The following is a 57,671-nucleotide window of genomic DNA, read 5'->3' on the forward strand; positions in this document are numbered from 1 at the left end:
TTAGATCCTCTGCATCATCCACATTTCTTACCATTTTCAACACCATATGATAAACAGGCTTTTTATATCTTTTCATCAACTCAGCATAAGCCATTTGATCTTTAGCTATTACTGCCTGATCTATAAGTCTAAAATCCTTTAATGCCTTCTCTGAAAAATTTCTATTTTTATTTATTTCCATTTAAGATGCTTTGTTAGTGAAGCATAAAACCCCCAAATCCAATAATAAAATATAAAGAGGATTTCTAAAACGGGTAATTTATAATGCGTAAATTTTATCCCAAAATTAATGCTAAGCTTATAAAACACGACATATTGTCCTACTATATGCATTAAGATAAAGAAACTTAAAATTAAACAATCAGTCGGACTTCCCAACATTAAGCCTAATATAAATAAAATCCACAACAAACTTTGAGAGGAATGGAAAAGTCCCAACTTAATTTTATCCTTGAATTTATAATATTTTCCTACCGATAGATGTCTCTTCTTCTGAATAAAAAATGAACTCCATTTTCTTTTGGGAATAGAGAATGTTAAACTTTCATGATGCGTACAGATAGCAGTATTTTCTTTCTTAGCGTGTCTGTTAACCCAAAGATCATCATCTCCGCCCATAATTGAACTCAAATCTTTAAATCCTCCATTAGCTACGAAAAAAGATTTTCTATAGGCAAGATTTCTACCTACTCCCATGTAAGCTTCTTTTTTGAATGCAAATGATAGATAAAGCAGAGCAGTCTGTACAGTTTCAAATCGAATGAATTGATTCAGAAAACCTTTTTCTTTTTTGTAGAGAGAAACACCCAAAACAATCGATATCGATTTGTTAAAAGATTGTGACATTCTGTCAACCCAACGAGAAGAAACTGGCTGGCAATCTGCATCGCTTAATAGTATAATATCATTTTTAGCGGCTGCTATTCCTTTTGTTAAAGCATATTTCTTAGGATTATAATCATCTTGTGTTTTTGATATATGAATTGTTTTCAAATGTGGATTAAATTTTTCCTGTTTCCCTAACCACTCTTTACTTCCATCATTAGAGCGATCATTAATAACAACTACTTCATAACCTTCATATTCTTGATTTAAAAAGAGGTGTAAATTTTGCTTGAGATTTTTCAGTTCGTTATGAGCACAAATTATAACTGAGACAGCCTCTTTATTTTGATTGCCAAGTGAAGTTTTATTTTTCTTAAAAGCAAATGGGAAAAAATACTTAAAATAGAAATAAGCTTGAATTAAAAATATGAAAATAAATATGAGGCTTATAAGGTGGATTTGATCCATACTTTAAAATTGATTCGGCTTTTTGACAAAGATATTGGAAAATAAAAACTATAAATTCTTAAGAAGCTATATTTTTGCATTCTTATGCAATTTACGATTTCAAACAAAGATCAAAACTCTAATGCTCGTGCTGGTGAACTCACCACTGCTCACGGCAATATTAAAACTCCTATTTTCATGCCTGTTGGTACTGCTGGCTCGGTAAAAGCCGTCCATCAGAGGGAATTAAAAGAGGATATTCAAGCTCAAATCATATTAGGGAATACCTATCATCTGTATCTACGTCCTGGTTTGGAGGTTCTACAGAAAGCAGGCGGACTTCACAAATTCAATGGATGGGATAAGCCAATTTTAACCGATAGTGGTGGTTACCAAGTCTACAGTCTATCTGGAACTCGAAAGATTAAGGAGGAAGGAGTGACTTTCAAATCCCATATTGATGGTTCTTCTCATATTTTTAGTCCTGAAGGTGTGATGGATATTCAGAGAAAAATTGGCGCAGACATCATCATGGCTTTTGATGAATGTACACCATATCCATGTGACTATGAATATGCAAGAAAATCCATGGATATGACTCATAGATGGTTGGATAGATGTATTAAGCAATTTGATAAAACCGAAGGTCATTATGGCTATGATCAATCCCTATTTCCTATAGTTCAGGGTAGTACTTATAAGGACTTAAGAAAAAGATCAGCCGAAGAAATAGCATCTAAAGGTAGGGAGGGGAATGCTATAGGCGGATTATCCGTTGGAGAGCCCGCTGAAGATATGTATGAAATGACCGAGTTGGTCTGTGATATCCTGCCTCAAGATAAGCCTCGTTATTTGATGGGAGTGGGTACACCAGCAAATATTTTGGAATGTATTGCCCTAGGAGTAGACATGTTCGATTGTGTAATGCCAACCAGAAATGCTCGAAATGGAATGTTATTTACAACTGAAGGGATAATTAATATTAGGAACAAAAAGTGGGAAGATGATTTTTCTCCCATTGATCCAGCGTTGGGATCTTATGTTGACACATTTTATACTAAAGCATATTTAAGGCACCTCATACATTCAAAGGAAATTCTTGGTGCACAAATTGCCAGTATTCATAATTTAACTTTTTACCTTTGGTTGGTTGAACAAGCAAGAGAGCAAATTACATCTGGCACATTTTATGAGTGGAAAGAGAAAATGGTCAAAAAACTGATGACTCGATTGTAACATCATTATGAAAATATTAGATAAATACATACTTAAAAAGTTCTTATCCACCTTTGTTTTTGTGGTACTTATTATTCTAGCCATAGTCACAGTAATCGATTATACGGAGAAGAATGATGACTTCATGGAGCATAATCTGGGTTTAATTGATGTTTTACCATATTATGGAGCCTTTATTCCGTGGATCGGGAATTTAATTACCCCTATTACCATTTTTATAGCAGCTGTTTTTGTGACCTCTAAAATGGCGGGCCATACGGAGATTGTTGCGATGTTGGCTAGTGGAATGAGCTTTAGAAGGTTGTTAGTACCTTATATGATTGGCGCGGGATTAGTAGCCCTTTCAAGCTTTTATTTAAATGCATATGTAATTCCTGATGCCAATAAAACCAGAATTGCTTTTGAAACAGCCTACATTAAAAAACCCTTTTATTTTACCGAAAGAGACATCCATTTGAAGATTGCCCCAGAAACTTATGCTTATATGGAAAGCTATAATAATCAGCGAGATGTTGGGTATAGATTTACTCTGGAACTAATTGAGGATAAAAATCTTAAAGAAAAATTAAGTGCTAGAAGAATTGAATGGGATTCTGCCCAAAGCAATTGGAAAGTTAAAGATTGGACTTTGAGAAAATTCGATGGATTGACTGAGACCTATTCAGAAGGAAAGGAACTGGACACCGTATTGAACATCACGCCAAAAGATTTTGGCAATACTTATGGATTACAAGAAACACTTACTTTGACGGAGCTGAATGATTATATCAGTTTATTAAAAGAACGAGGGGCAGATAATGTTAAAATTTACCTAATTGAAAGATATATAAGATTTATGGCTCCTTTTGCAGCTATTATTTTGACATTTATAGGAGTCATACTATCTTCCAAAAAGAAAAGAGGTGGAACTGGGTTCCAAATAGCACTAGGCTTCGTGATTGCTTTTATTTTTATCATTTTCTTTATTTTGAGTAAGGCCATAGCTGAAAACTCTACTATGAATCCTATATTGGCGGTTTGGCTTCCGAATATAACCTTTAGTATAGTTGGTTTAATATTGTATAAATTTGTGCCCCGATGACAAGTGAGTTGAAAAATTATGTGCAATTGCATTTTATTGTCTTAATATGGGGACTTACAGCTATTTTAGGTCTTTTAATCAATATTTCAGCAGTTGCTGTAGTTTTTTATCGTACTCTTTTTGCCACTATTATACTACTATTCTTGCTTTATGTCTGGAAGCTTAGTTTCAAAGTGGGATTTAAGGAATTTTTTAAAATTGTTGGAGTAGGTCTCATCATTGGACTTCATTGGATTCTGTTTTTTGCTGCTGCCAGGGTATCTACCGCTTCTGTGTGTTTAGTTGGTATTGCAACTTGTTCGTTTTGGACTAGCTTGATTGAGCCACTAATGAGCAGTAGAAAAGTAAAAATTTATGAGCTAGCATTGGGCGTAATGGTAGTGATTGGCTTATACATTATTTTTAGTGTAGAATTCCAATATATTGAAGGTTTGATAATGGCAATTCTTGCTGCTATGTTAGCTAGTGTTTTCACAGTTCTAAATGGCAAACTTACCCATAGGCACAATCATTATGTAATTACTTTTTATGAAATGATGGGTGCTTTTATTGGTTCAGTTCTCTTGATTCCTATATATTTACTTTATTTTGACACAGAGATCTTGAATTTTATTCCAATTGAATGGGATTGGTTTTACCTAATAATTTTAGCTGGAATCTGTACTGTTCTAGCTTTTTCTATGTCAGTGAAAGTTCAAAAAGTATTAAGCGCTTTTGTTGTAAATCTTACAGTGAACTTAGAACCCATCTATGGAATTATACTAGCTTTTCTTATTTTTGGAGAGGAAGAGAAAATGAGCCTAGGTTTCTACATTGGGACAGCTATTATTTTATTTTCCGTATTAAGCTATCCTATGGTTAATAGGATTGTAAAAAGAAGAGCGCTACAAAGCGATGTAATCAGATAATTCATTCTATCATGTTGAGAATAAAGTTCTTATTCCTTTTACTATATTTATTGAATTTCAGCCTTTTTGCTCAGGATGAAATTATATTAGAATCGCCTCAATTGGTTGAAGCTAAAGTAGGGGAAGGAGTGGTATTCTTAGTTCAATACAATAAAGAAGAGAATCATGACCTCAAACTTACATGGAAGAGTGATATTTTGGATGCCAGTTTTGATGATCAGGAAGGTGAGTTTTTTTGGGAAACAACGGCAACGGATATAGGTTTACATTCCGCTCATTTTTATTTAAAAGATACTTTAAATGAAATCATAGCAACTTCTAACACACTTATTAAAATTTCATCAAGACCATCCGTACCGACCATCGATATGGAACCTGATTCACTCGATAGTCGTGCATTTATAAAACTATTGCAAGGCGAGAAATATAAGCTTGAGTTTATAGCTTCAACTCGTAATAGTAGAAATGCAGATGATGTAGTGCTCACCTATATTTGGAATAATAATACTGATCTAAATACAATCGATCAGGCAGAAACACATGTTGTAGGCAATAGACTGCTACTTGATTGGACACCCAGCCAAAATCAAGCTTCTAAAAAGTATTTTGATTTGGATTTAATTGCAATAGATAATACAAATGCTGTCAATAGAAGGAAATTTCGTTTTCAAATAATAGGGCAGGAATTACCGCCAAGATTACGAAATAATGTGAATGACACCTATGTGATTACTGCTGATCAAGAGTTGGATATCGATTTTTCTGTTTATGACCCCAACAATGATCCAGTAGTTTATTCTGTAGATATTCCAGTAACTGTTGGGGCTCCAACAATAGATGAAAAAGGGATTTTTACTTGGAAAATAAGTTCCATGGAGATGAGTAATATTAGTTCTGTTTTCCCACTTAAGGTCAAATTAAAAGCAGAAGAGGCAGAAGATTCCCATCATTTTGTAGAAAAAGAAATAACGATTCTTAAAAGCGAGAAAAATGACCCGCCCCTGATTACTAAACTGAGCAATTTAAACGTTAGAGAAGGCTATGATATAAAACGAAGGGTGTTTATTCAAGATAATAACCATCCAATATCCGAATTGAAATATTCCTTAGAAAATGAACCGGATTGGCTCTACGTGCAGCAAGAGGGCGATAGATTGTTTTTGATGAGTGATACCTTAGACTTTGATATCGTAAAAGCAGATGGAATACCAATACAATTTGATGTTCTATTTACAGTTACTGACCCTGAAGGTGCAACGGATAGCAAGTTCTTTACAGTAACTGTAAATGAAGGGGTCAATACTCAAAAGTTATATGATCAATTAGTAGATTATCAAAAATCTACAGATGGATTGTTGGTTGGATTGAGAAAGCAAATTCGAGAATTAGATTCAAGAGTGCAAAGAAACCAAAGGTTGAAAAAAGGATTACTTTTTACTACATTTTTTCTGGGTAGTTTTAGTGCGACTGGAGCATTTTTTGAAGACCATACTATTGCTAATGAAGCTATTCCTTATGCCGGTGCACTTTTAGCCATCACTAGTAGTGTAAATGCTTTAGCTTTTAATCAAGAAAATAAAGTGATTAATTTAAAAGGAAGGTTGGAAGATGTTGAAAAATCTATTGTCAGAAATAAGAGCTATTTGAACACCTATTCTATTGATGATGAAAATGATGATGAACTAAGGAATAGTGAATTAGTCAACAGAGTTCAATCTTACAGACAAGCATTAATAGAACAACGTATTGAGTTACGTAGACTTGAAGATGAATATCGTGAATTAAATTATGTTCAGCGAAAAGTTAGAAAGTATAACAGAAAAGGGAATGCTGAAAAACTAAGATGGAATTTTATTGATAAAATTTAGTTTGTTTTGGTTGTCACAAAAGGTCTATAGCGCTAATATTGTATCATAATTTTTTTCAGAACTCTCTTTAAATATCCCAAAAATAGTAGATCCACTGCCGGTCATGCTTGAATAAATAGCTCCCTCACTATAAAACTTATTCTTAATTTCATTCAGTTGAGGATACTTCTCAAAAATGCCTTTTTCAAAATCATTATTTAATAAATCTTTCCATTTTTCAATCGGATAGGTTTCTATGATTTCTTTAACTGAAACTGCTGGCTTTTTAGGTTTTACTGCACTATATGCTTCTGCTGTACTGATGTGAATATTAGGGTAAACCAATGCAAGGTAATAGCCTGATAAATCAAGCTCAGTATTTTCTGAAATTTCACCTCTTCCACTGATTAATTTAGGTTTGTTTTCAATGAAAAAAGGACAGTCACTTCCAAGTTTCAATGCGTATTGCTGAAGTTTTTGGGTTGAAATATTGAGTTCAAAATAATCATTAAGTAAGGTCAACATAAAAGCTCCATTGGCAGAACCACCGCCCATTCCAGCTCCCATAGGGATGTTTTTATGTAGGATTATATCTACTGGAGTCAATTTGAAATCCGCTTTTAATAATTTGTAAGCTTTGAAAACTAAATTATCATTAGAATTCCCCGGTATTTTTAAGCCAGTAGTTTCAAAGCTCAATTTTTCTGAAGGAATAATCTCCAATGCATCTTTTAGAGGGATAGGATAGAAACAGGATTCAATATCATGATAACCATCTTCACGCTTGGCAGTGATATTAAGCCCTAAATTGATTTTAGCATTGGGGAATGTGAGCATCGATTGATATTAAAAACCTGTCAAGTTTAATTAACTGATATGCTGTTCGGTGTGTCACCGAACAGGGACAATTGGCTCCATGGTTGGTGGCACACCAACCATTATATCTCAAAACTTGACAGGTTTATGGTTTAAAGGTTTTATTTCATTTCCTCAATCAACTCCTCAGAAATACCAGTGAAAGAATAACCTCCATCATGAAATAAATTCTGCATAGTTACCTTTTTTGTGAAATCAGAGAACATCATAATGATATAATCAGCACATTCTTCAGCTGTTGCATTTCCCAAAGGAGACATTTTTTCCGCAAAATTATAGAATGAATCAAATCCGCTAATTCCAGAACCTGCTGTAGTAGGAGTAGGGGATTGAGAAATAGTATTAACCCTTACATTTTTACGTTTTCCAAAATGGTAACCATAACTTCTAGCAATAGATTCTAAAAGAGCTTTTGCATCCGCCATATCGTTATAGAAAGGATAAGTACGCTGAGCTGCAATATAAGATAAGCCTAAAATGGAACCGTAATTATTCATAACATCCATTTTATCGGCAGTTTGCATCATTTTATGAAAAGACACTGCTGAAATATCATAGGTTTTCTGTAACCAATCGTAATTTAAATCATTATAGGCTTTTCCTTTTCTTACATTCGGACTCATGCCGATTGAATGTAAAAGGAAATCAAAATTACCACCTAATATGTCTTTTGATTCAGTATATAATTTAGTGATATCATCAACTGAAGTAGCATCAGCTGGAATCACCTCAGTATTGCATTCTTTAGCTAATTCCTGAATTCCACCCATTCTCAAGGCTACCGGAGCATTGGTCAAAACAAACTTTGCACCTTGCTCTTTTGCTTTTAATGCTACTTTCCAGGCAATAGAGTTCTCATCTAAAGCACCTGTGATAATTCCTTTTTTTCCTGCTAATAAGTTATTTGACATAGTTTTCTGTGTTGTGTGTTTAGGCAAAAATATAAATTTATATCCACTTAGGAAGTATTAAACTAAAAATACCAACGCCTTTTTAGTTTTACTGACAAATTGCCTTTCATTTTTTAGGATTTTCATGTTTCCCTAATTCAGTCTGAGAGTCAAAATAGATTCTCTGAGAAGGATAAGCATAATGAATATCAGGGTATTTTTGGAATGTCTCCAAAATATCTTCCCAAATTTCGTGTTGCGCAACCCTTCTTTTTTTAGGCAGCGTTAAATATCTCATGGTGAGCTTAATTCCATAATCTTCTACAGAAGTGTAAACGAAAGGGGTGAGGTTGCTATAGAAAATCATAAACTTTTTAGAAGCTTCCAGTAGTTTTCTTTTAGCGGAAAAAGAAAGCTCTTCTGCATGTTCATTTACTATTTTTTCACAAAGTTCTTTAGCTTTTTTCCAGTCGCTATCAAAAGTGACCCTAAGGCTGATTTCATCCCAAACATGGCTGAAACCTTGATCGTAATTGGCTTGGGAAGCTTTAAATATTTCTCCATTGGGAATGTGAATTATCCTTCCCGTGCTTTGATCAGCTGCAACCCAATTTCCAATTTCATTAATAGTGAATTGAAAGAAACGAATATCAATAACATCCCCTGCAACTCCATTAATTTCAATTCTATCGCCCACATCAAAAGGTTTTCTTATCACAATAAAAATCCAACCTGCTACATTCATGACAGGCGCTTGAAGTGCTATTACCAAACCAGCACCCACTAATCCAACCAAGGTTGCCAATGATTCTACTTGTTCTACCCAAATGTTGAATAGAAATACTAAAAGAAGAAAATAATAAGTATTATTAACGCTGTTCTTCCAAAAATAACGATCTTTTACTTGTTGAAATCGTTTAAATACAATTTTTAAAGCAATGATTTTTAGTAGAACTAAAGCTAAAACAGATACAACAGTATAAAATATTTTATATTGAAGTTCTGGGCTTAGCTGCCAATATTCTTGGAAATAATTGATGATTTCTTCAGTCATATTGCAATATAGGAAAATGATAGTTTTCTCATATTGAATAGAATGTCAATTATCTGAAAAATAATTGAGTACTATCAAAATCTCTCCAAAGCCAAATCACTCACATGATCTCCGATAGATAAAGAAGAAGTTGCAGCTGGGGAAGGAGCGTTGCAAACATTAATTGCATTACTTTCTTCCAAAATCAAGAAATCATCAATTAACCCACCATTTCTATCGCATGCCTGAGCCCTAACGCCAGCACCACCAGGTGTTAAATCATCCTCGGTAACATCAGGTAATAATTTTTGAAGTGCTGTTGTGAAAGCTGATTTAGAAAAAGATCGATACATTTCCCCAAAGCCAGTTTTCCAGTATTTTGCTGCTACCTTCTGAAAACCTGGCCAAGCTAAAGATTCTGCCAATTCAACTAAATTAAATAATGATTTTCGATAGCCTTCACGCTTAAAAGCCAAAACTGCATTGGGTCCTGCTTCTATTCCGCCATTAATCATTCTAGTGAAATGAACACCTAAAAACGGGAAATTTGGATCGGGCACAGGGTAAACTAGATTCTTAATTAAATACTGCTTTTCAGGTTTAATCATAAAATATTCACCACGAAAAGGAATGATTTTTAAGTCTAGCTTTTCAGAAGTAAGCTTGGCAATTTTATCAGAGTATAATCCTGCACAATTCACTACTAATTTAGTATCAAAACTTTCTTTACTAGTTACTACGGTAGTAACTCCATTCTTTTCTTGAATGTCTATAACTTTTTGACCTAAAGAGATTTTGCCACCTAATTCCTGAAATTTTTCAGCATATTTTAAAGAAACAGCAGTGTAGTCAATAATTCCGGTCTGAGGGACATGAATTCCAGCGATTCCATTAACATAAGGCTCGTGTTCTTGTACTTCGTCCTTGGTAAGTCTCTTTAGATTTTGCAGTCCATTTTGGGCACCTCTTTCCTCAATCATGGAAAGGGTTGGGAGTTCGCTTCTATCTGTTGCAACTATTACTTTTCCGCATAATTCATAAGGAACCCCTTCTTCATTACAGAATTTTAGCAATTGATTATATCCATCTATACAATTTTTTGCTTTCAGACTTCCCGGTTTGTAATATACCCCAGAATGAATTACGCCACTATTATTACCAGTTTGATGCTGGGCTAGTTTATCTTCCTTCTCTAATAAAAGCACAGAAAGCTTAGCATTCTTTTTTTTAATTTTTAATGCCGTTGCCAAGCCAACTATTCCACCACCAATTATGATTATATCTTTCATTCTTTTTTAAAGTAATAAGTTTTAGGTTTTAAGTACCGAGTAGCTAGTATCTAAAAGACTTACAGCTATTATTATAACTAAACTACATGATCTACTCCAGCCAATTTCCGCCAGCTGGCGGTTTAGGTGACTTTCAAATCTTACCATCAACACCCAACGCCCTTATCCAACACAACACCCCACTTCTTGCTTTCTAACTCTTTCACAAATCCAATCTGCCAACTCGAAAACCTGATAACCTGTCAACCTAGCTTACCGTCACCAAATAATAATTCTTTTTACCTTTTTGAGCCAAAATATATTTGCCTTGCAATAAACTGATTTCAACTGGAGCATTAGCATCCAAAACTTTTTCTTTATTAATACTGACTCCACCGCCTTTAATCATTTTCTTGGCTTCGCCTTTAGATGGGAAAATTATTCCCTGAGTTAGTTCCGAAAGGAAATCAGTGACGTTTTCAGTTTTATCCAAATCAGACTTAGTAATGTTTACCTGAGGAACTCCTTCAAAAACACTTAACAATGTGTCTTCATCTATGCTTTGTAATTCCTCTGTGGTAGACTTTCCAAATAAGATAGAAGATGCTTTCAGTGCCATATCCAAAGCTTCCTGAGAGTGAACTCTAACCGTTAGTTCTTCAGCCAAAGCTTTTTGTAAAACCCTCAAATGAGGGGCTTCATTATGCTCTTTTTCTAGTGCTTCAATTTCTGCTTTTCCTTTTGTACTGAATATTCTGATAAAATTGCTCATGTCTTCATCCGAAGCGTTCAACCAGAATTGATAGAATTTATAAGGAGAAGTTTTCTTTGGATCAAGCCAAATGTTTCCGGTTTCAGTCTTTCCAAACTTAGAGCCATCAGCCTTTTTAATCAATGGACAAGTCACAGCAAAAGCTTCTCCCTGATCCATTTTTCTGATCATTTCTGTTCCTGTAGTGATATTCCCCCACTGATCTGAACCTCCCATTTGAAGCTTACAATTCTTCTTCCTAAACAAATGCAAGAAATCATAACCTTGCACCAATTGGTAAGTGAATTCCGTAAAGCTCATGCCTTCGCTAGATTCTGAAGATAGTCTTTTCTTTACAGAATCTTTAGCCATCATATAATTAACGGTGATATGCTTTCCAACATCTCTGATAAAGCCAAGGAAGCTAAAATCCTTCATCCAGTCATAGTTATTTACTAACTCGGCACTATTGTCTTCTTTGGCATCAAAATCCAAGAAATTTTTAATCTGCGCCTTTATAGAAGCTTCATTATGACGCAATGTCGGCTCATCCAACAGGTTTCTTTCTTGAGATTTTCCAGAAGGATCACCTATCATTCCTGTTGCTCCACCTAGCAAAATAATAGGCTTATGCCCGGCATCTTGAAAATGCTTCAACATCATAACGCCCACTAAATGACCGATATGTAGTGAGTCAGCGGTTGGGTCGATCCCTACATAAGCACTGCTCATTTCTTTAGCCAATTGCTTTTCAATGCCTGGCATCATATCATGGATCATTCCTCTCCATTGAAGTTCCTCTATAAAATTCTTTTGCATATTTTTAGTAATTGAAAGTCTTGTGATTGAATAATGCCTGCAAATATAAAAGGCTTAGAAACGAAATAATAGCAATATGTTAATAATTACGAATTATGAATTTTGGAATTAGGAATTGGTCTCTTTGGCCAATTTCAAATTAAATAGTTGTATTCAGAATCTGTTTAATTTAAGCTTTCCACTCAACAAACATATTTCTATTTAGATCAATTTTATTTCTTTAAAAATTCTGGGTGAAATACGTAGGTAATCTAGCAAAAAATCAACTTCCCTTCATACTTCTTAAAAATGCGAGAATTCCGTCTTAACTTGCAGGCATGTTAGCATTAGGAAAATGGAATACCTTAAAGGTAGTCAGAGAGTCACCACAAGGACTATACCTTAGCAATGGGGAAGAAGATGTATTATTACCGAATAAATATGTCCCGCAGAATACCAAGATAGAAGATGAAATTGATGTTTTTATCTACAAAGACTCAGCTCAGCGCCCGATTGCAACTACTTTAAAGCCTTTAGCTGAACTCCATCAAGCCCGATTGTTTGAAGTCATGCAAATCACCGAGGTTGGTGCTTTTGTGGATTGGGGATTGGAAAAAGAACTATTAATTCCATTTTCAGAGCAAACAGATGAATTGGAAGTAGGCGATTTAATCGTGGCCTATGTCACTTTAGATCCTAAAACCGAAAGAATTGTAGCTTCCATGCATATTGAATCCTTTTTAGAAACGGGTTCCGGAGATTTAAAAGAAGGGCAGGAAGTAGATTTGTTGATATACCGAATCACTGATTTGGGCTATGAAGTAGTCATCAATCAGCAATACAAAGGGTTGGTGTATGAAAATACCGTTTTTGACCCACTGGACATCGGAATGGAAGGCAAAGGTAAGATTAAATCGATTCGGGCAGATGGCAAAATGGATATACAGTGGAAAATTGAAAAGGAAGAAAAGCAAAAGGAAATTTTAGAGCTATTGAGAGATCACAATGGTTTTATGCCTTATCATGATAAATCCAAACCAGAAGAAATTTATGATATGTTTGGACTCAGCAAAAAGGAATTCAAAAGACAGATTGGGCATTTATATAAAGAAAAGAAAATCCAAATTAAGGAAGATGGGATTTATTTGGTTTAATCTTTCTAAATTTTAACACTACCCCCGATTTGGGTGTTTTCAACCAACACTTTTAAACAGCAACCATGAGCACTGAATTATATCAAAACTGGAAAGAAAACAGCAAAGATTATGTTGCTCAGAACAAAACTTTTTATCAGCAACTTCGCAAAAAGAAAAAGCTGGATGATGAATTTCATGAACTAGATACAAAGGTCTTTGAGAAAATGGATTGTCTGGATTGTGCAAATTGTTGCAAAACGACCAGCCCAATTTTCCAGCAATCTGATATTGAAAGGGTTTCCAAAGCCTTGAAAATGAAAGTACCAGAATTTATCGAAACCTATCTGAATATAGATGAAGACCAAGATTACGTTTTAAATTCAGCTCCTTGTCCGTTTTTAGGCTACGATAATAAGTGCATCGTTTATAAAAACAGACCCACAGCTTGCAGAGAATATCCGCACACCAATCGAAAAAGAATGCATCAAATCTTGAAAAAGACCTTTAAGAATGCAGAGGTTTGTCCTGCGGTGTATCATATCCTAGAAAGGATGAAGGGCGTGGGGTGATGGATGTTGGATTGTACATTTTACATCCGTGGAAGAAGTTAGAAGCTCGAAGTGGGAAGTTTCGGTTTTTCTCGGTCTGACGCTTATATCAAAAGTAATTTAGAGCTGATAAATGAAATTGAAATGATAAACCTTAGTCTGACTACTAAGCGTCTGACCGATAACCAAAGCAGTGTGCAAGTACCGGTTAGAAGGTTCCAAGCGTCAAACCGCATTGTTCTCATTTCGCTTTAGCGAAAAACCTTTTGTGTTATTTTCTATTGTGGTTAAAAAAAGTTGAATTTGTTTTCATTATCAGCTATCCCAATGCAAGACATTCCAAAAATCATACATATCTATTTAAGTTTTAATCGAATGTTTACTTTCGCATTGAAACAAAGGTAGAAGAAAACTCTAAATACTAACTACTCGATACTAGTTACTTGATACTCCCGCAAGGATAGTTTATATTCGCACCAATACTTCAATTTTATGGCAAAATCAGCAGAACAAATACTGGCAGACCTTAAAAACGGTAATTATGCGCCCGTTTATTTCCTTCACGGAGAGGAGCCTTATTTTATAGATTTAATCAGTGATTTCATTGAAAAAAATGCTTTAGATGAAAGCGAGAAAGGCTTTAATCAGCAATTGCTTTACGGAAAAGATGTGCGACTTGATCAAGTAGTTTCTGCTTCACGATCATTTCCTATGATGGGACAAAGACAGGTCATCATTGTTAAGGAAGCTCAAAATCTAGGTGAATTCACGCAAAGTGACTTTGATTTTTCAATGTTTGAGAATTATTTGAAAAGTCCTCAGCCCTCTACCGTTTTGGTGTTTTGCTATAAACACAAAAAACTGGATAAGCGTAAGAAAATAGTCAAAACGCTAGAGCAATTTTCAGTATTATTGGAGTCTAATAAGATTTATGAAAATAAAGTGCCTGACTGGATTCAGAATTATGTAAAATCAAAAGGGCATAGCATTAACCGTCAAGCATTATTGCTTTTAACCGAATATATTGGTAATAATCTGGAAAGGCTTTCCAATGAAATTGATAAAGTGTTGGTAAACTTTTCTGATCCAGTTGAAATCAATGAAGGCTTAATTCAAGAATATGTAGGCATCAATAAGGATTTCAATATTTTCGAACTGCAAAGTGCCATTATTAAAGGGGATGCATTAAGAGCAAACCGAATCATTAACTATTTTGCCTCAGACCCTAAGAATCATCCGGCAGTAGTCAATATTGCTTTTCTTCATGCATTTTTCGCTAAAGTATTACTCATTCATCATTCACCTGATAAAAGTGAAAGAGGAGTGGCTTCAGCAGCGGGAGTAAATCCATTTTTCGCTAAGGATTATTTGGCCGCAAGCCGAAGGTTTAATGTCAATAAAACGATTCAAAATCTGGCTCATATTTTTCAAGCGGATTTAATGTTTAAGGGCGTGACTGCTAATATTGGTGAAGCACAGTTGATGAAAGAATTGGTATACAAATTGATGCATTGAAAAATAATTATGTGATTATTCAGTTATTTACCTGATTCAGCGTTAAACAAAATAATTACTACTTACTGATTTTTGAAAAATAAATTTACAAGACTTATCACCGCAAGAATGAATAAAAAGATTCTAATTCTAGGACTCATTATCTTGTTTCCTTTTTCCTTATTGAGTCAATATGCTTTTGTAAACACTAAAGCGGATGACATTTATCAAGATGGAGTGGAATATTTTGAGCAAAAGCAATATACTGCTGCTCAAAACAAATTCGAGGAATACCAAAACCATAAAAATAATGAGAGATTAAAAGCAGAAAATGCAGAGTATTACAGTGCTCTCATTTCCATTTACTTATACCATTCTGATGGTGAAAAAAGGGTTAAATCTTTTGTGGAATTTCATCCTACACATCCTAAAGCTTCGGAAGCTTATTTTGAATTGGGAAATTTCTATTTCAGGGAGAAAAATTATGCGAAATCAATCCAATATTATGAAAAGACTGATGATGATAAGCTTAGAGGAGAGGACAAAACCCATTTTCAGTTTAAATTAGCCTATGCTTATTTTAGCAGAAGGGCATTTGATGAAGCCTTACCTTATTTTAATCGATTAAAAAGACGCGATAATCAATATCAATCTGCTTCTAATTACTATGCAGGCTATATCTATTTTGAACAAAAGGATTTTGATGAAGCATTGATTGATTTAGAACGAGCAGCTGAAAATGATACTTATAAGGTATCTACAGCCAATATGATGGCTAATATTTACTACCAAAGAGGTCAATATCAAAAGTTGATTGATTATGCCGAGGATTTATTACCTCGCTTAAGTAGGCTAGAGGCTCAGAATGTCAAATTGCTAATTGCAGATGCCTATTTTGAACAGAATAAATTTTCTGAAGCAAACGAATATTTTCAAGAATACAGAAGTGGAAATAAAGGTAAGCTTGATAGGGAGCTGCTGTATAGAATGGGTTATGTTGCCTATCAAATGAAAGATTATGATGAGGCAATTAAACTTTTTGAAGAAGTTGGAATTGCTAAAGACTCGCTTTCACAGTACAATGCCTATTATTTGGGAGGATTATATCTGAGGCAAGAGAACTATAGATATTCTTCTAATGCTTATGAGCAAGCAAAACTTTTGAATTACAATCAAGATATTGCAGAGGAAAGTCATTTTCAATTAGCCAAGCTTAACTTAAAGCAAGGAAATACTGCCAATGCCGTAGCAGAGCTTTCTTCCTTTATCGAAAAGCATCCCAACAGCAGTTATTTAACACAAGCCAATGAATTACTGAGTGAAGCCTATTTGAATTCTAATGCTTATGAACAAGCTATTGAGTTTTTAGAATCAATTAATAACAAATCAATAAAATTAAAGGAAGCCTATCAGAAAGTGACCTTCTACCAAGGCGCTGAATATTTTAATCAAGCAAATTATTACCGTGCCATGCAGCTGTTCAAAAAATCGGTGGACTATCCGCAAAACAAATCATTGCTAGGCGAGACTTACTTTTGGATGGGAGAATCATTTTCTACCGGCAAAAAGTTTAAAGATGCGATCTCATCTTATGAAAAGTCCATGAGGAATAGCAATAGTTCCGATGGCTGGTATGCAAATTTGAATTACGGATTAGCCCATGCTTATTATAATGACAAGCAATTCGAAAAATCATTGCAATATTTTAAAGAATATTTAAAGAATGGGAAGTCAGCCACTTATTATGAAGATGCTGTAATCCGCTTGGCAGATTGCTATTATGTGACTAAGAATTATAGCTTAGCCATCAACTATTATCAAAAAGCCATAGATGACAGGAATTCAAATAGTGATTATGCCTATTTTCAAAAAGGAGTGGTTAATAGCATAGATGGAGAAATTAAGCTAGCCAATCAGAGTTTTGATAAAGTAATTAAGGATTACTCCAATTCAAATTATTATGACAACGCCATATTCCAGAAAGCGCAACTGGCATTTGAATCTGGTCAATACGAAACCGCAATTAATGGTTTTTCCAATCTGTTGAAAAACTTGCCACAGAGTCCATTAAGACCTTATGCTTATTCTAAAAGGGCTTTGGCATATTTTAACTTGCAGCAATATGAAAACGCAGAAGAAGACTACACTTTGATTTTGCAGAATTACCTTACCCACTCAACAGCTAATGGAGCTTTAGCTGGATTGCAAGAATTGTATTCAATTATGGACAAGGAAGGTGATTTAGAGCAATATTTAATAGCTTATAAGAATGCGAACCCTAATGATGGAGAAGTCACCAAGATTGAATTTGATGCTGCCCAATCGCTGTATTTCAATCAGAAATATGATCGGGCAATTTCATCTTTCAAGGCTTATATTGATAATTATCCTGACCATTCTTTAACAGCTGATGCTAGATACTATTTGGCTGATTCTTACTATAGGAATGATCAACTAAATGAAGCTTTGGGATTGTTCTATCAGGTAGTGGAAGATAATAATACATCTTTCAATAAGCGTTCCATTCAAAAAATTGCGGAAATTGAATTGAATAATGAAGAATTTGACAAAGCACGTTTGTATTTTACTAAACTATTGGATCAGGCTGAGAATAAAAAAGATAAGTACAATGCTTATACAGGCTTAATGGAAATTGCCAAGGCAAAATCAGATTACAGTAAAATGATTATGTATGCTGATTTGATCTTGGAAGAAGCAGCTGTGAATGCCAATGCCATTAATGAAGCCTATTTAAATAAAGGAATGGCAAACTACAATCAGGGAAAATATGATGAAGCTAAAATAAGTTTCCAAAACGCTGTGGATGCTGCCAAAGATGAATATGCCGCAGAATCTCAATATATGATCGCACTTATGCAATACAATTCCCAAGCACATCAAGAATCCATCAATACACTATTTGAATTAAATAAGCAGTTTGGTTCTTATCCGCATTGGTTGGGAAAATCCTTTTTGTTAATTGCAGATAATTACTACGCAATGGAGGAGATTTTCCAGGCAAAAGCTACCTTAAATTCTATCATTGAAAATGCTGATTCTAAAGTGCTTAAAGATGAAGCTCAGTTAAAACTTGATTTAATTGAAGAGGAGCAAGGAGATGCTCAAAATAAGCAGGATAGTACTGAAAAATCGGTTAAAATGGAAGAAGTAATTGAAAATGACTCTACAAAAAATTAATATGCTAAGATATATTTTAATTATCATTTGTCTCCTGCCAACAACTGTTTTAGGGCAAGACAGCTGGAATCAAGAGGGAGATTTAGAGGATTCTCAGGTCATTATTGAAAAAAACCGAAAGATTGATTTGCCGCGTATTAATAGGGATTTTAAGAAAGTACCAGAAATCAAGGTAAATCAATCTACCGTAGATGTTGAATTTAATTCTAAACAGTTTGTTCCGAATCTTAATAGCTTGGCACCTAGAATTAGAGTGCTGACCATTCAAGATGAGAAACTAGAAAAACTCTATGCGAATCAGCTTAAAATAGGAGGTGGAAATTATGGCGCATCCTATTTAGAAGGAAATTTTGCTAGTAAAAGGAGTAAAGATAAAAGCTATGGGTTAAATATTTATCATCAAAGTTTCGCAAATGGACCAATAGATAAGAGGAATTCTGGCTCTGGTTACCAAAGAGTGAATCCTTACGGGAAAATGATTTTTCAAAAAGCCGTTTTAAGTGCAGAAGCTTTTTATGAAAGACATAATAATTACCTGTATGGATATGATACCGCCTTGTATTCGGAGGTCGATCGAGATACTCTACAGCGAACTTTCCATACCATAGGAGCAAGTGTTTCATTAAAAGATCAAAACGAGTCGAGCCGATATCATTATACTATTGATGGGGATATTTATCAATTGTTCACCAATATCAATAATTCTGAATTCTCATTTGATTACAATATTAAAAATAAGGTTGATTTGAATGATGACTTCGCTCTATATCTTAATTCTGATGGATTTATAAGCAGTTTGAAATTCGATCTATTGGATTCGGCCCAAAGTAGAAACCTCTTAAGATTTAAAACTGGAGTAAAGTTCACAAGGGAGAAATTGAGAATAGGATTAGGCCTCAACATGGTTCATGAAAATGATACCTTAGAGGGAATGGGAAAACTCCATGTTTACCCTGATTTAAATATTAACTATGCACCATTTGATAAATTCAGTGTCTTTGCTGGTTTAAAAGGAGATGTGCGAGCAAACCGTTATAGGAATATGCTAATGGAAAATCCTTATCTAGATAATACAATAAATATATATAATACATTAATGCCTTTTCAGTTTTACGGAGGTGCAACTGGCTCACTAAGCAATTTCTTAGGGTATGAAGTTGGCTTCAGTGTAGCTTCGGTGCGACATAATTTTGGTTATGAAGCTATCTATAGTGAATCTCAAGGAGAGATCAGATACAGAACAAAATACTTTGATCAGAATAATACTGAAGCCAATGTGTATGCTGCACTGTCAACTGATATTGATAAATTGAGAATAAATATAAGGGGAGACTATTTTTATTATAATGTTGGAGATACTGAATTAATGCCATTTCGACCTAGTTTTATTCTAAAAGTCAATTCTGAATATTGGGTGGCAAATAAATTGAACATTGGATTAAATGCACATTTACAAGGTAGAATGAATAATGCAAACACTATCATGGAAGAAAATGCCAATTATTCCTTTAATGTTAATGAATCTATACCACCTATCTATGATTTAGGAATAAAATTAGGGTATCAGTTAAGCAATAGGAGTCAGGTTTTCTTACATGCTAATAACCTGATAGCCAATAAATACGAGTACTATTTGGGTTATCCTAACCGTGGCTTTCAAATTTTGGGTGGCTTCACATATTCATTTTAATGTTTTTAATATCAATATTTGCCATTATATTTGATTCTTATAGTTAAATCTACTTATAATTGAGTATTGATTTTATTGAAAAATAATAGTTTATTGATAAAGTATTATAATTTTTTAATACTTTTAAGCTAGAGTAAACCTTAAATTACCAGAATATGGCCAAGAAGGACAAAAAAGACGAGGAGTATAAAGACGAAAACTTACATAATGAGCCGGAACAAGATGATGAGGATTTCGGACTACCTGATTTAGATGATGATTCTGATTCCTCGGATTCAGATGAAGAAAGTTCGTCTTCAACAGAAGACTCAGAACAGGATAGTACTGAAACTTCAGATGAACTATTTACTATAGATCAGGATGATGAGTATGATCCAAATCCATTTGGAGATGACGATAAAGAGGGCGATGAGCTAGATGAGGAACCAGCGTCCACCTATACTCCACCTAAAAAACAATCCGCTGCACCTATCATTATTACATTATCTATTATTGTAATAATAGCTTGTGCATTGGTTTATTATTTCTTCCTGAGAGAGCCGGAAAAAGAACCAGTTGCTCAAGAACCAGTGAAAGACACTACTTCCTATGTAGTAGAAAAGCCAGTGGAGCCAGAGCCAGAAGTAATTGAACCTGAACCGGAGCCAACTGAAGGAGTTGTTAATACACTAAATTCAAGAACTGGTCGTTCATACGTTGTTGTAGGTAGTTTCTTTGATGAAGATTTAGCTAAAGACTATGCAGACAAGCTTACAAAAGATGGAACAAATGCTTATATAATTCCGCCTTTTGGAAAAAGTAAATTCAATAGAGTGGCTATTGAAGAAACTGAAAGCTTTGCTCAGGCTAGTACTAGAGCGACAGAATTATCAGGACAGTTTAAAGAGCAACCTTGGCCATTGAAATATTGATATTTAAAATATGACACTATTACAAGTTACCACTGTTGCAGATTCTGCAATGGTAAACGCTTCGGACAGTAGCGTTAATTTGTTCGACTTACTTTTAAAAGGGGGATATGTTATGATTCCCCTTTTGTTATTATCAGCTGCTGCAATTGCGATTTTTGTAGAACGGGTTTTAACAATTAAGAAATCTTCCAAAACACCTGCTGGTTTATTAAACCAAGTAAAATCATTGGTGACCGAAGGGAAAATTGATCAGGCAAAAATGATTTGCTCCCAAAATGAAACGCCTATTGCCAAGATGTTGGAAAAAGGGGTCTCAAGAATTGGAAGTCCTCTGAAGAATATAGAGGTTTCAATTGAGAATGTTGGAAAGGTTGAAATTTACCGATTAGAAAAGAATTTATCTTTATTGGCCACTATTTCTGGTGCTGCACCTATGATTGGTTTCTTAGGGACTGTTACCGGGATGATTCAAGCTTTTATTGCGATTGCACAAGAGGAAGGCTCCGTAAGTCCGAAATTACTCTCTGAGGGTATCTATGAAGCCATGATTACTACAGCGGTCGGTTTATCAGTTGGGATTATTGCTTACTTAGGCTATAATTATTTAGTAACGCAAGTTCAGAAGGTGATACACAAAATGGAATATACCTCTGTTGAGTTTATTGATTTACTTCAAGAATCTAAATAGGTAGTCATGTCAATGAAATCAAGACATAATGTTGATCCTGCTTTTAGCATGTCATCCATGACAGATATTATATTTCTGTTGTTGATTTTCTTTATGCTGACTTCTTCTTTTATTACCCCTTCAGGATTACCAGTTAATTTACCCTCCAGCAAGTCCACGAATATCGTAATGCAAAAAGTAAGTGTTACAATAACAAAAGACATGCTTTATTTCGTTAATGATAAAAGAGTGGCACCTGCTGATATAGAAACCGCTATTAAAAGAGAATTAAGGAATGCAGACGAAGGAGTTGTGGTTCTACATATAGACAAAAGTGTTCCCACGGAGCATTTAGTAAGGGTCGCAGGTATTGCTTCGTCTTTAAAAGCAAAAGTTTCGATTGCAGCACAACCGAATGAGTGATTATGCACATAGGGAAAAAAAGAATCGGATAATAGGAATATCCGTATCAGTTGGGCTTCATATTTTGTTGCTCCTGCTATTCCTATGGGTTACTGCCTGGAAGGAGCCTTATCCGCCATTACCAGAATACGGAATTGAATTGAATATGGGGATCGATAATAGCGGGTCAGGTAATGAGCCTGTTTCTGGCCAAGAAGCAGATGTAATTGAAGAGACTCCTACGGAAGAGGCGGAAGAATCAGTTGAAGAAGAAATAGAGGAAGCTACAGAATCGGATGCAAATGATGTGGTAGAAGAAGTCTCCGAACCTGCTGAAGAAGTGGTCGAAGAAGCTGTTACAGATGAGGATGCTCCCGTGAAAGTGGAGGAAACACCTACTGAAAAAGCTAAAGAAACTCCAAAGCAGGAAGAGAAGGAAGAGCAAAAGGAAGAACCAGAAGCCAATCCAAATGCATTATTTCCAGGTGAAAATGCTTCTCAGGGAGAAACTAATGATAAAAAAGGTGACCAAGGAAACCCAGAAGGTGAGCTTGATGCTGATGCCATGATGGGACCTCAAGGCGGGGGAAGTGGCAGTCAATTGGATATGTCAGGTTGGAAATGGGATTCTCCACCAAGACCAAATGATCCTACCCAGCAAAGTGGGAAAATAGTTTTTGAAATTAGGGTAGATAGTAATGGTGAAGTTATTTCTGTTAGAGCAATAGAAACAACAGTTTCTGCGGAGGTTGTAAAAATTTATCAAGATGAAGTGGCAAAATTATCTTTTAGCAGGACTTCGGGTGGGAAAACAGCGCCGCAATCCAAAGGAACTATCACATTTTTGATACGCTCAAATTAAACACTACAATCCTTATAAAATGACATATCAAGAAGCGGAAGCTTTTTTATTTGAACAATTACCCATGTTTCAAAGGGTAGGAGGCCCAGCCTATAAAAAGGATTTGCATAATACCTATGCTTTATTAGAAGCTTTAGGTAACCCTCATCTGAAAGGGAAATATATCCATGTTGCTGGCACAAATGGAAAGGGGAGCACGGCTTCTTTTTTAGCCTCCGTTTTGAAAGAATCAGGCTACAAAACAGGTCTCTATACATCTCCTCATCTTAAAAGTTTTACGGAAAGAATGAGGATAGATGGAATTCCAATTTCTAAAGAAGAAGTAATCCAATATGTGGAAAAATTTAAACCTATAATTGAAGAATTAAGACCTTCTTTTTTTGAACTGACCACAGCCATGGCCTTTGATTATTTTGCCAAAGAAGAAGTTGATATTGCTGTGATTGAAGTAGGTATGGGTGGAAGATTAGATTGCACTAATGTGATTCAAGCTGAAGTCTCCATTATCACTCAAATAGGATTGGATCATCAGCAATTTTTAGGAAATACTTTAGAAGAAATCACTAATGAAAAAGCAGGTATCATAAAGGAGAATGTACCTACAGTATGTTCAGTATCTGAAAATGAACTCAAGTTAATTATTAGAGAAGTAGCAGAGGCTAAAAATGCTCCATTTGTTGATAGCAAAGAAAGGTATAAGATTTCAATAACTGAAGAGTCAATTCCTAACTGGAAGATGATGGCGGAAAATCTTATAACATCAGAAAAAGTTGAATTTGAATCAGGGCTTTCTGCCAGCTATCAAATTCAAAATTTGTCAAGTGTTTTTAGTGCTCTAGATATTTTAAAAGAGAAAGGATACTCAATTACAAAGGAAAATATTAAAAATGGTTTAAGGAATGTAATTGTTAATTCTGGAATTAAGGGAAGGTGGCAGCGGATACCAAATGATAAATCTCAGGCTAAAATTATTGCTGATACTGGACACAATATTCCTGCTTTCGAGCATATCGTTAAGATGATAGAAAAAGAAGAATTTGAACAATTACATTTTGTTTTTGCAACAGTAAATGATAAAAAGCTAGAGGGTGTTTTAGAATTGCTCCCTAAAAATGCCAAATATTATTTCACACAAGCCAATATTCCACGAGCCTTGAATGCCAATGATTTGAAAGAAATAGCCTTTAAATATGGACTAAAGGGTGATTCATACTCAACGGTAGCCGAAGCATTTTCGAATGCACAAAAAAATGCTTCCGATAAGGACTTAATTTTTGTAGGAGGTTCTACCTTTGCAGTAGCTGAAATTCCCGATTTGTAAATATGAGTAGACAAAAGTTAAAGCGGTTTGAGGATTTAAGAAACCGTCATAATGTAATTGAGTACGATGATGATAGGTTTCCAACCATAAAGTCTAACTGGGGAAAGAAGATTTTCGGAAATTCAAATCCCATTAATTTAGAATTAGCCTGTGGTAGAGGTGAATATTCTATCGGTTTGGCTAAAGAGTTTCCAGATGAAAATTTTGTCGGGGTTGATATTAAAGGCGAGCGGTTATGGCAAGGAAGCACTAAAGCCCTAGATGGAGGCTTGGAAAATGTTGCTTTTGCCCGAAATTTCATACTAGATTTAGAGCAAATGTTTGCCCAAGGGGAAGTGAATGATATTTGGATTATCCATCCGGACCCAAGACCAAGAGATCGGGATGAAAAAAGAAGATTGACTTTTCATCGATTCCTCGATATATACAAAAGAATTCAAGGTGGAACTGGGAGAGTTTATTTCAAAACAGATAATACAGATCTATTCAATTGGACACTAAATGAAGTATTACCTTCCAGAGATGATATTAATGATTTGCATTTTACAGATGATTTGCATAATTCTGTATATTTAAAGGAACATTATGGAATAACTACTCGATACGAAAGAAAATTTTCGAAAGTGGGGGAGACCATAAAATATTTACGTTTTGAATGGAAAGCTTAAAAGATAAATTACAAAGCCCTGCATTTTTAATGTATGTGCTTTATTTTTTGACTGCCCTTGCATTAGTCCTGTTTTTAGAAAAAGGTACTTTCCTGCTTTGGCTTAACGAAAAGCATAACCCTTTTGGTGATGTGTTTTTTAGTTATATTACTCTTTTGGGTGAAGCACATATTTTCGTTATTGTTGGAGTTATTCTTTTATTATACAGGATTTATTATGCTATTTTATTGACACTGACTGGTATAATCCATTACGTCTTCGTCCAGTTTCTGAAAATTTTTGTTTTTAACAGTTACCGTCCTTCTCTAAAATTTGAAGAATCTTTATCATCATTTAACTTAGTAGAAGGGATTGAATTACATTCCCACTACAGTATGCCAAGTGGACACACTGCTGCAGCATTCGCCCTTGCTACCATCTTGATTCTTTTAACCAAGAATAAACTGTTGCAAGTGATTTATATGCTTTTGGCCATTTTAGTAGCTATATCAAGAGTCTATCTATTTCAGCATTTTATGGTAGATACTTTAGTAGGAGCCACCATTGGGCTTTTAGTTTCTGGAACAATTTGGTGGTATTTATCATACAAAAACCAGTCTATTCTATTTAGTGTCAATAGTTTGCACAAAGGTTTAATTTTTAATAGATGATTATAAACGGAGTTGAAATAGCACGAGGGGAAGAAAAAATAGTGGATGTTAACATAGCCCGTTTACCTTCTCACACTACAATTGATGTCTCCATTACTATTGCAAGATCCACCCAACCTGGCCCTGTTTTATTGTTAATGGGTGGTTTACATGGTGATGAGATTAATGGCTCAGAGATTGTAAGAAGGATGATTGAGAAGAATGATCATATTCCTAAGATTGGAACTGTTATTTGTATTCCAATAATTAACGTTTATGGATTCATTTATTTTTCTCGATATGTGCCAGATGGCAAAGATGTAAACAGGTCGTTCCCAGGAAATAAAAATGGCTCACTAGCTTCGAGAATGGCGAGTTTCTTGACTAAAGAAATTTTACCAATAATTGATTACGGTATAGATTTTCATACAGGTGGTGCTGATCGAACCAATTATCCCCAAGTTCGATGCATGATGAAAGATGAAAAAAATGTAGAGTTGGCGGAGGCATTTCATGCTCCTTTTACTTTAGACTCCAAGTTTCGGCCTAATTCATTACGACAAACAGCAAACAAATTTGGTAAAAATATTTTGGTTTATGAAGGGGGCGAATCCTCTCGTTTTGACGAATTTGCAATTCGGGAAGGAATAAAAGGTGCAAGAAGAATGATGCGGCATCTAGGAATGCGAGATGAAGCTGAAAAAGCAGATTATGAAAATTTAGTTATTAAAAACTCTTCATGGGTAAGAGCTAGAAGATCTGGCGTTTTTTTGTCGGCAGTAATATCAGGAGAGAAAATTAAGAAAAATCAATTGCTAGGGCACATTAATGACCCTTTTGGTGGATTTAAGAATAAAGTGACATCCACGGTTAATGGATATGTGATAGGGCTTAACCATAACCCAATTGTCCATGAAGGAGATGCATTAATGCATTTAGGAGTAATTAAGTAATATGTACGCAAAAATTTTCAAACCTTTTTTTGATCGAATAACTGCTTTGATTGCCCTGATTATTGCCAGTCCAATATTCGTGCTGGTTAGCTTTCTATTGGCCATTTTTCAAAGTGGTAAAGTCTTTTTTACACAAAAGCGTCCTGGTTTAAATGAGGAAATATTTTTGCTCATTAAATTTAAAACAATGCGTGATGATCAGGATGAAAATGGAGAACTCCTGCCTGATGAACAACGACTGACCTGGATCGGGAAAATAGTTAGAAAAACCAGTATGGATGAGATTCCTCAGCTATTGAATATCATAAAGGGGGATATGTCCTTCATTGGGCCAAGACCACTTTTGGTAGAATATTTACCGCTCTATAGTGAAGAGCAAAGGAAAAGGCATTTTGTAACTCCTGGTATTACGGGTTGGGCTCAAATAAATGGGAGAAATACCATAAGCTGGCAAAAGAAATTTGAATATGATGTTTGGTACGTGCAAAACCAATCTTTTTTGCTGGATATAAAAATTATCTTTATGACTGTCTTGAAGGTTTTCAAAGCAGAAGGGATTAGTGCCGAGGGTGTTGCTACCATGGAAAAGTTCAAAGGTGATTAATGTAAGAAAATTGCCATGTTTACGGTAATATTAATAATTCACAAGATTTTCATCTCCAATATTAAGTCTACTTTACCATCAAGTTATTTTCATTTTACTATCAAGTTTGAAGGATAGATTCAATTCAAAATAATGCTTTCTTAGAGAAGTAATATATCAAGTATCTAGGAAATGCAACAAAGCAGAACAGCTGTAATAGCTGATGATGACAAAGAAACCTTAAGGGATTTAGTAAGAATATTGGAGTCTGAAAATTTCAATGTGGCTTTGGCATTGGATACTCAGCATGCTATTCAATTAATTAACAGGCATCAACCATTGCTTATTATTTCTGAAATAGCTAATCAAAATTATGATGGTATTGGTCTCTTTAATTATCTCAAAAATGATGCGACCATTAAGGAAGTTGAACCTAGAATTATAGCTTTAACATCCAATAGCGAAGAACAATATGAAATTTTGAGCTATGAGTCAGGAATTGATTTTTTCTTGAGAAAACCATTACGGAAAAATGCCTTTAGAAAGAGATTGACAAAGTTTTTTGGTGAGGAAGAAAATGTTTTTCACTTAAAACCAATAGATGAATACGAAATCAGGGATTTATATTTTGATATTAAAAAGCACCTTCTCTTCAAACTACCTTCAAAGGATTTGATGCAAATCCAGTCAAAATCATTTGAGATATTATTGTTTCTTGCCCGATTTCCAAATAAAGTGTTTTCACGCGAACAAATTATGCAAGCCATTTGGGGGAATTCTTCCAAGGTAACTTTGCGTTCAGTTGACATCCATATCTTAAAGATTCGACAGTTGCTAGGGGAGGATTACATTAAGACAATCAAAGGTGTTGGATATTTGTTCAAGGATCAAAAATGAGTTTTGCGGATTCATTTTGTAACCAATCAGATTTGAATCAGTTGTTTTAATGTAAACAAATTAAAATTATGCAAAACATAGAAAATAAAACAGCACTAATAACAGGAGGTAGTAAAGGAATAGGATACGGAATAGCGGAAGCTTTATTAGCAAAAGGTGTTAATGTAGCCATCACTAGCAGAAGTCAAGATTCAGCAGATAAAGCTGCCGAATCCTTAGCCAAGAATGCTAAAGGTGAAGTACTTGGGCTTCAAGCGGATGTTCGTTCTTTTGAAAATCAGCAGACTTGTGTGAATGCAGTATTAGATAAATGGGGAAAGTTAGATATTGTTATTGCTAATGCAGGTTTAGGTCACTTTGCACCAATAGATGAAATGGAGATAGATAAGTGGAACGAAGTGATTGATACGAATCTAACAGGTGTATTTTATACTATTAAATCAAGTGTTGAAGCCTTGAAGAAAAATGGTGGCTATTTCTTCACTATTTCAAGTTTGGCAGGCACTAATTTCTTTCCATCAGGTTCAGCTTATAATGCAAGTAAATTCGGCTTGACTGGTTTCACTCAATCAGTTATGCTGGATTTAAGACAACATGGAATAAATGTTTCCACCATTATGCCTGGTTCAGTGGCAACTTATTTCAACGATCATGAACCAAATGAAAATGATTATTGGAAGATCCAAAAAGAAGATTTGGGTAAAATGGTAGTTGATTTATTGGAAATGAATCCAAGGACATTACCAAGCAAAATTGAGGTAAGGCCTAGTAGACCACCACAGAAAAAATAGTGTAAAGATTTTATATAAACGTAAAAAAGGTCAGCAGTTGCTGACCTTTTCTATTGTTACCCTTTATTAAACTCCAAATTAGTAAAGGTATTCTAAAGCTATTCTATCATAAGCGCCAAATTCGCCATCTTCATTAGCACTAAAACAAGCTAACATTAATGAATTTGGATCAATGTCAGTAGGAGTACCTGGAATATGCACAGCACCAACTCCAGCAGTACCTTCACTTCCGCCAGATCCACAAGAATACGAACGATTAAACCAGTCAGTATGACGTAGTCCAACAGAGTGACCCATTTCATGACCAATCACGTGTTCAACAACGTTTGTGTCGTACTGGCTAGTACCTGAATTAATTCTGATAAATTTGTTTGGAGCACCTCCACTTGGGAAGCCGGCACTACCACCGCCTCCACCGCTTACTCTATAGACAACCATATCATAAGGGTTATAGTTGGTACCAAAAGTTAGCGTGAATGTTAAGCCAGTGTTCAGAGCATTGTAATTATCCACAGCCCATTGCAAACCCGTTCTCATTTTTGAGTCCAAACCATTTGCATTATTTCCAGTATATCCAATCACATTGATAGTGCTATTTTGGCTTACAAGATTATTGGTTCGGTACTGTTCAGCAAATTTCCCTGTATGGAAAATTTCACTTTTTGACATTTCCTCCAATTGCTTCTCAGTAATTGTAATGTCTCCTTCTACAACATAGTGGAATCCTCTGTCACCAGTTAATGGATTCTGAAATTCCTCTCGATAGGTATCACTAGGATCGAACCCAAGATTTTTCAATTGATCTTTCACCTGGTCAGTGACTACATTGTTGTCGATTTTACTTGCCATTTCTTCATCTTGGCAAGAACTTAGTAATACTGTTGCGGCCATGAATGTAATTACATACATGACACCTTTTCTTAAATTTGTCATAACTTTGTTAGATTTTAGTTAGGTTTGCAACATATTATATTTATTCTAGAAAGAAAAAATATTACATTAGATAATTTGGTAAATATCAAAATTCTTAAAATAATTATTGGTAATATTAAATTTATGTTAATTAAAAACAACCAAAACCTAATAAGTTCCGCTCTTAAAAACGTAGTGAATACAAATGTGAATAGATGTATTTTCGCCTTTTATTTATATTTGCTTCTCTGCAATGTTAGCAAAACGACTGCTCAAAGTAGGTTCGTAGACAGTCTAAGCGCAATTATTGTCCAAAAAGTAGAATCTGTAAATAGTTTAAAACAGGGTGATTTTTATTTAATCCAATTTGAGAGATCATTAAGCAATTCTAATAAGGCTTTACATGACCATGCAATAGTAAAAAGGCTGAAAAATGATGCTGATATAATACATTTTGACTCTTTAAGTGATTTTGCTACTAAAATTCAATCTCAAATAAGGTCTATTTACCAGATCAATAATGATTGGAAGAAATCTTTAAATATAACAAATACTAAAAATGATTATCTGAGTGGTGATTACTGGCTAAGAATTACAAATGAGAATGATTGGCAGATTTTTGAAAAAAGTCAGTCTGGAATTAGTGCTATTTTACAATTTGACAACTTTGTTAAAGTCCGTCTTCGGAATGTTCAGCTTAAGCTTTTATTAAATAAAAGTTTTATTACTTACATCGAAAAAGCTGCTAAAGCGCGTGATAGTGAAGCTCGTGTACTAGACCTGAATTTAAATCCAAATAGAATAAATACAATTCAAGCCTATTACCCCGAACTAAATGGGAGTAGTGAGACAGTTAGCATCAAAGAGCCCTTCTACAATATTGATGATATTGATATATCAGGTAGATACATCACTTCTGATAGAGAAAGTGATTTTTCAGATTCACATGCCCTAGAAATGACTACAATTATTGCAGGAAATGGCAGTTCTTTTCTCACTGGACTAGGTGTTGCACCCTCAGTTTTTCATTCTTCGAGTTCTAATGAAACTATTGTACCTGACCCTATTTCGTATTTTGCAAGAAATAATATACAAACACAAAACCATTCATATGGTACCTTAATTGAGTCTTTCTATGGTGTTGCTGCTTCACTTTATGATCAACAAATATATAGTAATCCTGAAATCATTCATGTTTTTTCAGTGGGTAATTCAGGTCTACATATTTCTGATCATGGTCAATATATGAAGGTCTAAATGGCTTCTCAAACATTACAGGAAACTTTAAGCAAGCTAAGAATATACTGACCATTGGTGCAGTAGACACTAGCTTCAACACTATCGAACTCAATAGTAATGGCCCTGCTTTTGACGGTCGAATCAAGCCAGAATTAGTAGCGTATAGTATGACTGGTACTTCCAATTCCGCTGCCTTGGTCAGTGGTGTTTCCATTCTATTGAAGCAGGCCTATAGAAATGCCTATGAAGAGAATTTAAAGTCTTCATTGTTGAAGGCTTTGTTGATCAATAGTGCTGATGAAATTGGCAGTGTAGGGCCAGAACATAAAACCGGCTACGGAAGTCTTAATGCTCAGGGTGCTTTAGAACAGCTTGAAAAAGAGCTATTTATTCAAGGTGAGTTGATTGGAGATAATGACACGGGAATCAAAATTAAGGTGCCTGAAAATGCTGTAAACTTCAAGGCGACATTAGTTTGGACCGATCCTCCTGCACAAGCAAACGATGAATATGCCTTAGTAAATGATTTAAATCTTCAGATTAAAGATGGATCTGGAGAAGTAAAATTACCGTGGGTTCTGTCTGCTGCCCCAAATCCTAGCGACTTAAATAGTGCTGCTATCAAGGGAATTGATCATATCAATAATATTGAGCAAATCCATATCGAAAGAGTAGGAACAGATTCGATTGAATTCATAGTGAGCAGTGAAAATACGTTAACGAGTCCCCAGACTTTTGCAATTGCCTACAGCTGGGAGATCGAAGATCAGTTTGCATGGACCAGCCCGACTTTCAACGATAATATTCCATACAATGGGGAAACTGTTTCTCACATTAGATGGAAGAGTAGTTTTTCGTCTCAAATAACTGCTAAGCTATATTATAAACTAGTTTCAGAAGATCAGTGGGGATTGATTGAGGATAATATTTTAGTAGCTGATGAGCATTTCAGATGGGACCCAAAAATAGTAAATGATTTTGCGCAGCTAAAAATGATAATCGGAGATAAAAGCTACCTAAGTGACACTTTTTCGATTTCAAGCCCGCTTCGATTAAATGTAGGTTTTAATTGCAGTGATTCCTTATCATTTAACTGGCAGTCGGTAGAGAATGTGGATTATTATTCATTATTTAATTTTGCAGGAGATGAAATAAAAAATTTGATTAATACTAAAGATACCGCGATCACTGTTAGTAAATCCGACTTAGAAACCTCTTATTTGAAAGTACAAGCTTTTAAAAGAGGTAAACCACTGATTACTGGCGAGATAATAGATTACAGATTACAAAGTTCAAATTGTTTTCTTGAGTCGTATTTTGTAGAATCCATTCAAGGAGAAGGGATCTACCACAACTTGAATCTTTCCTCTTTGTCGGGAGTGGAGAAAGTGAGAATAGAAAAAAGGTCATCAAGTGACGAGGAATGGGAAAATTTAAAGGAATTTTCAGCTAGTAGTTTTAATATCGAATTTTTAGAAACTGATCCAGACAATGGGCTCAATACCTCAAGAGCAATAGTACTTTTTACGAATGGAGAGGAAGTCGTCAGTGAAATTCAATCTACTTATTATGTCAAATCTTCAGATTTCATCCTCTATCCAAATCCAATAGAAAAGGAAGTGGATTTGAAAGTATTTGCGAAAAATGCACTTCCTGAAGCATTTATTTCATTTTACAATTTACAAGGTCAGTTGATCTTAACAACTGCTATTCCTAATGATAGGAATTTTATTGACCTAGAGATTTTAAGTGCGGGAATGTATTTTTATAAGATTGTAGAAAACACTACTATAGTCTCCAGTGGTAAAATTTTAGTGCAATTTTGAGTGTTACCAGAAAGTTCGCTCCAATAACTTGCTAATTTAACCATTTATATAATTCCCGAAATTTTCATTGTTCTCATTAGCATTTTCCCGTAAACTCGTGAAATGAATAAATTTTTCTTCACACGCTTGCAATACGAATCAGGGGATTGGAATGTGGATCAACGGATGCCAAGCAATCTTCTGAATTCCCTAATTGAATATACTAATATACCGGTTGATACAAAAGAAAGGGTAGTCGCATTAAGCAGTGATGAAATATTTGAATGCCCATTTTGTTATCTCAGTGGTCATAAATTGGTGCAATTCACACAAGCTGAAAAAGAAAATTTTATTAAATATATAGATAATGGTGGCTTCATCTTTGTCGATGATTGCAATCATGATATTGATGGTCTTTTTTCAAAATCATTTGAAAGTCAGATGGCTGAAATATACGGAGAAGAAGGATTAAAGAAAATACCGAATGACCATCCGATCTATTTTAGCTTTTTTGAATTCGATGATGGACCACCCACCACTTCGCAAGAATTGAATGGTTGGGGAGATGATATTGTGCATGATTATTTAAAAGCTATTGAAAAAGACGGGAAAATAAGAGTGCTATATAGCAATAAAGATTATGGTTGCGAATGGGATTACGATTTCAGAAACAAAAGATGGCTGGCAGAAGACAATACTAAGTTTGGGGTGAATATAGTGGTGTATGCAATAGCCCCCTAACCCGCCAGCTGGCCGGGAATTGGTAGAAGCAAATATTGAATTAGGGTTGAAAAAGTTAGAAGTTAGAAGCTTGAAGTGGGAAGTATGGTTTGGTGCAGGATGTTGGATGTAGGGTGATTAGGTTAGTACCGAAGGTCAGACCATTTGGCTATTAGAAATATGGTTGAAATAGAAAGCTGTAAGCCAGAAAGGGTAGAAACAAGAGAAAAAAGTCCCGTAGGGAAGAACTTATGGTAGTAGAAACAAAAAACAGCAAAACCCAAGCCCCGTAGGGGTGACATTAAAGGAAAATGGAAGATATACAAAATACAGTTGCAAAGTTTAAAGATGCCCGAAAGGAGCTATCCAAGGCCATTATTGGTCAGGAGAATGTTGTAAGTGAAGTTTTTATGGCTTTGCTGGCGGATGGACATATATTGTTGGAAGGAGTTCCTGGATTAGGGAAAACGCTTTTGGTGCGTTCATTAGCCAAGGTATTGCAGTTAGATTTTCATAGGGTTCAATTTACACCTGATCTAATGCCTGCTGATATTATTGGTATGGAAGTTTTGGAAGAGGATAGAAGTACTGGAAAGCGCTTTTTTCAATTCAACAAAGGTCCGGTTTTTACCAATATTTTGCTAGCAGATGAAATTAATAGAACACCTCCAAAGACACAATCTGCATTATTGGAAGCTATGCAAGAGCGTGAAGTTACTTATGCTGGTAAAACCTATAAATTACCCGAGCCTTTCTTCCTTTTGGCTACTCAAAACCCTTTGGAGCAGTCAGGTACTTATCCTTTGCCAGAGGCACAGCTGGATCGATTTTTATTTTATACTGTCGTGCAATATCCTGCTGAGCAAGAGGAAGTTGACATCCTTCAGCTCACCACCGGCAATCAGAAAAATCAACTAAATCCTACTCTCACAGCTGAAGAAATTCTAAAAGCCAGAAGCTGGGTAAGGGATATTCATATTGATAAGGATTTATTGGTGAAGGTGAGTCAATTGGTGCGCTCTACTCGTCCACAAACTTCAGAAATAGAATTAGTAAAGCAATATGTAGATTGGGGGGCAGGCCCAAGAGCCGGGCAATCCATAGTATTAGCAGCTAAAGCCCATGCCTTTCTGGATGGCAGACTCTCCGTTATTCCAGTAGATATAAAAGCAGTGGCTTTGGCAGTACTTCGCCATAGAGTAGTATTGAATTTTGTGGCAAAAACGGAGAAATTCACAGTGGAAGAATTGATTCCGGAGCTTCTGAAGACTTTTAAATAGTGCCTATTAGCCAATAATTGAGAAACTTAATTATTTACTTGATAATCATAATCAAATGATAAACTTTGAATTCATATAAGTCCTGATGCAATCCATGAATCAATTATTTCAAATGCCTGACTTTGAGTCACTCAAAGCACTTCAATTGTATATAAAACATCACATTGAAGGGGTGATGATTGGTATGCATCAAAGTCCGAAAACAGGGTTTGGAATTGAATTTAAAGAATACAGAAACTATGTTCCCGGTGATTCCTTAAAGCAATTGGATTGGAAATATTTTGCACGCACTGATCATTACATGATAAAAGAAGCGGAAATGGAAAAGCAACATGATTTCATTTTCGTTTTGGATAAAAGTTTATCAATGAATTTTGAAATGGCAGGTGCCAGCAAATTTAATTGGTCACGCACGCTTATAGCTGCTTTGGCTTATTTAGCTAACAATCAACATGATAAATACTTTATCTACAATCAGGAGAACCCACCTTCTGATTTTGAATCTTTCCTTTTCAGATTAATTCAACTCAAAACAGAAGATGAAGCCAGTATCACAGATTTAAACCCCATTCAACAAATTCGAAATAAAAGCACCGTTTTTATCTTCACAGATGGATATTCAGATGAAGCTGAATTTCATAATCTATTAAAAAATTGGGCAGTGGCTTCTGAAGAAATCATGCTGGTTCATTTACTTTTCGAAAATGAAGAACAGCTCGATTTTAAAGGGCAATATTTCACTTTTAAAGATTTAGAAGGGCAGGGCAGTGTTCAAGTGAACACCGAAGAAGGCTTGGAAGATTACCAAGATAAAATTCATAACTGGAAAATGGGGATTCAAAAAGCTTGTGCTAAAAATGGAATTGCTTACTGGCAATTAAATGGGAGAAATTCCATCCAAAAAGCAATATTTGAGCTATTAAACCACTTTAATCATTCATGGGCATGAATTGGCTTAATCCTATAGCGCTCTGGGGTTTAACGGCTTTGGCGGTTCCAATTCTCATCCATTTATGGAGCAAGAATAAAACAAAGCAGATTGAATTTGGTAGCATCCGATTTTTGAGGGAAAGCAGCACTTTGCAATCCAAGAAAATCCAAATTTCAGAGATTCCTTTATTATTGGTTCGATTGATGATATTGATATTGGTCGTTTTACTAATGGCTAAATGGGTCAACTACCAAGAAGTAGAAAAGCAGAAAGCTTTATTGTTGGGAGCTGGCATTAAAGTACCAGAAGCCTATGCAAATGATGAAACCCCTGTTATTAGGACTTCTGAATTTAGCGATATATCTAATCAATGGCATTTATTGGAAGAACTTTCAGTGCAGCATCCCGAAATTGATTCCTTAATTTACATCAATGATTTTAAGGATACTGATTTTGTAGGAGCCATTCCAAAATTGGATTTTCATCTAGAGCTTATTTCTGCGATTCAAAAGCAGAAGTCAGAAGAAATATTGAGTTCGGACACTTTACTTATCCATTTTGCAGAGCTTTCGGAAACTCTTAAAGGAAAGTTTGATAAAGTATTGAAAGCAAACCAGTTATACACCAATGAGAAAGTGATTTTTAATAAAGCAAATAGGGAAGAAGCTCAATTAGTTTTTACTGCCTCACCACAGAAGCTGGATGCCAATCAAATTGTATTGAGTGACACTCTATCAAGCAATTATCAAATCCAGAGGAAGTACAAAAGCAGCAAGTTGTACTTAAATGAAAATTGGCTGAATAATCCATTGAATGAGGATGGGTTTATATTGATTGTTTCAGAGTTTATAGCGCAAGTCGTAGAACCTAATTATCAGTATTCTTCCTTTGAAATGCTGAATACCCAAAAATCAGTGGGAGTTGAAGAAGTTAAAGAAGCCAAAACTTTTGATGAGGAGCTTTTATGGCTGATTGTGTTGTTAATCCTTTTGGAAAGATATTTTAGTTATAGAAAAAAGCATGCATAAGGATTTTAAAAAATATTGGTTCAAGCTCAAAAAGCGATGTAACCTATTGCTTGTAGCATCTATAGTGATTCCACTTGTGGCAGGAGTTCTATTGCTTTTGTCAATTGCCAATATTTCACATCTAACTATTCCTTTGGCCTTTTGGGTGGTTTATACTGCATCAATAGCTAGTTTGCTTTTACTCTGGAATTCTACTTTAATTTGGGATAGCCAAAAGTTGATCCAGTTTCTGCATCAAAAATATCCTGAACTGGAATATAGCTTGTCCATTTTCTTCAAAAAGGACATTAATTCTTTGGAAAAATTACAGCAAACCAAAGTCTTTCAACAATTACCTGCTATTCAAAAAATAGCTTTCCCAATCTCTTTAAGGAGTTCGTTTATCTTGTTGATATTTAGTGGGTTATTATATACTGCTTCATTCAATTATCAAATGGAAAACCCTTCCAATAATCAGTTGACATCAACCGAAAATACGGCTGAAGTTAAAGTTGACAGTGCAAAAGGAAGTGGGACAAAAACTTTCCAATATCAACTTAGCGTCTATCCTCCGAGCTACACAGCTTTAAAAAGTTTTGAATGGCAAGCCGACAAGAAGATTCCTGAAGGAAGTCGATTGGTTTTTAAAAATCAGGGAAATATAAGTTTTGATTTGTTATGGCAAAATCAATATGAATTCAAGCTTACTGATAATCAATCCAAGACATTTGTTCTGAATCAGTCGGCTATTTTCCAGATTGATTATAGGCAAAAAGATAGTTTGATTTCCTTGAAGCCTGAAATACTGGAAGTGAAAAGAGATGAACCGCCAATTCTCTCCACTAATTTGAAGGAAAATAGATATGAGATCGAATGGGAAGATTTAGATAAGCATTTCAAATTGGATTTGAGCTTGGAAGACGATTACGGAATTGTTTCCGCTGACATTATCATGACTTTAAGCAGGGGAGAAGGTGAAGCAGTGAAGTTCCGTGAGATGAAACAAGCTTTGAGAAGCGTTTCCAATAAAGTTCAGCGTCAACTTAAGACTGTCAGCTTACCTTTGGATACTTTTTCACTAGAACCCGGTGACGAGCTTTATTTTTACTTTTCGGCCAAAGACAATAAAAAACCAAAGGCCAATAAGGGGAAGACGGATGTTTATTTTCTCTCTATTGCAGATACGGTGGAATCTGAGCCCGTAGAGTATGAAGGGTTCGCATTAACCAATGAAGCAGAGTATTTTAAGAGTCAGCGACAAATCATCATTGATACTGAAAAATTACTAGCAGATAAAAATCAAATAAGTCAGGAAGAATTTGAACAGAGAAGCAATTCTATAGGAGCAGACCAAAAATTGTTGAGGCTGCGTTATGGAGTTTTTTTGGGAGAAGAATATGAAACAACAGGCGGATTGGGGGAAGTGGACCATACAGGGCATGATCATGGTGCAATTGAAGGAGAGGATGAGCACGAAGGTCATGGTCATGAAGAACATGAATCTGAAAGTAATTTCTCAAATCCGATTTACAATGAAACGCCAGAGTTAGAAGCTTATGTGCACGCCCATGATGAATCTGAATTATCCACTTTCTTAGATGCTAATGTGAAAGCGAAGTTAAAAGCAGCGTTAACCAATATGTGGGAAGCGGAGCTCTACTTAAGAACTTATAAGCCAAGAGAAGCCCTTCCATTTGAATATGAAGCGCTCAAACTGATTAAGGAAGTAAAGAGAGCCTCGAGAATTTATGTAGAAAGAATGGGATTTGAGCCACCGCCAATTGATGAAGAGAAAAAACGACTAACGGGTGATTTAGATCAAATCGATGCGCAAACTACAGAGGATGAGTTGCAGGAGCAGACTTTTGAAGATAAATTGGTTATAACTTATAAAGAATTGAAATCAGCTTTTCAGCTTGAAGATATGAAGAAAGCCGAGGGCGAGGTTGATGATTTTGCAAATAATTTAGTAGCAAAAATAACGACTGATCCTGTTCGCTATGGAAGCTTATTGTCTTCAGTCAAACAGTTTCAAAATACGCAGTCAAGAGAAATGCTTAGATCCCTTTTGATTATAATGGAAGATATGTTGCCATTATCCCTATTGGATGACTCAAATGTAGATAAGAGCATGAAAACCTCTTTGCATAAAACTTATTACGACTTGCTGAATGAATGATTGGATGATAAATATCGGCTGGGAAAATAGTATTGAGGCTTGGCACATAGCGGTTCTTGCATTGGTTTTAATTCTAGTGTTATTATTAGAGGTCAAAAAAGAAAAGCCTCGAAAACCTTATAGAATAATCGCTTTGCTATTTGGTTTTATATCTCTGTATATCATATATTTATCGCCATATGTTTTAAGTGAAAAGCCTCAGAAATCAGTATTGCTTGTTAGTCAAGAAATATCCAAAACCAGCATCGATTCTCTACAAAATCAATACGGTTTGGAAGCCTTTCAACATCACTCAAGTTTTAGTTTTAAGCAAGTGGGAACTGAGCAACGGAGGGGATTGTCTGAACTCGATTTTCAGATTGATACCGCTTTTGTTTATGGCTATTTCCCACAGCTAAATCCAGCTCATTTTCAGGTACGAGAAGAAATTGAGATTAGAAAGGGGATTAAAATAGATTATCCGAAATCTGTTGCCTTAGGGGATAGTTTGCCTATAATGATTCAGAATCATAGTCCAAAAGAAGTTGAAGTAGTAGCTATTATTGGTAATGATAGCATATCAGAATCGATTACCAGTCTTGGAAGTAGTCGTATTTTAGTGCTTCCAAAGTCCTCAGGCTTCGTTTTATCAGAAATTAGTACAGACCATGAACAATATCACTTTGCTGTTAAAGTAGAGCCAGCTGAAGATCATGTAATTCAAATTCTTGCTGGCTCTCCTGATTTTGAATGGAAATTCTTGGTTGACTATTTGAAATCTAAAGAACATTCAGTCTATCAGAAAACTCAAATCTCAAAAGGAAAATATAAATCTGCTTTTATCAATTGGCATGATTCATTGCAATTCAATAGGGGAGTTGCCAATGATTTAAAAGTGCTATTTGCTGATGCAAAAGCTTGGGAAGATTTAGCACCAAATTTTAAAAATCAATACTTGAAAAAATTAAAGGAAAATGGAGGCAGTTTAATCTTTAGAACGAACCCGAATAGCCGAATTCAGCTTGATTTAGACAAGTCTAAATCTACTAATATTTTTAGTACAAGCGATAATTTACTTGAGCAAAATAATTATAACTTCCTACAGTTCAATAATCTATACCAATTAGATGAAGTGGCTCAAAACACTGTTTTTAGAAAAATAGATCCAGATTTGATTTATGGCATTATTAATTTTCAAGATAGCTATCTACTAAGTTTATCAGGAAAAAATGACCAATATGAACAAATTTGGAGTACTGTTTTCAATAATTTATTAAGGAATTCGACAGATGTATTTTATGATAAATCGGAATGGGCGGTGCAACATCATCCTTTCTTTTTTCGGCTTTGGTCGGAAGAACCCATAGAGAAGATTTTCATCTTCAATTTGAATAATGACACTATAAAGTTGAAAAGGAAATCTGATTTTATTTTTCCCGAAAGGCAACATTTCATGTTTTATCCTGAGGAGATCGGCTGGCATTTCATCACTTTTGAAAATCAGGAAGAAGCGATACCGTTTTATGTTCATTCTGAAGCGCTAGCTAATCATTCAGAATTCTTAGTTAATTACAAGCATGATTACTTAAATTATCTTAATTTTGAAACTTCAAATGCAGCAAAGAAGAAGACAAGCAATAATCAGGAAACTGTAACAATATGGCTCTTTTTTCTGTTTCTTTTGTGTATTGGTTATTTATGGATTGAAGATAAAATCACCTAAAATGAAGCTAAACTTTTTGATGCTATGCGTTGTATTTTTTACCACACCCGCTTTAGCTCAATTAAGCAGCGAACCGCAGGTTTTGCCCGAATCTGTAGGATTGAACCAGTCCATCGATTTACTTTCATCTTATATCCAACGGGAAAGCGTTTCGGGCAATGAAAAAGAAGCTGCCATCTTTCTTGAAGATTATATTTTAACTACAGATTTACACCTTAAGGTATTTTCTGATTTTTCTGATAATTACAATTTGGCTGCTTCTCTTTATCCCTTAGATAGTGAAAAACCGAATATAATTCTTCAGAGTCATATTGATGTAGTTCCTGTTGAAGATTTGGATGATTGGGAGCATGATCCTTATAGCGGGCATTTTGATGGGGAATATATCCATGGAAGAGGTGCATTAGATGCAAAAGGATTGGGAATTATGCAATTAAAAGCGTTGGAAGCCTTCCAACAAGATTATGACACCACTGATTTACCTTTTAATGTGACTGTATTATTCCTTTCTGCAGAAGAAACAGGTGGTGATAAAGGTGCTCGCTACCTAATGAAGAATTTTGAAAAGGAATTAAATGCGGTAGTAGTACTAGGAGAAGGAGGAGCTGGTTATCAGAATGTATTGAAGAACAAGCCTGAAAAGGTAGTTTTTGGAGTTTCAATAGCTGAAAAACAAAGTCTATGGCTACAATTAAAAATCAATAGCAATTCTGCAGGGCATGGTGCCACACCTTCAAAGGATTATGCTAATATTCAATTGATCAACAGTTTAAATAAATTGACCAATAGAAAGGTCTTGTTATTGTTTAATCGAAGTACTAGGCGAATGTTTAGAAGCTTGGGAAGAGCTGAAGGAGGAATCAGGGGCTTCTTTATTCGAAATATTAATTGGTCTATTTTGGCTCCCTTTGTGCGCAAACAAATTGAAAGAGAGCCTTTCCTGTCCTCTTTGCTAACTAATACAGTAACAGTTACTAATATTTACAATCCACCAGGCCCCCCCAACCAAATTAGTAATTCTGCTACAGCCGTTTTGGATTGCAGACTAGTTCCTGGAACATCATCCAAAAGTTTTATTCGCTATATTGAAAGAAAATTAGATAATGACAATATTAAAGTTTCGGTTCTTTCGGAAAGCCCAGAGGCGCAACCATCACGCTTGAACAAATTTTACAGAGCATTAGAAGATGCCATTGCCATTAGTTATCCAGACGCTGAAACAATTCCATTTTTATTTCCAGCAACAAGTGACAATAGTCTGTTTCGTTCTTACGATATTCCTTCTTACGGCTTGATTCCTTCAGTAGTGACAGAACGGGATATCAATAGCATTCATAGCAATAATGAGAGAATAAGTTTGGATGTATTCAAGTCTGGAATAGTTATTTATTATAACTTTTTGAAAGAAATCCAGTTGAAAGAACCATTTTCCTTATTTGGTAATGACGATGACGAATCAGAATAGAAATGAAAAAATCTAGAATATTTTTACTTATTGCAATCCTCTTCATGCTGATTGTGTTTTATGTGGTTTATGATATGTCCACCAAAACTAAATTTAGGAAGTTCGGTTCTGACACCGAAGAAAACAAATCTGTTAAAGATAGTGTTAAGCAAAAAGATCCAATGGAAGTTGAAATCAGAAGGTAACAAGTGGTATATGAGCGAATCTGGCAAGAAAATAGACATTGATAAAATCGATTTGGAAAAAATGAAGGAGGGCACTTCTGATAAGCCTGGGACTATCGCCTTTCCCCATCATTCTGGTAGTGCCATCATTAAACCTACTGATAGAGGTAAAATAAAAGGTCGTGCTGTTTCCGCTATGCATGAGCAGACCGATAGGCAAATGACTCAGCTCTATGAGCAAATGCAATTGTTGGCAAAGCAAGCCAACGACCTCAAAAGCCGAGTAGAAATTTCTGAACGCATCTATTTAGCGAAAATCAATTTTGAACCACTGATTAATCATACTTATTACATGTATGAAGGTGCATACGGAAAAGACGTCTTGTCTTTAATTGCACCAGGAGAGTGGGGTAGAAGCCAGAAAAGTATGAAGTATTTAGCAACTGTAAAGTTGTTGGCTGATCATACTTGGGAGGTAATTGAGAAAGCCCCCTAGCCCCCAAAGAGGGAACATAGCCCAGAACTGGCTGAGCATTTTAATTTGATATGATTTTTTTCAAAAACTTAACTAAAGTTTAGAAAAATGAATGATGAAATTGGAGATTACTTCTCATTCTATTCCGTACGTTATATCCCCTTTGGGGACTAGAGGGCTTTTTCAGTAACTTTTGTTACCTTTCTTTATTTCTACCATTCGTATATTAAAGTGAATCAATCATACAATTGAGCATGAAAACTTTAGGACTAATTGGTGGAACTTCCTGGCATGCCACTGTAGAATATTATAGCCAAATCAATCAGAAAGTTGGAGAAGTAATTGGCAAACAAGCTAATCCTGAACTAATTATTTACAGCATTAATATAGAGTTAATGCGAGAGCAGAATAAAGAAAAAATTCAGAAGAAATATCTTGAAGTCTGCAAGAAACTGCAAGAAGCAGGGGCAGATGGTATCATAATTTGTGCCAATACGCCTCATATGATTTACGATTATGTGCAGCCTAAAATTGATGCTCCTATACTTCATATCGGCATTGCAACCGGTAGGGCAGCACAGGATGCTGATCTCAAAACTTTGGGTTTACTGGGTAATAAACCGACCATGAAAGGCAAATTTATCTCCTCAGTATTAGAAAATGATTTTGGGATGAAAGTCATAATTCCAGAAGGTGACGATTTAGATCAATCTCATCATTATGTATCTAAAGAATTAACACAAGGTATATTTTCTGAACAGGCTAAAGCATTTTATCTAGACCAAATAAAGGAATTGAAAAGGAAAGGTGCAGATGGAATCATTCTAGGTTGTACGGAATTACCGATTTTACTAAAAGGAATTAAAGCTGATTTGCCACTATTGGCCACTACTGATTTACATATTGAAATGGCCGTTAATTTTATTCTAGAAAACAATTTATAGAACAAAGATTTTAACAAAAGGCGAATGATGGAGTTACCTACTAAAATCTACACATGGAAACACAACAGGCGCTTCAAATCAAACCACCAAATTTTAAAACGCATATATTTACAAAGGAGTACGAATCTCCATATCAAGAGTCCCAAATTTGGGATTGGCTAAATGATCCTAAAACATTTGTTGATAATCAGACCTGGCCATTTCGGGTTGAGTTTTTACTTAATGACAAACAACAACATGAATTCGAGACTGGGGTCTTAACTACGCATCATGGCCCATTGCTTTCTTTGGCAGGCCAAGTAGGAGAGATCACTCCACATTATCGCGATCTTCTATATTATTACGGCAGCTATGTATTCTCCTTTCGGATTGTCCGTCCTTTCAGGCTTGAATTTTGGACAGAAGATAATGGTGAAAAGCGGATCGTCAAAATGCAGTTAAGTAGTTTCGTAGCGCCATCGTTTTACTCTATATGGAATTGGGGACAAAATATTTTTTGGGGACGCTTTGGTAGATGGATGAATAGAAATATCAAAAAAAGAATTAAGTGAGTTTAATTAATCCAGAAGATAACTTCAAGGAAATAAAATCTACGCTTTTAAATGTACTCAACAGAGCAGGAAATGATAGTCATTCGGCATTTCGATTTATTATATTAAACACGATTTCTGATGGTTATCCAAACTCGCGCTATGTAGTGCTTAGAAAATTCAAAATTGATACTCAGGAGCTTTTTATTTATACTGATTCAAGATCGAATAAAATAAAGGAGCTTAAAGAAAATCCTTTGGTTTCGGTTTTAGCATATGATGAGCAAAAGAAGTGTCAAATTAAATTAAAAGGTAAAATCAGTATTCATCATCAAGATCAAGTAGCCAAAGAGCATTGGGGTACCTTATTAGGTGGAAAAGAATCCTATAATACCCAAGGACAGCCAGGTAAAAAAGTTAATTCCCTGGAAGATGCAAATCAAATAAAAAATGAATATGATGATAAATATTTTGCTGTCCTAGCTTTAGAAGTACGACAAGCTGAAGTCCTTCAGCTGAATAAAGATGGTCACATTAGGATTTTATTTGATTTTGAAAAAGATAGAGCTAGCTATTTGGTGCCTTAGAATGCTTAATTTTTATATGATTAAGCAATCTGCATTTGAATTAAACTCTATATCATATTAATAACGTAAATAGTATTTAAATCAAATTATGAAAAAAATTAAACCAAAAGCGGGACAAGAGTCTGTATGGGATTATCCACGTCCGCCTGCAATTGAAAAAGCTACAGAACACCTAAGAATCGTCTTTAACGGTGAAGTGATTGCAGATACAAATGAGTCCTAAGTCATCCGCCTACTTATTATCTACCAATTACTGCTTTCAAAGAAGGTGCGCTTATAGAAGGTACACATAGTACTGCCTGTGAATTTAAAGGGGTTTCCTTCTATTTTGATATCCAAAATGGAGAGAAAGTAGCCTTAAATGCTGCTTGGGGTTATCCTACACCGAAAGGTAATTTTAAAGTTTTAAAAGACCATATAGCTGTTTACGCTCATAAAATGGATGCCTGTTTTGTAGGAGATGAAAAAGTAGTAGCACAAGAAGGTGATTTCTACGGTGGATGGATTACTTCAAAAGTTGTTGGTCCCTTTAAAGGAATTAAAGGGAGTTGGGGGTGGTAAAAGTATTATTTCAATGGGTTTTTCCTCATTTTCTTTTTGTCAGATTGCATTTTCTTCTTTTCAAGTCTCTTCTTTTGAGAAGCTTTTGTGGGCTTGGTCTTTTTCCGAACTTTAGGTTGTACAAATGCTTTAGACAAAGTACGTTCCATCTTTTTGTAGGCTAATTCCTTATTTTTGATTTGAGAAGAATGGTTTTCAGCAGTAATAATAAGATCACCTGATTTTGTTAGTTTGTTCTCTAGTGTTTTTCGAATGGTCTCTTTTTCATTTTCTGTTAGTAATTGAGATGCATCTATATTAAATCTTAATATTACTTTAGTTTCAACTTTATTAACATGTTGACCTCCCGAACCACCGCTGCGTGCTGTAGTTAGCTCTATTTCTTTTTTGATTTTACTAAGTTGGAATTTTTGTTTCTTCATACTTTATATATCGAAGCAATCTTAGGATTTGTTTTTCTTGATTAAAATTTAATTCAGTAATAATTACAAGTTATTTTATTAAAAAATTTGTAATTTGTATAAAACCTTCAGCTATCATTTAAAAAACTTTACGTTAATCGAACCAAAAGCATGTTTGATCATATGATTTCTAATAGATTATAAAATTACACTAATTTGCTGTGTGTTTTATTAATGTTAGGAATACTACTTTTTAATAGATGATAATGGAGGGGATAATTAATTTCTTTTTAACGGAAGACAGGAAGAAGAGCAGGGTTAATTTAAGAAAGACGAGATTACTAATAAGAGCTTCACTTTTAACAAGTTTGTTTTCTGGTACCTATTTTACCTTAAGTTTAATCTTTGATTTTGAAATTGGAGTTAAGCTGATGGCATTTAATGTTATTGGATTTTTATTGTTACCCTTTTTGCTAAAAACAAAACTTTCAATCAACTGGATAGGTAACTTGTATGTATTTGTGGGCGGTATTGCTGTTATGATCCTAGCATATGCCTCAGGAGGGATTTTTTCAGCAATTTATCCTTGGATTATTTCTATACCCATTTTAGCACTTTTGGTAGTGAATCGAAAAAGTGCAATTGTCTGGGGCGCGGTCAGTTTTTTGGTAATGGTAGTGATGGGAATAGCTGCGATTTCTGGTTATGATTTTCCAAATCAGTTAAAAATTGCAGATGATGCATTATGGATTACTTTTGTTCAGCCAGGTTTATTATTGATTATCTTTCTAGTAGCCTATATTTTTCAATCTACCCAAACAGCTGCACTAGGAAAATTAGCCAATCAAAACAGTTTATTGATTGAGCAAAAAAATATTATTGCCTCTCAAAAGGAAGAATTAGCCACCTTGATAGATGATAAAAATTATGTTATTAGAATTTTAGCTCATGATGTGAGAAGCCCGTTAAAAAATATTCAAGGGTTAGTTAAACTTTTGGAGCAAGAAACAAAGGAAGAACGAAGGTCAGAATTAAGGGAATTGTTATTACAAACTTCAACCAATGCTGAAAATTTGGTGAATAGGGTGTTAGAATTGGATAGATCTGAACATGAAAACTCAAAAAGCAATAGTTCGAAAATTGATGTTAAAGAACTACTTCTAGAACTAGTTCGAAACATGCAAGAATTGGCTAGCAGTAAACAAATTAGTATAACTTTTACTAATGAAACAAGTAGATATCATATAGAAGCAGACCCAACGTATATTCATTTGATTTTTGAAAACCTGCTGTCAAATGCTATTAAATTTTCACAGGAAGGCAAAAATATTGAGGTAAATATTTCGAATTGGGAAAATCAGCTTTTAGTAGCTGTAATTGATGAAGGACCAGGAATTGACCCTTCGGAAGAAGGTCAACTATTTAAAAAGTTTTCAAAACTAAGTCCACGGCCTACAGCCGGGGAAAGCTCAACGGGTCTGGGTTTATCTTTAGTGAAAAGATATACTGAATTAAGTAATGGAAAGGTTTGGCACGAAATAAATCCTGAAAGACAAGGCGCCATTTTTAAAGTTGAGTTTCCTTTAGTGGATTAGAAACCAACATTAATTAGTGATAGAGATAAATCTAGATCTAAGATACTTGATATTAGAATAGATTAAGCCTTTTTTACAAATTCAGATTTTAAAGCCATTGCACCAAAACCTGGGACTTTACAATCAATGTTATGATCTCCTTCAACTAATCGAATACTTTTCACTTTAGTGCCAGCTTTAATAGGTTTTGGAGCACCTTTTACGGGCAAATCTTTAATGATTACCACACTATCACCATCCACTAATGGGTTTCCATTGACATCTTTTATTTGTAGAACTTCATCATGGGTAGATTCAGTTTCAACTTCTGCTGGATTCCATTCATGGCCACATTCAGGGCACATCATTAAAGTGTCTGTAGGATAAGCATAAGGCGAATTGCAATTTGGGCAGTTACTTGACATATCAGATTTCTATAGGGAATGTAAAGTTAAGTTGTTTATTTTAATAAAAGAGTTTTTAAAAAAGAATATGCTAATTCACTCAATTAGTATAAATTCAAATTTCAAAAATCAATAATCTTTTAAATAGCAATAACATGAAAGAAGCAGAGGCACTCAATTCGGTATCGAAATTCCATAAAACTTTTAATCATCCCATCTTAGCAGAACCACAAATACCGCCTAAAGACCGAGCTGAATTACGTTTGAATTTGTTAAAAGAGGAATTAGAAGAATTACAGGAAGCCGTTGAAAATCAAGATTTAATAGAAGCTGCGGATGCTTTATGTGATTTGCAATATGTTTTGGCTGGTGCCATTTTAGAATTTGGAATGGGAGAGAAGTTTGCAGCATTATTTTCAGAGGTTCAACGCTCCAACATGAGTAAAGTCTGCCGATCGGAAGAAGAGGCCCAAGCCACTATAAATCATTACGCATCCCAAAATCAAGATGCCTATTTTGAAAAGAAAGACGATTTTTATTTAGTATATCGTAAAGCGGATAACAAAACCCTAAAGTCTATTAATTATTCAGAGGTTGATTTGGAGAGGATTTTGAGGAGTAAAGTGTGACGGAAGAAGGATATTGGATGATAGTTTAATTTTAAATCTATCTGCTCAGACCAGCATTCATCAATAAATCAGTCCAGTTCTATTAAAACAAGCTATAGCTTTTCTGTGTTATGATGTTAAAAAGTATAGCTATGACAAAAGAAGAAGCGATAAAAGCTATTAAAAATATACCAATTGGAGCTAAGATTCAGGTGATTCAGAAATCCGGAAATATAATGGATGTCAGATTATCCAGTCATGAAGTGAATAAAACGGAAGAAAAGCGGTATGAAACGGTTACCGTTCCCGAATTGCCACCTGCTTTATTGGTTCATGGTCATATTAGGCAAGGAAATTACAGAATCGAGCTAGAAGATATTGTTAGAATTGCTTGGGTGGAAGAGTGAGTTGGATTTCTTATTATTAATTCCCTAATCATTAATTAATAATTAGGGAATTAATAATTGATTATTGTCTGAACTTGGCTTTTCAATTTCGCTGTTTTAAACGCTCGATTAGGTCAGCACCCAAGGTCAGACCGGTTATTTATTTACAAAACATGCTTCTATCTTTTCTGATTTAACAAAGCATATCTACTAATTACTTCTTGATTGCATGCGTCTTTATTGCTAAGCTAGTTCCAGTCTGACATTAGAAGACTGACCTATACATTTCGTAAAGTCAGATGACCTAATTGCAGTCTCTTTGCGCTCTTTGCGATATTCATAGTACATCTTAGTGGTTAAAAGAAAACAGGCTTAAGCTGTTCTATTTAAGTGCTTTAGCTTCTTCCACCAAGAGTTCATTATCATCTTCCACACCAGCTTTAATGAAAGCATCAATCGCTTCATTTCTTTCCAATCCTTTTTCCAGCAGCACCCCCAATGCAATAGTCACCCCAATTCTAGTCCCTACTTTCTTTTTGGCTGTACCAAATAGTGGTTCTAAATCATCATAAGCTATATCCTCTGCTAATTTAGCTATATCGGCTCTTGCTGATTCCAATTTAACCCCTGATAGATTGGTATACTTCTTACTGATTTTCTGAATCTCATTAATCGGACTTCTGCCTTGCCCTTGTTGTTTCTGTTGCTGAGGTTGAGCTTGCTTTTGGTCTTTGGTTTGTGCCTTTGCCCAAGAGTCCTTCAATCCTACCGTTTTGTTGAAAATTAAATGGTCAGAAGAAGCATCTTTATCCAGCGTAAAATAGCCTACTCGCTGGAACTGGAATTTATCTTCCAACTTAGCTTCCTGTAAGAAAGGTTCTAAATAGGCCTCTTTTGTAATTTTGAGAGATTCTGGGTTCAAGAATTCCATAAAACTCTTTTCTCCATGAGCATCAGGTGCTTCATCCAAAAACAGACGGTCATATTCCCTTACTTCTGCTTTAACAGCGTGTTGAATAGAAACCCAATGCAAAGTCCCTTTCACTTTTCGCATACTGGCCTCTGTGCCGCTTCCTGAACGAGAATCTAAATCGGCAGTACAGTGAATTTCTGCAATATTTCCATTTCCATCTTTTACTACAGAATTTGCTTTAATGATATAAGCATTTTTTAATCGAACTTCTTTACCTATCGTCAGTCTGAAATATTTACTCCCTGCCGCTTCTTTAAAATCTTCTTTTTCAATATATAGTTCTCTTGAGAATGGTACTTCATGACTTCCAGAATTCTCCATTTCCGGATTATTCTCAGCCTCTAGCATTTCTGTTTTCCCTTCAGGATAATTAGTAATAATCAATTTAACAGGATCAATCACCGCCATTGCTCGTGTAGCTCTTTTATTCAAATCTTCTCGAATCGCATATTCCAATAGGGAAACATCCGTAACGCTATCTCTTTTGGAAATTCCTGACAGCTCACTGAATTTGCGAATTGACTCTGGTGTATAACCTCGTCTCCTTAAGCCGGAAATAGTAGGCATTCTAGGGTCATCCCATCCTGCAACCGTCTTACTTTGCACCAATTCCAATAGTTTACGCTTACTCATCACAGTATAGCTCAAATTACGTCTGGCGAATTCTCTCTGCTTTGGTCTGATTTTAGTTTCATCATAAATCTGATCTAAAAACCAATCATACAACTCTCTATGTGATTTAAATTCTAATGTACATAATGAGTGAGAAACTTGCTCAATATAATCAGACTGACCATGTGCCCAATCATACATGGGATAGATACACCAATCATTACCCGTTCTATGATGCGCCTTATTTAAGATTCGGTACATTAATGGGTCACGCATTAACATGTTTGGGGACGCCATGTCAATTTTAGCTCTTAATACATAAGAGCCTGCAGGAAACTCTCCATTTTTCATTTGTTCGAAAATCTCCAAATTCTCTTCTATTGGTCTATCTCTGTGCGGACTTGGCTTTCCAGGTGAAGTTGGTGTTCCTTTTTGTTCAGCAATCAATTCTGGAGACTGACCATCTACATAAGCCTTTCCTTTTTTAATAAGCTCGACAGCCCAATCATATAATTGTTGGAAGTAATCAGAAGTATAACATTCTTGTGCCCATTTAAAGCCCAACCACTCAATATTATGTTTAATAGAATCCACAAATTCTTGCTCTTCTTTAATAGGGTTGGTATCGTCAAAGCGTAGGTTTACAGGCGCTTGATGATCTTCACCTAACCCAAAATTAAGGCAAATAGAAGCAGCATGTCCGATATGCAAATATCCATTGGGTTCTGGTGGAAATCTAAAACGCAGACTGTCTTTTGGCAAACCTGATTTTAAATCTTCTGCAATAATATGTTCTAAGAAATTGAGTGATTCCGTTCTGTCTTTCATTGTATATTCAATTGAGTTGCAAAATTAGCCGAAAAGCATTCAATTGCAATAGCGTGATTGTGGTATTTGTAATGGGTCTAGAGCTAATTTCATTTGTGATCATAATATCAGTTAGAATTGATATCAATAGGGTTGATTAAGATTTGATAAGGATTACGTTGCTTAGGCTTTGAAATCAACTCTCCATGCTTTTTTGAAAAAAATAATCTCTTAGAATATACTTTTTATTGCACCAAGCAGTTATCAGTTCAAAAAGATATGAAACTATCATGCCTTATTATTCTTCCGATCATCTTACTATTCAGCATAAAAGCGACCGCTCAGTCCAAATTTTATATTGCTACTGAAGGCAATTTCATTTATGATCTTTACCAAGTTACTGATGAGGGAAGGGCGGTAGGTCCTTCCAATATTAGGACTCTGGATATTCCGGGTGTAAGTATTATAACAGGTTACGAATTAAACTCAATTTTTAGCGTTGAGACAGGAATGGCTATCAGACCTGTAAAAAGTGGTTTTTCATTAATTTTTAATGAAGGTGGAAGGAGAAGTGAAGGAGGCGGTGCATACTATCATATTCCTGTTAGAACGCGGGCTAGAATCCCACTGTTAAGTGATTGGCTTTATGCTACGGCAAGTCTTGGGGTGAATTTGAGTGTTACTGACCCCACTAGACTTCATATTACTGAAGAATTTGGTTCCGAGAGCGGAGGAAGTGCTTTCAATGGAAGTGAATGGTATTCGTATGATGTTGTTTATACCAGTTACAATAAAGCTTTTTTAACTGCTGCTGCAGAAACAGGCTTTGATCTTAAAATCAGTCCAAAGTTTCAGATTTATTCCACCTTAAATTACAATAGAGGATTTACTGATCTAAAAAGAACTGATATTCAGTATAAGTATAGAAGTGAAGCAGAACGAAGTGCAAGTGTTTTGCATGAGGGGAGTTATATTAGCGTTAATATAGGTTTAAGATTTCATTTGAACACAAAAGACCGATAGCCAGTAAACTCAAGATTTCTATTGACTTTATTTTAATTTTTGACTACAAAAGTAATATCACTTTTATAAACCGACCAATTAGCCTAAAACTATGAAATTCCGATTTAAAATTTTCATTATTCGGCTAATATTAAAATAGAATACGCTTTTTTATTCATTTCCTTTTACATAAATTACTTTTTATAATAATTTTAACATTACGGAGCTGTAATTTATCTCGAAGTGTATCGAAAAATAATTATTCTAATATTTTACTTCATTTCTTTTAGTTTTTTCAAGGTTTATGCAACAGATCTTATAAAACCAAATGAATATTGGCATGCACGTTTGCCAAACGAAGTTAAAAATCATGTTAAAAAGAACATGAACGCAGCTTTGACAAGCTGCCCAGGCAATATATCTAAAACAATTACGGCAGGTTGTGAAGCTCCAGTGACTTGGACAGAGCCACAAACTGACAATCTATTATTGAGTTATGTTCAATCTACACATAATTCAGGCGATATATTTCCTATAGGAAAAACGACAGTGACTTATGTTGAAAGAGATTTGTTAAGTGGGGATACTACTGATATTTGTTCATTTATAGTGGACGTAGTCCCAGAAGCAAGTTATGCAATTAGCAATTGCCCTGGTGATATTACAGTAAATCTCAATGAAAGTTGTGATAGGAGGGGGCCTTGGTTTGAACCTGATGTAGCTTGTGACTTATCCTTAGTTAGTAACTATTCACCTGGTGACGATTTACCTGTAGGAACAACAACTGTCACTTATACCGCCATTAAAGGTAACCGAGTTTACGGAACATGCAGCTTTTCAGTGACCATGACTGACAATACGCCACCTGAATTTGATACATGCCCTAGCAATATTGCTCTGGATGCAAATGAAAATTGCGAGGCAATCGCCACTTGGGCTATACCGGAAGCAAGTGACAACTGTGGGTTCGAACCTAATTTAACAACAAATTTTAGTTCAGGAAGCAGTTTCCCTATCGGTACCACCACTGTAACTTATACAGCCACTGATGAAGGTGGAAATACTGCCCAATGTTCATTTGATGTTACGGTGGTAGATAATACGGGTCCTGAATTCCTCAACATACCTGCAGAAGTGAGAGTTTCAGCTGATGAAAGTTGTGAGGCATCAGCGAGTTGGAATGAAATATTAGCTGAGGACAACTGCAGTAGCGCTATTGTTCTCACCAGTAATTTCAATTCTGGTGATGTTTTTCCTCTAGGAGAAACCATTGTTGAGTATTCAGCCACTGATGAAGAAGACAATGAAACGATTTCTAATTTCACAGTCATTGTTGAAGATAATACTATTCCGAGTACATCAAATTGTCCAACTAATATTACGGTTTCTGCAAATGGCAATTGTGAGTCCATTGCGACATGGGATATTCCGTATTTTTTAGATAATTGTGATAGTAGTCCCGAAGTAACAGCATCTCATAGCCCGAGGGATACTTTTCCATTTGGTGATACAGAAGTAACTTATACCGCCACGGATGATGCTGGAAATGAAGCTATTTGTAGCTTTACAGTTTCGGTTGAAGACAATACCCCTCCGGTTTTTACTTCCATACCGGATGATATAATTGTATCTACTCAAGAAGATGCTTGTGAGACAGTAGTAAACTGGGGAGAAATTTTAGCCGAAGATAATTGCGATATTAGTTTAGATTTAGTGACAACTCACAACTCTGGGGACGTTTTTCCTTTAGGGGAAACCACCGTGGAAATTACAGCAACCGATGATTCAGGAAATGAAACTTCTGCATCTTTTCTTATTACGGTTGAAGATCAAATCCCACCTCAAGTATTGACTAATCCAACTGATATAACAATTTCAGCGTCAAATGATTGTGGAGCTGTGGTTAATTGGGATTCGCCAACCTTTTTAGATAATTGTGATGCGGATTTGGATATCATATCCACACACAATGCTGGAGGTATTTTCTCCTTAGGAATTACTAAAGTAAGCTATACAGCCACAGATAATGCTGGAAACGAAACGCTAACTAGCTTTGATGTAACGGTAGTAGATGAGACTGCACCAGATTTTACCAGTTGTGTGTCCAATATTGAACTAACTGCTAATAACCAGTGCCAAGCTACTGCCACATGGTCATTGCCTGAAGTTTCAGATAATTGCAATGGTGAGATCAGCCTTCAGAGTGATTTCCAATCAGGGGATATATTTCCAGTGGGAAGTACAATTGTTACTTATACAGCTACAGACGAAGCAGGGAACACTAACACTTGTATTTTTGAAGTAAATGTAATTGATAATACTCCTCCAAATATTATTACGCAACTCGATGATTTGGTGGTTTCTGCTGATGAAGATGGATGCCAAACAACTGTGAGTTGGAATACTATCACAGCAGAGGATAATTGTAGTGAAGAGGTGCAGATTACCAGTAGTTTTCAATCGGGAGATATTTTTCAAATAGGAGAATCTACTGTGGAAGTAACGGCAAGGGACGATTCAGGCAATGAAACATCTGCTTCATTTAAAGTCACTGTTGAAGATAATACTACCCCTACAGTAGTCAGCTGTCCAAATGATATAACTGTTTCAGCTAAAGGGAATTGTGAATCAATTGCCGACTGGGATATCCCAGAATTTTCAGATAATTGCGATACTGACTTAAGTATTTCCTCTACTCACAATCCTAGGGATAAGTTTTCTATCGGTACAACATTGGTCACCTACACCGCAAGAGATGCTGCAGGCAATGAAAGAAGCTGTAGCTTTAATGTAATTGTCGAAGATGATAGTACACCTGATTTCACAACTTGTGTTGCTGATATTAAACTAACTGCCAATGATCAATGTATAGCAATAGCTGAGTGGACTGCACCTGAGGTGGTAGATAATTGTGATGCAAACATTACCTTGGAAAGTAATTTTGCATCAGGAGATAGTTTTCCTGTTGGTACTACTACTGTAACTTATATTGCTGCTGATGATGCTGGAAATACTAATACTTGTAGCTTTGAGGTAATAGTGGAAGATAACAATGCTCCGCTGCTTGTTTCAAGTCCAGATAAACAAATTATTGCAGCTAATGAGCATTGTAGTGGTATTGGTGCCTGGGAAGAGCCTGTTTTCGAAGACTGCTCTAATTTTACAATAAGCAGTAATTTTCAAATAGGTGACGAGCTCCCTCTTGGCATTTCTAACATTGAATATATCGCTACTGATGAAAATGGTCTAAGTACATCTAGCAGTTTTGAAGTAGAGGTTATTGACCAAAGCCCCCCAAAAGTACAATTTTGTCCAGAAGATATAATGGTTTCTGCATCAGCAGATTGTGAGGCTTTAGTTGAATGGGAAATACCTACTGCCATAGATAATTGTACAGCTGTAACTGTGAATTCAAATTATGAATCAGGATCGAATTTTCCAATTGGAATCACGAAAATCGAATACGAATTTACTGATGAAAATGGTAACCGCAGTTCTTGTAGTTTTGATATAAATGTGTTAGATGATTCAGAGATAGTAATTAGTAATTGTCCAGAAGATATTACCCTGACAGCTGAAAACAGCAATGGGACTGCAATTGTTCATTGGGACGAGCCTGCGGCAAGTATAGCATGTTCTGAACTTAGTGTAAATGCAAGTCATAATTCTGGAGATACTTTTGAAGTAGGTACCACAGTGATTACTTATACATTCAGCAAAGAAAATGGACAAACCGAAATTTGTAGCTTTGATGTGACAGTGGAGCCTTTAGTATTAGAAATCCAAATTAACAAATTGGTAAGTCCTAATGGAGATGGAAATAATGACTCGTGGGTGATAGGAGGAATAGAGCAGTTTCCTGATAATCAAGTAGTCATAGTAGACAGGTGGGGGACGGAGGTTTTTAATGCCAATGGCTATAACAATAATGAAGTGCTTTGGAGTGGGGAAAATAAAAGTGGGGAATTAGTACCAAGGGGCACCTATTACTATTTTATTTCCGTACGAAATGAGCAGGATGCTATAGAAAAAAAGGGCTTTTTGGAGATCTTGAGGTGAAGCTTAAAACCTGTTATTTTACTGAATAAGTATAGTGATCTAATAATTTGATTATCAATAAATTATGTGGAGTGAGTAAACTAATATACAATATTAAATTTCTATTTCTAATGTGCTTTTGTTGTGTTAGTCAAGTGACCTTCGCTCAACAGGGAATGCAGTACACTCAGTATATGTACGATGGATCTCTAATTAATCCGGCCTATGCAGGAGCCGATGAAGCATTAAGCATATCTCTACTGCATAGGAACCAATGGAGTGGTCTAGAGGGAGCTCCACAGTCCCAGACTTTTTCTGCACACTCTTTGTTTAAAAGACCTCAGTTAGGAACAGGACTTTTCATCCATAGAGAAAGTATTGGTGTACATCAAAATATACAAATAGCTACTAATTTAGCCTATCATTTGCCAGTTGGTTATCAAAAAACACTTTCATTCGGAATTAAAGCAGGAGTACTAAATGTTCGTTCAGATTATCAGTCTCTACAAAATGGAAATCCTGACCCCACTGTGAATGATGAGATTTTTTCAGGAACTGATTTTAATGCTGGCTTTGGGTTCTATTACAAGAGTGAAAAGTTGGAGCTTGGGTATTCTATTCCATCAATTATCAATAAAACTGTAAATGTTAATGATTCTATTACTTTAGACCCTATTAATCTAAACCATTTGCTTTTTAGTCAGTATCATTTTCCAGCTGGAAATAATTTTGTTCTAAGCCCAGGTTTTCTGATCAAGTATTTTCAGGGGACGCCTTTAAGTTACGATCTAAATATTCTGACCACATACAAGGGAGTTCTAACAGCTGGGGTCTCTTATAGAAAACAGGAATCAGTAGATTTTTTGCTTCGATTTAATTTATCATCGCAATTTCAAGTAGCTTATGCTTATGATTATCCAATAGGAAGCGTTAGTAGACTTTCTCAAGCATCTAATGAAATCATGCTTCGGTATATTTTCAAATTCAAATATAATAATGTGAATTCGCCTCAATGAAACTGATTCATCAACAATTTAACAATTGCATGCGCCATTCCATAACGATAGTTTTCTTTTTCATCTTGGTGGTTTTTACTCCGGATACAATGGCTCAACAATCTGTTTTTTCAGCTTTCAATCAATCGATCGCAGATGCGGACAAAGCATTTATTGCCAAGAATTACAGTAAAGCGTTAAGTATTTACGAGGACATCGCCAAAGAGGATGGGGCACCAGAAAATATTGCTTTAAGATTAGCCAGAAGCTACTATTTCACATATCAATATGAAAAGGCTGTTAACTACTATGAAATACATAAGAAGACAAATTTAGAATTCCCTACAGATGATTATTTTTATTTTGCCGAGGCTTTAGCTTCCATTGGCAGAAAGGAACAAGCATTGAAATATTATCAAATTTGTATGGATAAAAGACCAGATGATGAGCTCCTTATCCAAAAGATTTGGCGATTAAATAACCTAGAATATCTATATGAAGATTCTAGCAAAAACATGGCTCACCATGCAATTATGAACAGTAAATACAGTGAACTTCAGATGTTGCCTACAGGAAATAACGAAGTCTACTTAATTTCAAATCAACCAGAGGTTGAGATGATTCATAGGATTGATTCTAAAGAAAATGCCCCTTTTTATA

General features: G+C 35.2%; 54 protein-coding genes and 1 pseudogene (2 of these 55 running past the window's edge). 44 read left to right on the forward strand and 11 right to left on the reverse strand.

The window, feature by feature from the left end; all coding sequences use genetic code 11:
- Both FTRAC_RS01560 and FTRAC_RS01565 read right to left on the reverse strand, forming a co-directional pair.
- Positions 1 to 181, reverse strand: the 5' end (the start) of a protein-coding gene (locus tag FTRAC_RS01560) for an RNA polymerase sigma factor (protein ID WP_013452470.1). It extends 437 nt beyond the left edge of the window; the window shows 181 of its 618 coding nt (coding positions 1–181); the start codon lies at positions 179 to 181; the stop codon falls past the left edge of the window.
- Positions 172 to 1,293 (reverse strand): glycosyltransferase, encoded by a 1,122-nt coding sequence (locus tag FTRAC_RS01565; protein ID WP_013452471.1) that lies wholly within the window; start codon positions 1,291 to 1,293, stop codon positions 172 to 174. Before FTRAC_RS01565 ends, FTRAC_RS01560 begins: the two co-directional genes overlap by 10 nt.
- Before the next feature lie 84 nt (positions 1,294 to 1,377).
- Between FTRAC_RS01565 and tgt the strand changes: the two genes are divergently transcribed.
- The 4 genes from tgt to FTRAC_RS01585 are packed head-to-tail and all read left to right on the forward strand — an operon-like array spanning position 1,378 to position 6,365.
- A complete protein-coding gene (gene tgt, locus FTRAC_RS01570; RefSeq protein ID WP_013452472.1) occupies positions 1,378 to 2,508 on the forward strand; it encodes a tRNA guanosine(34) transglycosylase Tgt in 1,131 nt (376 codons plus the stop codon).
- A 7-nt stretch (positions 2,509 to 2,515) separates the two neighbouring features.
- Entirely contained in the window at positions 2,516 to 3,589 is a 1,074-nt protein-coding gene (locus tag FTRAC_RS01575) for an LptF/LptG family permease (protein WP_013452473.1), read from the forward strand.
- Entirely contained in the window at positions 3,586 to 4,497 is a 912-nt protein-coding gene (locus tag FTRAC_RS01580; protein ID WP_013452474.1) for a DMT family transporter, read from the forward strand. Before FTRAC_RS01575 ends, FTRAC_RS01580 begins: the two co-directional genes overlap by 4 nt.
- A gap of 11 nt (positions 4,498 to 4,508) precedes the next feature.
- Entirely contained in the window at positions 4,509 to 6,365 is a 1,857-nt protein-coding gene (locus FTRAC_RS01585; RefSeq protein ID WP_013452475.1) for a hypothetical protein, read from the forward strand.
- A gap of 24 nt (positions 6,366 to 6,389) precedes the next feature.
- Here FTRAC_RS01585 and ispE read toward each other — a convergent pair whose 3' ends face one another.
- The 5 genes from ispE to tyrS all read right to left on the reverse strand — a co-directional run bounded on the left by ispE (position 6,390) and on the right by tyrS (position 11,981).
- On the reverse strand, positions 6,390 to 7,181 hold the full coding sequence (gene ispE, locus FTRAC_RS01590) for a 4-(cytidine 5'-diphospho)-2-C-methyl-D-erythritol kinase (RefSeq protein ID WP_013452476.1): 792 nt from the start codon (positions 7,179 to 7,181) through the stop codon (positions 6,390 to 6,392).
- A 140-nt stretch (positions 7,182 to 7,321) separates the two neighbouring features.
- Positions 7,322 to 8,131: an enoyl-ACP reductase FabI gene (locus tag FTRAC_RS01595; protein ID WP_013452477.1), complete on the reverse strand. Its 810-nt coding sequence runs from the start codon at positions 8,129 to 8,131 to the stop codon at positions 7,322 to 7,324.
- 106 nt (positions 8,132 to 8,237) lie between these two features.
- On the reverse strand, positions 8,238 to 9,164 hold the full coding sequence (locus FTRAC_RS01600) for a mechanosensitive ion channel family protein (protein ID WP_013452478.1): 927 nt from the start codon (positions 9,162 to 9,164) through the stop codon (positions 8,238 to 8,240).
- 74 nt (positions 9,165 to 9,238) lie between these two features.
- A complete protein-coding gene (gene lhgO / locus FTRAC_RS01605) occupies positions 9,239 to 10,432 on the reverse strand; it encodes an L-2-hydroxyglutarate oxidase (RefSeq protein ID WP_013452479.1) in 1,194 nt (397 codons plus the stop codon).
- A gap of 247 nt (positions 10,433 to 10,679) precedes the next feature.
- Complete coding sequence (gene tyrS / locus FTRAC_RS01610; RefSeq protein ID WP_013452480.1) at positions 10,680 to 11,981, reverse strand: tyrosine--tRNA ligase; 1,302 nt, start codon at positions 11,979 to 11,981, stop codon at positions 10,680 to 10,682.
- A gap of 317 nt (positions 11,982 to 12,298) precedes the next feature.
- Here tyrS and FTRAC_RS01615 point away from each other — a divergent pair, with 317 nt between their 5' ends.
- The 16 genes from FTRAC_RS01615 to FTRAC_RS01690 all read left to right on the forward strand — a co-directional run bounded on the left by FTRAC_RS01615 (position 12,299) and on the right by FTRAC_RS01690 (position 28,710).
- Positions 12,299 to 13,114, forward strand: a complete 816-nt coding sequence (locus tag FTRAC_RS01615; RefSeq protein ID WP_013452481.1) for a CvfB family protein — start codon at positions 12,299 to 12,301, stop codon at positions 13,112 to 13,114.
- A 65-nt stretch (positions 13,115 to 13,179) separates the two neighbouring features.
- A complete protein-coding gene (locus tag FTRAC_RS01620; protein WP_013452482.1) occupies positions 13,180 to 13,665 on the forward strand; it encodes a YkgJ family cysteine cluster protein in 486 nt (161 codons plus the stop codon).
- A 471-nt stretch (positions 13,666 to 14,136) separates the two neighbouring features.
- Positions 14,137 to 15,159, forward strand: a complete 1,023-nt coding sequence (gene holA, locus FTRAC_RS01625) for a DNA polymerase III subunit delta (protein ID WP_013452483.1) — start codon at positions 14,137 to 14,139, stop codon at positions 15,157 to 15,159.
- A gap of 108 nt (positions 15,160 to 15,267) precedes the next feature.
- Positions 15,268 to 18,336, forward strand: coding sequence for a tetratricopeptide repeat protein (locus tag FTRAC_RS01630; RefSeq protein ID WP_013452484.1), 3,069 nt, complete (start codon positions 15,268 to 15,270; stop codon positions 18,334 to 18,336).
- Between the two features lies 1 nt (position 18,337).
- Positions 18,338 to 20,026, forward strand: coding sequence for a hypothetical protein (locus tag FTRAC_RS01635; protein ID WP_013452485.1), 1,689 nt, complete (start codon positions 18,338 to 18,340; stop codon positions 20,024 to 20,026).
- A gap of 155 nt (positions 20,027 to 20,181) precedes the next feature.
- Positions 20,182 to 20,937 (forward strand): SPOR domain-containing protein, encoded by a 756-nt coding sequence (locus tag FTRAC_RS01640; protein ID WP_013452486.1) that lies wholly within the window; start codon positions 20,182 to 20,184, stop codon positions 20,935 to 20,937.
- Between the two features lie 10 nt (positions 20,938 to 20,947).
- Positions 20,948 to 21,625 (forward strand): MotA/TolQ/ExbB proton channel family protein, encoded by a 678-nt coding sequence (locus FTRAC_RS01645; protein WP_013452487.1) that lies wholly within the window; start codon positions 20,948 to 20,950, stop codon positions 21,623 to 21,625.
- Positions 21,626 to 21,631: 6 nt separating this feature from the next.
- Positions 21,632 to 22,027: an ExbD/TolR family protein gene (locus tag FTRAC_RS01650; RefSeq protein ID WP_013452488.1), complete on the forward strand. Its 396-nt coding sequence runs from the start codon at positions 21,632 to 21,634 to the stop codon at positions 22,025 to 22,027.
- Complete coding sequence (locus FTRAC_RS01655; RefSeq protein ID WP_013452489.1) at positions 22,020 to 22,868, forward strand: hypothetical protein; 849 nt, start codon at positions 22,020 to 22,022, stop codon at positions 22,866 to 22,868. The genes FTRAC_RS01650 and FTRAC_RS01655 overlap by 8 nt, the downstream gene beginning before the upstream one ends.
- Before the next feature lie 19 nt (positions 22,869 to 22,887).
- Entirely contained in the window at positions 22,888 to 24,189 is a 1,302-nt protein-coding gene (locus tag FTRAC_RS01660; protein WP_013452490.1) for a bifunctional folylpolyglutamate synthase/dihydrofolate synthase, read from the forward strand.
- Positions 24,190 to 24,191: 2 nt separating this feature from the next.
- Positions 24,192 to 24,857 carry a tRNA (guanosine(46)-N7)-methyltransferase TrmB gene (gene trmB / locus FTRAC_RS01665; protein WP_013452491.1) on the forward strand — a complete coding sequence of 222 codons (666 nt, stop codon included), beginning with the start codon at positions 24,192 to 24,194 and terminating at the stop codon, positions 24,855 to 24,857.
- Positions 24,845 to 25,507: a phosphatase PAP2 family protein gene (locus tag FTRAC_RS01670; RefSeq protein ID WP_013452492.1), complete on the forward strand. Its 663-nt coding sequence runs from the start codon at positions 24,845 to 24,847 to the stop codon at positions 25,505 to 25,507. The genes trmB and FTRAC_RS01670 overlap by 13 nt, the downstream gene beginning before the upstream one ends.
- A complete protein-coding gene (locus FTRAC_RS01675) occupies positions 25,504 to 26,439 on the forward strand; it encodes a succinylglutamate desuccinylase/aspartoacylase family protein (protein WP_013452493.1) in 936 nt (311 codons plus the stop codon). Before FTRAC_RS01670 ends, FTRAC_RS01675 begins: the two co-directional genes overlap by 4 nt.
- A gap of 1 nt (position 26,440) precedes the next feature.
- A complete protein-coding gene (locus FTRAC_RS01680) occupies positions 26,441 to 27,043 on the forward strand; it encodes a sugar transferase (protein WP_013452494.1) in 603 nt (200 codons plus the stop codon).
- Between the two features lie 171 nt (positions 27,044 to 27,214).
- Positions 27,215 to 27,919, forward strand: coding sequence for a response regulator transcription factor (locus tag FTRAC_RS01685; protein WP_013452495.1), 705 nt, complete (start codon positions 27,215 to 27,217; stop codon positions 27,917 to 27,919).
- Between the two features lie 68 nt (positions 27,920 to 27,987).
- A complete protein-coding gene (locus FTRAC_RS01690; RefSeq protein ID WP_013452496.1) occupies positions 27,988 to 28,710 on the forward strand; it encodes an SDR family oxidoreductase in 723 nt (240 codons plus the stop codon).
- 78 nt (positions 28,711 to 28,788) lie between these two features.
- Here FTRAC_RS01690 and FTRAC_RS01695 read toward each other — a convergent pair whose 3' ends face one another.
- A complete protein-coding gene (locus tag FTRAC_RS01695) occupies positions 28,789 to 29,643 on the reverse strand; it encodes a M57 family metalloprotease (protein ID WP_013452497.1) in 855 nt (284 codons plus the stop codon).
- A 24-nt stretch (positions 29,644 to 29,667) separates the two neighbouring features.
- On the opposite strand from FTRAC_RS01695, the gene FTRAC_RS20070 reads away from it, so the two are divergent.
- The 17 genes and pseudogenes from FTRAC_RS20070 to FTRAC_RS20085 all read left to right on the forward strand — a co-directional run bounded on the left by FTRAC_RS20070 (position 29,668) and on the right by FTRAC_RS20085 (position 45,211).
- Positions 29,668 to 30,879, forward strand: a complete 1,212-nt coding sequence (locus FTRAC_RS20070; protein ID WP_041649403.1) for a S8 family serine peptidase — start codon at positions 29,668 to 29,670, stop codon at positions 30,877 to 30,879.
- Between the two features lie 14 nt (positions 30,880 to 30,893).
- Positions 30,894 to 32,687: a S8 family peptidase gene (locus FTRAC_RS20075; protein ID WP_262492811.1), complete on the forward strand. Its 1,794-nt coding sequence runs from the start codon at positions 30,894 to 30,896 to the stop codon at positions 32,685 to 32,687.
- Between the two features lie 102 nt (positions 32,688 to 32,789).
- Positions 32,790 to 33,407, forward strand: a complete 618-nt coding sequence (locus FTRAC_RS01710; protein WP_013452498.1) for a DUF4159 domain-containing protein — start codon at positions 32,790 to 32,792, stop codon at positions 33,405 to 33,407.
- Positions 33,408 to 33,697: 290 nt separating this feature from the next.
- The gene (locus FTRAC_RS01715) at positions 33,698 to 34,666 is read left to right on the forward strand and encodes an AAA family ATPase (protein ID WP_013452499.1); all 969 of its coding nucleotides are present in this window, start codon (positions 33,698 to 33,700) and stop codon (positions 34,664 to 34,666) included.
- A 94-nt stretch (positions 34,667 to 34,760) separates the two neighbouring features.
- Positions 34,761 to 35,615, forward strand: coding sequence for a DUF58 domain-containing protein (locus tag FTRAC_RS19060; protein ID WP_049783992.1), 855 nt, complete (start codon positions 34,761 to 34,763; stop codon positions 35,613 to 35,615).
- Positions 35,612 to 36,625, forward strand: a complete 1,014-nt coding sequence (locus FTRAC_RS01725) for a BatA domain-containing protein (protein ID WP_013452501.1) — start codon at positions 35,612 to 35,614, stop codon at positions 36,623 to 36,625. Before FTRAC_RS19060 ends, FTRAC_RS01725 begins: the two co-directional genes overlap by 4 nt.
- On the forward strand, positions 36,618 to 38,783 hold the full coding sequence (locus tag FTRAC_RS01730; RefSeq protein ID WP_041649407.1) for a hypothetical protein: 2,166 nt from the start codon (positions 36,618 to 36,620) through the stop codon (positions 38,781 to 38,783). Before FTRAC_RS01725 ends, FTRAC_RS01730 begins: the two co-directional genes overlap by 8 nt.
- Positions 38,784 to 38,787: 4 nt before the next feature.
- Positions 38,788 to 40,485 carry a hypothetical protein gene (locus FTRAC_RS01735; protein ID WP_148230026.1) on the forward strand — a complete coding sequence of 566 codons (1,698 nt, stop codon included), beginning with the start codon at positions 38,788 to 38,790 and terminating at the stop codon, positions 40,483 to 40,485.
- Position 40,486: 1 nt separating this feature from the next.
- The gene (locus FTRAC_RS01740) at positions 40,487 to 41,950 is read left to right on the forward strand and encodes a M20 family metallopeptidase (RefSeq protein ID WP_013452504.1); all 1,464 of its coding nucleotides are present in this window, start codon (positions 40,487 to 40,489) and stop codon (positions 41,948 to 41,950) included.
- A gap of 2 nt (positions 41,951 to 41,952) precedes the next feature.
- Positions 41,953 to 42,135, forward strand: a complete 183-nt coding sequence (locus FTRAC_RS01745; protein ID WP_013452505.1) for a hypothetical protein — start codon at positions 41,953 to 41,955, stop codon at positions 42,133 to 42,135.
- A 10-nt stretch (positions 42,136 to 42,145) separates the two neighbouring features.
- Positions 42,146 to 42,610, forward strand: coding sequence for a DUF2452 domain-containing protein (locus FTRAC_RS01750; protein ID WP_013452506.1), 465 nt, complete (start codon positions 42,146 to 42,148; stop codon positions 42,608 to 42,610).
- A 233-nt stretch (positions 42,611 to 42,843) separates the two neighbouring features.
- Complete coding sequence (locus FTRAC_RS01755; RefSeq protein ID WP_013452507.1) at positions 42,844 to 43,533, forward strand: aspartate/glutamate racemase family protein; 690 nt, start codon at positions 42,844 to 42,846, stop codon at positions 43,531 to 43,533.
- 53 nt (positions 43,534 to 43,586) lie between these two features.
- On the forward strand, positions 43,587 to 44,084 hold the full coding sequence (locus FTRAC_RS01760; protein ID WP_013452508.1) for a hypothetical protein: 498 nt from the start codon (positions 43,587 to 43,589) through the stop codon (positions 44,082 to 44,084).
- Positions 44,081 to 44,650 carry a pyridoxamine 5'-phosphate oxidase family protein gene (locus FTRAC_RS01765; protein WP_013452509.1) on the forward strand — a complete coding sequence of 190 codons (570 nt, stop codon included), beginning with the start codon at positions 44,081 to 44,083 and terminating at the stop codon, positions 44,648 to 44,650. Before FTRAC_RS01760 ends, FTRAC_RS01765 begins: the two co-directional genes overlap by 4 nt.
- 88 nt (positions 44,651 to 44,738) lie before the next feature.
- Entirely contained in the window at positions 44,739 to 44,873 is a 135-nt protein-coding gene (locus tag FTRAC_RS20080) for a DUF427 domain-containing protein (protein WP_262492800.1), read from the forward strand.
- Between the two features lie 53 nt (positions 44,874 to 44,926).
- Positions 44,927 to 45,022 (forward strand): annotated as a pseudogene (locus tag FTRAC_RS20180) (DUF427 domain-containing protein); the annotation flags it as partial.
- Positions 45,023 to 45,088: 66 nt separating this feature from the next.
- Positions 45,089 to 45,211 (forward strand): hypothetical protein, encoded by a 123-nt coding sequence (locus tag FTRAC_RS20085; protein ID WP_262492801.1) that lies wholly within the window; start codon positions 45,089 to 45,091, stop codon positions 45,209 to 45,211.
- A gap of 5 nt (positions 45,212 to 45,216) precedes the next feature.
- Here the strand turns inward: FTRAC_RS20085 and arfB are convergent, their stop codons facing one another.
- Entirely contained in the window at positions 45,217 to 45,633 is a 417-nt protein-coding gene (gene arfB / locus FTRAC_RS01775) for an alternative ribosome rescue aminoacyl-tRNA hydrolase ArfB (RefSeq protein ID WP_013452510.1), read from the reverse strand.
- A gap of 245 nt (positions 45,634 to 45,878) precedes the next feature.
- Here arfB and FTRAC_RS01780 point away from each other — a divergent pair, with 245 nt between their 5' ends.
- Entirely contained in the window at positions 45,879 to 47,207 is a 1,329-nt protein-coding gene (locus tag FTRAC_RS01780; protein WP_013452511.1) for a sensor histidine kinase, read from the forward strand.
- Positions 47,208 to 47,269: 62 nt separating this feature from the next.
- Here FTRAC_RS01780 and FTRAC_RS01785 read toward each other — a convergent pair whose 3' ends face one another.
- On the reverse strand, positions 47,270 to 47,611 hold the full coding sequence (locus tag FTRAC_RS01785; protein WP_013452512.1) for a zinc ribbon domain-containing protein YjdM: 342 nt from the start codon (positions 47,609 to 47,611) through the stop codon (positions 47,270 to 47,272).
- A gap of 134 nt (positions 47,612 to 47,745) precedes the next feature.
- Between FTRAC_RS01785 and FTRAC_RS01790 the strand changes: the two genes are divergently transcribed.
- Both FTRAC_RS01790 and FTRAC_RS01795 read left to right on the forward strand, forming a co-directional pair.
- Positions 47,746 to 48,219 carry a pyrophosphohydrolase domain-containing protein gene (locus tag FTRAC_RS01790; RefSeq protein WP_013452513.1) on the forward strand — a complete coding sequence of 158 codons (474 nt, stop codon included), beginning with the start codon at positions 47,746 to 47,748 and terminating at the stop codon, positions 48,217 to 48,219.
- A gap of 131 nt (positions 48,220 to 48,350) precedes the next feature.
- Entirely contained in the window at positions 48,351 to 48,605 is a 255-nt protein-coding gene (locus FTRAC_RS01795) for a hypothetical protein (RefSeq protein ID WP_013452514.1), read from the forward strand.
- Between the two features lie 361 nt (positions 48,606 to 48,966).
- On the opposite strand, the gene FTRAC_RS01800 is transcribed toward FTRAC_RS01795, so the two are convergent.
- Positions 48,967 to 50,997 carry a glutamine--tRNA ligase/YqeY domain fusion protein gene (locus FTRAC_RS01800; protein ID WP_013452515.1) on the reverse strand — a complete coding sequence of 677 codons (2,031 nt, stop codon included), beginning with the start codon at positions 50,995 to 50,997 and terminating at the stop codon, positions 48,967 to 48,969.
- A gap of 258 nt (positions 50,998 to 51,255) precedes the next feature.
- On the opposite strand from FTRAC_RS01800, the gene FTRAC_RS01805 reads away from it, so the two are divergent.
- From FTRAC_RS01805 to FTRAC_RS01820, 4 genes are all read left to right on the forward strand, one after another.
- The gene (locus FTRAC_RS01805) at positions 51,256 to 51,999 is read left to right on the forward strand and encodes an outer membrane beta-barrel protein (protein WP_013452516.1); all 744 of its coding nucleotides are present in this window, start codon (positions 51,256 to 51,258) and stop codon (positions 51,997 to 51,999) included.
- A gap of 363 nt (positions 52,000 to 52,362) precedes the next feature.
- A complete protein-coding gene (locus FTRAC_RS01810) occupies positions 52,363 to 56,037 on the forward strand; it encodes an HYR domain-containing protein (RefSeq protein WP_148230027.1) in 3,675 nt (1,224 codons plus the stop codon).
- 71 nt (positions 56,038 to 56,108) lie between these two features.
- Positions 56,109 to 57,032 carry a PorP/SprF family type IX secretion system membrane protein gene (locus FTRAC_RS01815; RefSeq protein WP_148230028.1) on the forward strand — a complete coding sequence of 308 codons (924 nt, stop codon included), beginning with the start codon at positions 56,109 to 56,111 and terminating at the stop codon, positions 57,030 to 57,032.
- On the forward strand, positions 57,029 to 57,671 hold the 5' end (the start) of the coding sequence (locus FTRAC_RS01820) for a PD40 domain-containing protein (RefSeq protein ID WP_013452519.1). It continues 1,016 nt past the right edge of the window; 643 of the gene's 1,659 nt are visible here — the first part of the coding sequence; its start codon is at positions 57,029 to 57,031; its stop codon lies off the right edge, out of view. Before FTRAC_RS01815 ends, FTRAC_RS01820 begins: the two co-directional genes overlap by 4 nt.

The organism is Marivirga tractuosa DSM 4126, assembly GCF_000183425.1.
GTDB lineage: Bacteria > Bacteroidota > Bacteroidia > Cytophagales > Cyclobacteriaceae > Marivirga > Marivirga tractuosa.

Bases quoted from the DNA above. Each gene is read 5' to 3' on its own strand.
- FTRAC_RS01565 (WP_013452471.1), bottom strand. From the start codon at position 1,293: ATGGATCAAATCCACCTTATAAGCCTCATATTTATTTTCATATTTTTA.
- tgt (WP_013452472.1), top strand. From the start codon at position 1,378: ATGCAATTTACGATTTCAAACAAAGATCAAAACTCTAATGCTCGTGCT.
- FTRAC_RS01575 (WP_013452473.1), top strand. From the start codon at position 2,516: ATGAAAATATTAGATAAATACATACTTAAAAAGTTCTTATCCACCTTT.
- FTRAC_RS01580 (WP_013452474.1), top strand. From the start codon at position 3,586: ATGACAAGTGAGTTGAAAAATTATGTGCAATTGCATTTTATTGTCTTA.
- FTRAC_RS01585 (WP_013452475.1), top strand. From the start codon at position 4,509: ATGTTGAGAATAAAGTTCTTATTCCTTTTACTATATTTATTGAATTTC.
- ispE (WP_013452476.1), bottom strand. From the start codon at position 7,181: ATGCTCACATTCCCCAATGCTAAAATCAATTTAGGGCTTAATATCACT.
- FTRAC_RS01595 (WP_013452477.1), bottom strand. From the start codon at position 8,131: ATGTCAAATAACTTATTAGCAGGAAAAAAAGGAATTATCACAGGTGCT.
- FTRAC_RS01600 (WP_013452478.1), bottom strand. From the start codon at position 9,164: ATGACTGAAGAAATCATCAATTATTTCCAAGAATATTGGCAGCTAAGC.
- lhgO (WP_013452479.1), bottom strand. From the start codon at position 10,432: ATGAAAGATATAATCATAATTGGTGGTGGAATAGTTGGCTTGGCAACG.
- tyrS (WP_013452480.1), bottom strand. From the start codon at position 11,981: ATGCAAAAGAATTTTATAGAGGAACTTCAATGGAGAGGAATGATCCAT.
- FTRAC_RS01615 (WP_013452481.1), top strand. From the start codon at position 12,299: ATGTTAGCATTAGGAAAATGGAATACCTTAAAGGTAGTCAGAGAGTCA.
- FTRAC_RS01620 (WP_013452482.1), top strand. From the start codon at position 13,180: ATGAGCACTGAATTATATCAAAACTGGAAAGAAAACAGCAAAGATTAT.
- holA (WP_013452483.1), top strand. From the start codon at position 14,137: ATGGCAAAATCAGCAGAACAAATACTGGCAGACCTTAAAAACGGTAAT.
- FTRAC_RS01630 (WP_013452484.1), top strand. From the start codon at position 15,268: ATGAATAAAAAGATTCTAATTCTAGGACTCATTATCTTGTTTCCTTTT.
- FTRAC_RS01635 (WP_013452485.1), top strand. From the start codon at position 18,338: ATGCTAAGATATATTTTAATTATCATTTGTCTCCTGCCAACAACTGTT.
- FTRAC_RS01640 (WP_013452486.1), top strand. From the start codon at position 20,182: ATGGCCAAGAAGGACAAAAAAGACGAGGAGTATAAAGACGAAAACTTA.
- FTRAC_RS01645 (WP_013452487.1), top strand. From the start codon at position 20,948: ATGACACTATTACAAGTTACCACTGTTGCAGATTCTGCAATGGTAAAC.
- FTRAC_RS01650 (WP_013452488.1), top strand. From the start codon at position 21,632: ATGTCAATGAAATCAAGACATAATGTTGATCCTGCTTTTAGCATGTCA.
- FTRAC_RS01655 (WP_013452489.1), top strand. From the start codon at position 22,020: ATGAGTGATTATGCACATAGGGAAAAAAAGAATCGGATAATAGGAATA.
- FTRAC_RS01660 (WP_013452490.1), top strand. From the start codon at position 22,888: ATGACATATCAAGAAGCGGAAGCTTTTTTATTTGAACAATTACCCATG.
- trmB (WP_013452491.1), top strand. From the start codon at position 24,192: ATGAGTAGACAAAAGTTAAAGCGGTTTGAGGATTTAAGAAACCGTCAT.
- FTRAC_RS01670 (WP_013452492.1), top strand. From the start codon at position 24,845: ATGGAAAGCTTAAAAGATAAATTACAAAGCCCTGCATTTTTAATGTAT.
- FTRAC_RS01675 (WP_013452493.1), top strand. From the start codon at position 25,504: ATGATTATAAACGGAGTTGAAATAGCACGAGGGGAAGAAAAAATAGTG.
- FTRAC_RS01680 (WP_013452494.1), top strand. From the start codon at position 26,441: ATGTACGCAAAAATTTTCAAACCTTTTTTTGATCGAATAACTGCTTTG.
- FTRAC_RS01685 (WP_013452495.1), top strand. From the start codon at position 27,215: ATGCAACAAAGCAGAACAGCTGTAATAGCTGATGATGACAAAGAAACC.
- FTRAC_RS01690 (WP_013452496.1), top strand. From the start codon at position 27,988: ATGCAAAACATAGAAAATAAAACAGCACTAATAACAGGAGGTAGTAAA.
- FTRAC_RS01695 (WP_013452497.1), bottom strand. From the start codon at position 29,643: ATGACAAATTTAAGAAAAGGTGTCATGTATGTAATTACATTCATGGCC.
- FTRAC_RS01710 (WP_013452498.1), top strand. From the start codon at position 32,790: ATGAATAAATTTTTCTTCACACGCTTGCAATACGAATCAGGGGATTGG.
- FTRAC_RS01715 (WP_013452499.1), top strand. From the start codon at position 33,698: ATGGAAGATATACAAAATACAGTTGCAAAGTTTAAAGATGCCCGAAAG.
- FTRAC_RS19060 (WP_049783992.1), top strand. From the start codon at position 34,761: ATGAATCAATTATTTCAAATGCCTGACTTTGAGTCACTCAAAGCACTT.
- FTRAC_RS01725 (WP_013452501.1), top strand. From the start codon at position 35,612: ATGAATTGGCTTAATCCTATAGCGCTCTGGGGTTTAACGGCTTTGGCG.
- FTRAC_RS01730 (WP_041649407.1), top strand. From the start codon at position 36,618: ATGCATAAGGATTTTAAAAAATATTGGTTCAAGCTCAAAAAGCGATGT.
- FTRAC_RS01735 (WP_148230026.1), top strand. From the start codon at position 38,788: ATGATAAATATCGGCTGGGAAAATAGTATTGAGGCTTGGCACATAGCG.
- FTRAC_RS01740 (WP_013452504.1), top strand. From the start codon at position 40,487: ATGAAGCTAAACTTTTTGATGCTATGCGTTGTATTTTTTACCACACCC.
- FTRAC_RS01745 (WP_013452505.1), top strand. From the start codon at position 41,953: ATGAAAAAATCTAGAATATTTTTACTTATTGCAATCCTCTTCATGCTG.
- FTRAC_RS01750 (WP_013452506.1), top strand. From the start codon at position 42,146: ATGAGCGAATCTGGCAAGAAAATAGACATTGATAAAATCGATTTGGAA.
- FTRAC_RS01755 (WP_013452507.1), top strand. From the start codon at position 42,844: ATGAAAACTTTAGGACTAATTGGTGGAACTTCCTGGCATGCCACTGTA.
- FTRAC_RS01760 (WP_013452508.1), top strand. From the start codon at position 43,587: ATGGAAACACAACAGGCGCTTCAAATCAAACCACCAAATTTTAAAACG.
- FTRAC_RS20080 (WP_262492800.1), top strand. From the start codon at position 44,739: ATGAAAAAAATTAAACCAAAAGCGGGACAAGAGTCTGTATGGGATTAT.
- FTRAC_RS20085 (WP_262492801.1), top strand. From the start codon at position 45,089: ATGGATGCCTGTTTTGTAGGAGATGAAAAAGTAGTAGCACAAGAAGGT.
- arfB (WP_013452510.1), bottom strand. From the start codon at position 45,633: ATGAAGAAACAAAAATTCCAACTTAGTAAAATCAAAAAAGAAATAGAG.
- FTRAC_RS01780 (WP_013452511.1), top strand. From the start codon at position 45,879: ATGGAGGGGATAATTAATTTCTTTTTAACGGAAGACAGGAAGAAGAGC.
- FTRAC_RS01785 (WP_013452512.1), bottom strand. From the start codon at position 47,611: ATGTCAAGTAACTGCCCAAATTGCAATTCGCCTTATGCTTATCCTACA.
- FTRAC_RS01790 (WP_013452513.1), top strand. From the start codon at position 47,746: ATGAAAGAAGCAGAGGCACTCAATTCGGTATCGAAATTCCATAAAACT.
- FTRAC_RS01795 (WP_013452514.1), top strand. From the start codon at position 48,351: ATGACAAAAGAAGAAGCGATAAAAGCTATTAAAAATATACCAATTGGA.
- FTRAC_RS01800 (WP_013452515.1), bottom strand. From the start codon at position 50,997: ATGAAAGACAGAACGGAATCACTCAATTTCTTAGAACATATTATTGCA.
- FTRAC_RS01805 (WP_013452516.1), top strand. From the start codon at position 51,256: ATGAAACTATCATGCCTTATTATTCTTCCGATCATCTTACTATTCAGC.
- FTRAC_RS01810 (WP_148230027.1), top strand. From the start codon at position 52,363: ATGAACGCAGCTTTGACAAGCTGCCCAGGCAATATATCTAAAACAATT.